This is a genomic window from Ruegeria sp. HKCCD7303, assembly GCF_013111185.1.
In the GTDB taxonomy this organism is placed as follows: Bacteria; Pseudomonadota; Alphaproteobacteria; order Rhodobacterales; family Rhodobacteraceae; genus Ruegeria.
Genome location: NZ_WVRE01000001.1, coordinates 971,910 through 1,021,628 on the forward strand (window position 1 = coordinate 971,910; position 49,719 = coordinate 1,021,628).

The following is a 49,719-nucleotide window of genomic DNA, read 5'->3' on the forward strand; positions in this document are numbered from 1 at the left end:
GTGCGCCCGTTTCAGGAAATTCTCACGTGTCAGCAAAGCGCTATCGAGAACGCTGTCTTTAACGAAATGCTCAAGGATTTCATGGATCACGATCCCACGCAGCAAGGCGTCAGGGGCCTGAACAAGCGGATCGAGTGGTTTCAGGCGCAGCACGTGTTTGGCATAAATCGCGTATGGATCGCGGATCAGCCGCTTGATTTCGGTCACAGACAGGCGTCGCGGGCGCGCGGCGGCGGGTGGCCGTGGCGAGGGGCGAGACGCGGGTTCAATGCGCGGCGCTTCTTCCAAAGCTTCTGACCAGTTCAGCCAGTGCTGACCACGCGCACGCATTCCTTCCAGAGCGTTGCGACCACCCTGCTCCGGCAACCCTTGCAACAGGTTTGTCAGCCGGTTCAACCACCGTGACGGCACCGTTTCCGCGTCATCCGAGCGGATCGCGCGGGTAAGCCAGACCTCGGGCGCGCCGATGGCTTGTTGGAAATCATGCGCCGACAGACCGATCCGGCGTTCAGGCAGCAGCAATCCGGCCTTGTCGCGCATCTGACGGTTGAGCCACGGATCTGGCGTCGGGGCCTCGGGCCAGCTTCCTTCATTCAGCCCGCCCAGAATCAGCAGGTCGGCACCCTGCACCCGCGCCTCAAGCGTACCCCAGATCATGATATGCGGGTGCGGGGCGTCGCGATCACGAACCTCTTCGCTGGCCAAAAGCGCGCCCAGAAGATCGGCAAAATCATGGGCCGTCATCAGGCCACCATGCTGCGCTTCATCTTTGAGAGAGTTCACAACCGCCAGCGCCTTTTGACCTGCGTTTTTGTCCCAAAGCGTGCCGGTTACACCTGTACTACCAGACGAGATCGCTTCGGCCAGTGTTGTCAGTCGGTCTACCCAGTCGGACAGATGCAGCTCGCCGCTGATGTGCTGGTCGCAAAAGTGATGTACGACCCATTTGACCCAGCTTTCCGGCGCTTCTTTGCGGATCGCAAATGCCGTCAGGCTGATACTGTCGGGGAATGGCGGGCCATGGTGGCGAAGGTCCAGTTCCAGATCACGGGTATGCAATAGATGAGCGCCGCGCTCACCCCCGTCATGGCACAGCGGGTGTTTCAGCAGCGTCAGCAACGCCTCGCCTTCAAGGCGGCGCGTGAACAGGTTGGCCACATGGCGCAGAAAACGACCGGGCGGTGAGAGTTGCAGAGGCAAGCCCGCACTGTCATCCGGCAGGATATTCCACCGATCCAGTGCGGCGCTGACCTGACGGGTCAACATGCGATCCGGCGTGATCAAAGCGGCGGTTTGTCCGGTTTCAGCAGCTTGTCGCAAGCGCAAGGCGATGGCCAAAGCCTCGGCTCTGGGCGATTGCGCCTCGACCAGGGTCAGGTCCTTGGTTGCGGCCCCCAAATCGGTAAGTTTTGGCCCTTCGGTCATCCAGGCGTCTGTTACCGGCGCTGGGCGCAAAGCAAGTGAAACCAAACGGTTGCGAGCAGGAGAGGGGGAGGACAGATCAGTCCATACTGCAATTTGATCAGGCACTAGTTCCAACGCGCGCATAAGTTTGCGGAACCGGTATTGTGGGTGATCTTCCGACGTCAGCGCGTCGTCCAGCCCCTGCCATACATGATCGGGTTGGTCGAAATCATAGCCCGGCAGAACCAGCGCCCCTTGTGGCAGACGCGCGATGGCCTCCATCAACATAAGCGTTGTTCCGCGCGACCCGGTGGAGCCCGCCAGAATGACCGGATGGTGCGGAGGATTCTCCTGCCAACGCGCGATCAGGTTTTCGACAACGCGGCGCTGGCGAGCTTGCGCATCCATCGCCTCTGCACTGGTGTCAATGAAGTGATCCGCAATGCTGATGAAAGCCTGCGCTCGTGCCCAATGCCCCGACATGTCGCTGACATCCAACTGCCGAATGGCCTCGGGCGACACACCTTCACCCTGCATTTCATCAATGAGCGCCGCCAAACTGTCAGAGAGGTCGAAGACCGAAGAGCGCGCCGCTAAATCCGGTTGCTGTTCCAGCAGTTTGGCCACCAACTGCGTGAGTTCCAGACGTCGCCGCAGGGCGGGGGCGGCCGGGGGAATCTGCGCCAGATCAACACTTTCCCCCAAATCGGTGACCAGCGACAGACGTGGCAGCAGGCACGGTGGACCTTGATTGAACAAATCGCGGACGCGCCGTTCCATACGCCGCGTATTCAGCACCAGCTCCACCCGCGCCAAGGCTTCCGGCGGGCCAGAGCAGCGTTGCCGCAGGCCATCGACCAATGCTTTTGGGAAATCCGTGCCGGGTGGCACAGCAAAGACGCGGGGCAGGGCGCTGGGTTCAAACAACAGCCAACAGACCTTCGGCCAGGGCGATACCCTCGGGTCGTCCAACATCACACCAACGCCCCGGATACTCGGCTGCAAACAGGCGGCCTTGATCTTGCATCTGGTTCCAAAGCAGGTTCAGCGAAAAAGCGGGTTGCGCAAACCTTTGTAATCCATCCGTTTTGACAATTTGCGCCCCCCCATAGACCAAACCGGGACCGCGTGTGATGCGACCGTCCGCGTCGACCGAGAAATCTCCGTCCCCCGTGTGACCAATGGTTTGGGCGATTGGAATACACATCAAAAGCGCATCCATACGAGTCGGATCCCACGCTTTTTGCAACAGGGTCAGAGGGTTTGGGCCCGACCAGATGGCATCGGTGTTCAGCGTGAAAACGGGGTCGGTGCCCAACAAGGGTAGGGCGGCCCTTAATCCGCCGCCGGTTTCCAGAATCTCTGGTTCTTCGCGTGAGATCATTACCCCTTTGGGGTTGAGATGCGCATACAGCTGATCGGCGTGGTAATGCACGTTCGCCACGATGCGCACAGGGTTAAGTTCGTGCGCAAGATCCAGCGCGTGATCAATCAGAGGGCGCCCGGACACATTAATCAACGGCTTGGGACGGTCCTTGGTCAAAGCGCCCATGCGCGTGCCAAACCCTGCTGCAAACAGCATCACGCCAAAGGGTGAACCGGTCATTGCACCCTCAGCTTGTTCAGGTTTTCAGGGGATGGGCTGGGCAAAGCCTCGTGCAGCAACGGTGCGATCGACACCAGGGCCGGATGATCCAGATCGCGCATCAGATGATCCCAGACCGCTGGTATCATGTCCACGTAGTGCGGTTTGCCAAAGTCCGTGGCAAGGCGTGCGAACACACCTAAAATGCGCAGGTTCCGTTGTGCGCCCAGCACACTGTAGGCCGTGCGAAAATCGTGATCGTCCATGCCAGAGGCCGCAATATACCGATTGATCATCTGCATTTCGACCCCGGGAGAGACCTTGCGGCGAATGTCCTGCAGCAGTGAGACCAGATCGTAGGCGGGATGGGCCAGAACGGCTGATTGGAAGTCCAGCAGGCCAACGCGTTTTAGCCCGTCGCGATCCGGGAGCCAAATCAGATTTTCCGCGTGATAGTCCCTGAGCGCGACCACTTTCGCACCTGATGTTTCGCGGTGCAGAACATCCGCGAAACGGTGTTCAAACCGGCTTAGTGCACGTGCGTCGTAAGACCCCAATATTCCGGCCGCGTAACTTGTAAAGGCCAGCGTGCACAGTTCGGTCATCAGCGGCGGGTCAAAGGATGTCAAAGACAAAGACGGCGCTTGATGCAGGTGCAGCAAAACGTCTGTTGCCGCTTCATACAAAACACGTTCCTTCGAAGGATCCTTTGCCAGCACCCGGCTAAAAAGATCGTCACCCAGATCTTCCAGCAACAGAAAGCCGTATTGCGCATCTTCTGCGTAGATCTCAGGTGCGCTCAGGCCAACCGAACGCAGGTAATTCCCGATGCGCACAAAGTCCTCGACATCCTCGCATTTTTCAGGTGGTGCATCCATCAAAACAGCCGTGTGCCCACTGGCCTGGTCGGTCAGCCGTTCGTAGCGGCGGTCCGAAGCGTCGCCCGCCAGCGGTGCACGGGTGGCGTTGGCCCACTGGGTTTGAGCAATCAGGGCTTCGGCGAGGACCGTCCTGTTTGTCATCCAAAGGTCTCCAGTTTTTTCGTCCATTTCGGATCATTCCATGACAGGGTCAAATGGCGCAAATCTTCAGTGTTAGGGTCTGTTTTGAAGGTCAGCTTCAAAGCGGCACCTGGGGTAAGTGGACCAAGTTTGTCAGGCCACTCGACAAGGCAGATAGCAGTTTCGAAAGCGTCAATCAGGCCCAGTTCCTCAACCTCGTCTACCGCACTCAAACGATAGAGGTCGCTGTGCCAGATTTCGCCAATCGGCGTATCGTAGACCTGCACCAAGGTAAACGTGGGCGAAGGGACATCTTCGGGCTCGGACATGAGCGACTGAATAAGCGCGCGCGCAAAATGGGTCTTTCCGCTGCCGATCTCACCTTCCAACAACACAACATCGCCCGATCGCAAGTTTGCACCAAGATGCACGGCGAAATTGGCTGTTTCTTCGGGGGACTGGAACGTTAGGGATCGGGGCAGCTTCGTCATGGCGCCACAATGACCTTGCGCCCGACAGGCTGCAACCCGGTTCAGGCGCTGATCTGCTCGATCAGAGGGATTTTTGCCGGGGTTTTAGTAGCCGAAAACCGCACGATTGTCGCGCCATTGTGAACCGGAATGATTGTGCATTCCACAAGGATGCCGGATTTTAATTGAATGTCAGCTGACCATTCAGCCCGGTCGTCGCGTGTTTCGACAAAATCCCGGATTTCACCCAAGATCGGGGTCGCGTAACACTGATCCTGCCAGCGCCGCATTACGTCTGTGGCTGTGTCCGTCTGAAACCCGGTCTCTTCCGTGCCACCCCAAAGCCTTTGATAAGCATAATTTGTAAAAGCGAGGGTACCGTCGTCGGCAAAAACGGCAATTGCATCTGCAAGCTTGTCGAAAATGGATTGCATAAGATCCATTTCAGACCGAAAGCGGCGCGTCAGGGTGATTTCGGCGGTAATATCCTCGAACAAAAACGCCACTGCTCCATCCGGGTGGGGTCGACCGCTGACGGAATAAACCGATCCCGATGGAAGTGACCATGTCTCGTGATAGTTTCCGTCTTCTGCCGCTTCGAGAAGATCATTCATCTGTCGCCGCCAACTGCGATAGTTTTTGGGTTCCGGCATCATATGTTGATCCCGCAGGCGGTCAAAAAAGCTGCTTAAGCTAGGACGGCAGCTCAGGAAATCGGGTGGAAGAGTGGTCAGGTCGATCAAAGCGGGATTAAAAAGTGCAAGCTGCCGATTGCGATCAAAGATGGCCAAACCGATCGAAAGTTGAGCAAAGGTCTTGGTCATGGTCTGAACGAATTTACGCTGTGCGGTTTCCGCTTCGACTATTGCGTTAATGTCTACGGCATAACAAAGGTGGCCGGGCTCCTGCTCAATCTGGGTCAGGTCGAACCAAAGCTTGTTGCTGCTGCCTGAAACACCGACCGAAACTCTGGTTCTTCCGACGGATCGTTCTTCAGGGGCAGAGGGAAACAGGGGGACGGTCAGATCGGTGTCCTGATCTCGCGTTTTTCGGACAAGCGAAACATAGGCGGCGTTGCACCATTGCACCCGATTGTTTTGATCCAACAGCCACACAGGGTATGGGGCTTGATCCATGGCCAGCCGGGTCGGGTTGTTCAGAGCACCTGACACTTCGGGCTTTTTCTCGGTAGATTCACGTAGCCGAACGCGGACAATTCCGTCAATCCACTCGCACAGAACATCACGTTCAACCGTGCAGTCGATTGGAGAGACCACAACATACCCACTGTCGCGCACGGTATCCGGAGATTCCGGAAAAGTCGGGAAATCCCTTTGCAGCAATCGGCGCAAATCTGGCCAGTTTCTCACGTGTTCGAAACCCGCAAGCGCAATGTCGGAATGGCTGATCAGCCGTTCTCCGTCGAACAGAAACACCGCATCGAACAGAGAGGTAGTCGAAAACAGCCCATACGACTGATCCCTGTACGCCCGGCGCGGCACAAGCCACAGAACGGCAAAACAGCCCGAGACGATGCTGATTGCGGCCAGAATGATCCAATCGGCCATCATTATCCCCAAAGCAGATCCCAACCCGGTCTGACTATGGGTGTGTTTGGTTAACGGTCTCTTAACTTACACCTGGATACGTTCATTCAAACCCGAAGGGACGGGTGTGTCACCTTTTTGCGCGTCGATCAGTTTGCGGGGCCACGACACTTTGACAATAGCCCCCTTGCGCGCCGGGTCGTCAGTCAGGTTTTGATAAGGGTCCGCGCCGTTGGCGAATTCCAACTCGGCACCGCTGCGCTCCAATAAGGTTTTGGCGATGAACAGGCCAAGGCCCATGCCTTCGTATTCAGGCCGGGCTTTCTTGTCGGCGTCAGCGCGCCTGCGCCGCATAAAAGGATCACCGATGCGTCCGATCATGTGTGACGGATACCCTCGACCGTCGTCCATGATGCTGACTGTGATCACTGTGTCGGTCCACTCGGCCTCGACCCAGACATTGGCTCGGGCAAAATCCACTGCATTCTGGATCAGGTTGCGCAACCCGTGAATGATTTCGGGTTTTCGCAGGATTGACGGCTGCTGCACATCGCCGTCCAACGCCGGCCCTTCCGAGAAATGAACCTCTTTTCCGCGCCCCACATGTGGCTCGGCCGCCTCGTTCACCACGGTTGACAGTGGCGCCTGTCGCAAATGAAGGTCGTCTTTGCCGGCTCGGCCCATATCCCGCAGAATATCGCGGCACCGATCGGCCTGCTCGCGGATCAATGCGGCGTCTTCCTTCAAGTCCGGGTGATCGTCCAGTTCTTCGATCAGTTCCGCGCTGGTCAGTTTGATTGTTGCCAAAGGTGTCCCCAGCTCATGCGCGGCAGCCGCAACAACGCCACCCAGATCGGTCAGCTTCTGTTCGCGCGCCAATGCCATATGCGTTGCGGCCAATGCCTCGGACATGGATTGAACTTCCGAGCTGACGCGGTGGGAATAGGCGCCGATAAACACAATAGCGATGACAATCGCGGCCCAGTTTCCGAACAGCAGAATATCCGGGATATCCAGAACAAGTCCCAGACTGGTGCGTAGAGGCAGGTGGAACTCGGCCAGCAGGGTTGTCAGAACAATCGCCACGGCCCCAACGATCAGGGTCGATCGGGTGCTCATAACATTGGCGGAAATTGTAACCGGCCCTAACAGAAGCAGTGCAAACGGGTTGTTCAACCCCCCCGTCAGATACAGCAATATCGACAGTTGCAGCAGGTCGAAAAGAACCATTAAGAAGTTTTCGAACTCGGTCAGGCGCTTGTTTTGTGGGAACAACAGGATGGCTGTCAGGTTGCCCATGACGGAAATGCCAATGGCCAGATAACACAGGCCCAGTTGCAGTTGCACATCATAATATTGCTGGGCAACGGTGATGGCTGTGAACTGGCCAATGATGGCCACCCATCGCAACAGGATAAGGGTGCGCAGGCGAATCCAGCTGCTGCGTTCCTGGCCGCGCCAAAAGGTCTGGTTGGATTCTGCCATTGGTTCCTTATGTCCTGTTGCATAGGCTGATCATCTTGATAGGTGTCCCGGCCGAAACGTTCAACAACCCCTTGCGACCGGAAAACTGAAATGACCCGTCTATACGCAATTCTTGCAGCTGTTGTGTTGGCAATTGGCCTTGGGGCCATGTGGCTTCTGACGCGTGGTAGCGGTTCTGATGACCAGTTCGCGCAATGCCGGTCCAGTCAGATCGCCGGAGGCGCGGCGGCCATCGGCGGGCCCTTTGAGCTGGTTAATGGCAAGGGTGAGACTGTCACTGACGCAGATGTGATCACCGAACCTACGCTGGTTTATTTTGGCTATACGTTCTGCCCGGATGTCTGCCCCTTCGACATGTCGCGCAATGCAGAGGCCGTGGATATCCTGGCCGAACGGGGTTATTCCGCAACGCCGCTGTTCATTTCAATCGACCCCGAACGCGACACGCCAGAGGTTGTGGATGACTATGCCTTTAATCTGGGCGGCAAGACCATCGCGCTTACCGGCTCGCCCGAGCAAGTGAAGGCGGCCAGCAAGGCCTACAAGACCTATTACAAGGCGCATGACAAAAGCGACGAGTATTATCTTGTCGATCACTCCACTTTTACCTATCTGGTCACGCCCGAACATGGTTTTCTTGAGTTTTTCAAGCGCGATGACACGGCCGAGCAGATGGCGGACAAAGTTGGGTGCTTTCTGGATCAGGCCGCATCGTAACAAGGTTGTTTGACCTTTGTTCGCGCGCTGCTATTACTCATACCCAAGCCAACGGCATGAAATAGCAGAAAGACCCAAATATGGCAGACAGTTCTCAGCTTGATATCGGCCCTGACAAATCCCTGCTTCTGGTAGATGATGACGAGCCGTTTCTGAGACGTTTGGCCAAGGCCATGGAAAAGCGTGGCTTTGAGGTCGAAACCGCGGGTTCCGTTGCAGCAGGACGCGCGATTTCAACCGCGCGTCCTCCGGCTTATGCCGTTGTTGATCTTCGGCTCGAGGATGGCAACGGGCTGGATGTGGTCGAAGTGCTGCGCGAAAAGCGCCCCGATAGCCGGGTTGTGGTCCTGACCGGGTATGGCGCCATCGCCACCGCTGTGGCCGCTGTGAAAATCGGCGCGACGGACTACCTTTCAAAACCTGCCGACGCGACTGACATCACAAACGCGCTGCTGGCCAAGGGCGACGAACTGCCTCCGCCCCCTGAAAACCCCATGAGCGCCGATCGCGTGCGGTGGGAACATATCCAGCGGGTCTACGAGTTGTGCGACCGGAATGTCTCTGAAACCGCTCGGCGGTTGAACATGCACCGCCGGACTTTGCAGCGGATTTTGGCGAAACGCAGCCCGCGGTAAGATATTCTGGTATTGCGACAAAGATCGCGACCCAAACTAAAAGAAAGACAGTCCAGCCACGGCTAATTTGACTGGCATTAAACTGCCTGCACCATTACTTTTCGTCGTTCGGATTGCTGATTATAGCTGCGCAAGCAGGTCTTCATGCCGCGCGGTATAGGCTTGCCGCACCTCAATCGGAGGTCTCAGCGTAATCTGCAACCCCTCCATCACCGCCCGATCCGGGCGGCCAAAGAACTTCGTTGCCTCGGCCTCGGAAAACCCAGCGATTTGGGTTGCCTCCATCCAGGCGCTGATCTTGTCGGCCTTCTTGATTTGACGTTTTACGGTCTTCGGCACCTCGGCGGGCAGACCGAACCGGATATGAATGGCGGCCGCCAACCGATCATCCAGCGCGCCATAGTCGGGGCCAACAGCGGATTTGACGGGTGAGATCATGTCGCCGATCACATATTCCGGTGCGTCATGTAACAGCGCCGCCAGCCGCCATTTTATCGGTGCATTTGGGGCAATCCGGCCAAAAATTTCTTCGACCAGCAGGGAATGTTCGGCCACGGAATAGGCAAAGTCGCCGTTCGTCTGGCCGTTCCAACGGGCGACAAAGGCCAATCCATGCGCAATATCTTCGATCTCGATATCTACCGGGGTTGGGTCCAAAAGGTCCAGCCTGCGGCCTGACAGCATCCTCTGCCATGCTCGGGGTTGTGTTGCCATTTTGCCATGCCTTGTGAAGTCGGACACATAAAAATCGTATTTTGTGGTATGATTTACCTGTCAGGATCACTTGCTGCCAACGTTTTCTTGAGCATTCGTGCTTTGAAACAACATCATCCGATCCCGACATAAAAACCGAGGGGGGCACACGCTTCTCCCGGTGTGCTCCTCTCACAAGCGAAACGCGAAACGAAAGGAGTTTGCCATGTTCAAGCGTTTGTTCGCCCTTGCACTGACTTTTGGAATGGCTGCCACAGCCCCACCGGCCTTTGCCAAGAATTGCGCTGAGCGCGACGATATTATCGCCAAATTGCAGGAAAACTACGCCGAGGAATTGGCCTTTGGTGGTCTGCAAAAGACACGCGGGGCGCATTCGGTGATGGAGGTTTGGACCTCTAAGGAAACTGGTAGCTATACCGTTTTGGTCACCAATGCGAATGGAATCAGTTGCATTGTTGCCGTTGGCACTGATTTTTTTGAAGCGATACCAAAGATAAAAATTGAAGGAATCCCAAGCTGACAAAGACTTACATCTTTTAGTTGGAAGTCGTCTACATTGCCTCCTGCCCCAAGGAATGCTAGGGCAGCCGGGACTAAGATTAACCGGAAAATGGAGCGCCTGATGGCCGGGGACTATATCGTTAAGGACATTTCACTGGCCGGGTTCGGCCGTAAGGAATTGGACATTGCCGAAACAGAAATGCCGGGCCTGATGTCCCTGCGCGCGGAATACGGTGAAAGCAAGCCGCTCAAAGGTGCGCGCATCGTTGGATCGCTGCACATGACCATCCAGACGGGTGTACTGATCGAAACACTGGTCGCACTGGGTGCGGATGTGCGCTGGGCGTCATGCAATATTTTCTCAACCCAAGACCACGCAGCGGCAGCGATTGCCGAAGCCGGTGTTCCGGTCTTCGCCATCAAGGGTCAGACGCTGGAAGAGCATTGGGATTATCTGGACAAGTCCTTCCTGTTCGAAGACGGCCCGAACATGATCCTGGACGATGGCGGCGACGCGACGCTGTATATCCTGCTGGGCGCTCGCGCCGAGGCGGGTGAGGACATCATCCCGGTCCCGGGCTCGGAAGAGGAAGAAGTGATCAAGAAGCAGATCGCTAAACGCATGGAAGCATCGCCGGGTTGGTTCACCAAGATGCGCGACCAAATTCAGGGTGTGTCCGAGGAAACCACGACTGGTGTGAACCGCCTGTATCAGCTGGTGAAAGACGGCCACCTGCCGTTCCCGGCGATCAACGTGAACGACTCGGTCACCAAGTCGAAATTTGACAACAAATACGGCTGTAAGGAATCGCTGGTCGATGGCATTCGCCGCGCCACCGACACCATGATGGCCGGTAAGGTTGCCGTGGTTTGTGGTTATGGCGACGTGGGCAAAGGCTCGGCCGCTTCGCTGCGCGGCGCCGGTGCCCGTGTGAAAGTGACCGAAGTGGACCCGATCTGCGCCCTTCAGGCCGCTATGGACGGTTTCGAAGTCACCCTGTTGGAAGACGAAGTTGCCAGCGCGGATATCTTTATCACCACCACCGGCAACAAGGATGTGATCCGCATCGAGCATATGCGTGCGATGAAAGACATGGCCATCGTTGGCAACATTGGTCACTTCGACAACGAAATCCAGGTCGCCAGCCTGAAGAACCACAAATGGACCAACATCAAGGAACAGGTGGATATGATCGAGATGCCCTCGGGCAACCGCATCATCCTGCTGTCCGAAGGCCGTCTGCTGAACCTCGGCAACGCCACCGGGCACCCCTCGTTCGTGATGTCGGCATCCTTCACCAACCAGGTTCTGGCGCAGATCGAGCTGTTCACCAAAGGCGACCAGTACCAAAACGAGGTCTACATCCTGCCCAAGCATCTGGATGAGAAAGTGGCTCGCCTGCACCTCGACCGCATCGGCGTGAAGCTGACCCAGATGGACGCCGATCAGGCCGCCTATATCGGCGTGAAGCCGGAAGGTCCCTACAAGCCGGAACACTACCGCTACTAAGTGCTGTCTGACGATGACGCAGACTTCTGGACGCCGCCGGTTTTTGTACTCGACGGCGTCTTTCTTTTTCAGGCTGGCGGTCGTGGTGATCCTGCTGGGCGGTGGGGGATGGTGGCTATTGACGCATCCCAATACGCCGGTGCCTTCTTACTGGAATCCGTTGCGCGATCTGAAAATCAGCGCGCCGGTGACGCCGGTCACAAAATGGCAGTTGAACCGTGCGCTGGCAAATGAGGCGCAGTGCAGGGCTGCTTTGGCAGAGGCAGGTGTGCAATTCCCAGCAATGCAGGATCTGGTTGTCGATCAGAATTGCGGCATCAGCGGGCGTGGTTTGCTGTCGCAACTGGTGACGGCTCGGATGGAGCCTGTGGAAACGAGTTGCCCCACCACGTTGCGTCTGGCCATGTGGGAAAACCACGTTGTGCAACCCGCCGCGCAGGATCTGCTTGGGACCGAAATTACCCGATTGCGCCACATCGGCAGTTACAATTGCCGTCGTATGCGCACAGCGCAGGGCGAAAACAGCGGGTGGAGCAGCCACGCGCGCGCAGACTCGATTGATGTTATCGGGCTGGATACTGCCGATGGTCGGACGCTGACCTTACTGGCTGACTGGCAACGTAATGAACCAGAGGCAGCGTTTCTGAGACAAATCTGGCGTGGCGCCTGCGAATGGTTCCGCGTAGTTCTTGGCCCTGATTTCAATCGTTTGCATGCCGATCACTTTCACTTGCAAGGACCGGGTTGGGGATACTGTCGTTAGATTGTTTAGAAGCCTTCATCCCAAATTTGACCAAGGGGGAGAAATCGCGAATTTTTTTCCTTTTGGAATACACACGGGCGCGGCTAGTCTTCCGGCCATCGGTGATAAGGGCCGAATTAACGCATTAAGGAGATTGGGATATGGGCAAGCGCGACGAATTGATCGCCAAATACGCAGAAGACCTGAAGGACAAATGTGGGATGGATCCCGATATGGACCTTTTAACCAAGGTTACGATCGGTTGTGGTCCGGCGATCTATGACGCAGATGCGGCAACTGTTGCAGCCAGCCAAGAGTCCGAACTGGAAACCGTCAAGAACAACTTCCTGATCAAAAAGCTGGGTCTGGCCGATGGGCCTGAATTGATGGAAGGGATCAATAAAGCCATGGAAACCTATGGCATGTCCGAGCGTAACAAATACCGCGCTGTGGTCTATTACATGCTGACCAAGCATTTCCGTAAAGAGTCTGTTTACAGCTGATCATCGCGCAAAGTCATTCTGCGCCCGTCGACTAATGACGGGCGTTTTGTTTTTGAATTGAAGTTTAGGGACTTGGTATTTGAAACCATGGTCATGGTTGGGTTAAGTTTAAACCGTGACCAGGACGGTCAGAACCAGACATTTCCATACGCGTGTGGTGAGTAGGGAGCACGCGGGGGTAGGGAAGGTTCTGCATGGTCAGAACCTTCCCTTATTTGTTATCTAAGCTCATTCAGAATGCGTTCTATAAAGTTGTCGAAACTGTTGGGTTGATTGTCTGAAGTGCGGTTTGCACCTCCGCCTGCGCCAGCAAGATAGACCTCAATGCGCCCAGGGCGTGTTTTGCTGCCAGAACCTGTGAAGTCCCGCGCAATACCACCCAAAGCCTTGGCAGCAAGGTCGGCGTTTTCAGCGTCTGCAGGGTGATAATACCGCACCTGAGTTTCTCTGATCCGATAGCCTACACGCGCGGTCGCAACCACATTCGCTTGGCTTTCGTTCAAAAGTTCGAATGCCCGGTCGCTGGTGTCTTGTGATACCCGTGCCGGAACGAACAGTGACACTTCAAGGTCGATCGAAGGTTTAGAGGGTTGAAGTGGTTTTACCTCAGAGTAATTCGGAGTCGCTGATTGCGTGATCTCTTTGGGCAATGGGTCGAAGACTGCCTGTGTCGGCTGTAAAGAACTACGCTTGTTCAGCAGGCTGGAAGCGGGATTTTGCGGCGCAACGGGAACTGAAAATGATACTGGTTTGGCAAGCGTTTCCGGAGCCTCCAAAACAGGTTCAAGTAAGGAGGGAAGAAACACAATCGGCGGGGCAAGTGATGCTTCGGTTTCTTGCGGTGGTGTTTCATCAATATCAATGGAAGGGGTAACTGGCTTTTTCTCAAGAATCGGAGCTTGGATTTCTTCCTCAAGCACGGGCGCAGCCGGATCCTCAGGAATTTGCTCGATCGCTGCAGATGTAGGCGAAAGTGTTTCGTCCAATGCAGGTTCGTCGATAGGATCATTCGATTGCACAACAGAGTTTTCTGGCGTGGACTGTCGTGTTTCAATCACCTTTGTTCCGGCCCAATGCAGCAAAGCCCCACAAAACAGAGCCGCCAAAATTATAGGGATTCGGCTTTTCGAAGGCGGTTTGCTGACAGGTTCGTTCAGGTGGAGTGAGCGTACCCGTTCGGACACGATCTCGTCGATCTCAGTGTCATCTGTTGGCGGTAGCAGGTCTGTCTCAGTTGGTTTCAAGCGCGGTGGTTCGCGCGCTTCGACCTTTCCATCAGCCAGCGCGTTTGCACGCTTTTCGCGCGCCTCTTTCAGGCGCGCTTCCCAGGTTTTTGTGTTCTTCGCAGCGACGGCGTCTTCGAGAATCCCACTGCCGCCTTTAACGTCAGACACGGGGTCACACTTTCAAGAAAGACCGAATTTTATTCGAACACCACCAAGCGTCTGCGGTTGTAAAAACCGCAGATGGCAAGCCCCCACCCGGCGAAGCCCAGAGAAACATAGCATTTTGTCGAGCGCTTGAGAAGTTTTACGCCAGACACAGGTTTACACGTCAATCAGGCTGCGTATCGCCCAGTGCGCAAATCACCTTCCATTCGTATTCAGTCACCGGCTGCACCGACAAGCGCGAGTTCTTGACCAGCACCATTTCAGCCAGACGTTCGTCCGCCTTGATCTGGTCCAGCGTCACCGGTTTGGCAAAGGGCCGAACTGCCTTGATATCCACGCATTCCCACCGTTCATCGTCAGTGGTGCTGTCGGCATGCGCCTCAGCGCAAACCTCGACGATTCCCACCACCGATTTGTCCTTTTGCGAATGGTAGAAGAACCCCCAATCTCCGATGGCCATCTGCCGCATAAAATTGCGCGCCTGATAGTTGCGCACGCCATCCCACTCTTCGCCTGCGTCCCCCTTGGCGACTTGTTGGTCCCAGCTCCAGGTTGAGGGTTCGGACTTGAACAGCCAATATGCCATCAGCCAATCACTTTTTTCCATGGAATCAGGTCAACGGATTGGAACAACCCTGCTTTGGCGTAAGGGTCGTTGTCGGCCCATGTTTGTGCAGCAGCCAAATCTTTGACATCCAGAATTACCAGTGAGCCGATCATGGCATCGCCATCCAGCAGAGGGCCAGCCTGCGCCACAACACCTGTTTCCTCGATATACGCCAGATGCGCGCTGCGATTGTCCAGCCGGGTTTGCAGGGCACCGGGTTTGTCTTTGGCGATGAGAGCGATCAGCATGTTATTCCTCCTTAAGGGGTCGATTGAGTAGGGTTTGAATGGCCTCAGGTACACTGTAAGCACCGCGACTCAGGTCCGCCACAGTGGTACTGATGGGCATGTCCAAGCCTTCTTTGCTTGCGATGTCGGACAAGGCGCAGGCAGTCGCGACACCTTCGACTGTCGTCTGGCTGTCAAAGCGCTGATTTCGACCCAAACTAAGGCCAAAACGATAATTTCGGGACAGATCGGATGAGCAGGTCAGCACCAGATCACCCAGCCCGGACAGGCCCATCAGCGTATCTGGTCGCGCCCCGCGCGCTGTGGCGAAACGCTGCATTTCGACAAATCCGCGTGTCAGCAAAGCCGCCCGCGCACTGTCACCCAACCCGGCACCCATCGTTGCGCCACATGCGATGGCCATGACATTCTTCAATGCCCCGCCCAGCTCGGCCCCAACCGTGTCGGTCGTGCGATAAAGACGAAGATTTGTCGTTGTTAGCTCGGCTTGCAGCGATTTGCCGATCTGGGCATCTGCACATGCCAGTGTCAGCGCTGTTGGCAGGCCGCGTGCGATGTCGTCTGCAAAGCTGGGCCCGGTCAGCAGTGCGACGTCGGCGGACGGCACAACACTTTCAATCACGGCTATCGGACCGAGGCCCGAGGACAGTTCAATCCCTTTGCAGCAGGCGACCAGCGTTTTGCCCTGCAGCAAGGGCGCATGAGACGTCAAAGCCTGTCGCAGTTTCTGCATTGGAACAGCCAGAAGAAGCGTATCTGCTGTGCAAGCTTCCTTGATGTCTGCCGTAGCGGCAATGCTTGGCGGCAGGGTTACACCGGGCAGGCGGGTCTCGTTTCTTCGCGACATTTGCATTTGTTGCGCCTGCTCCGCATCCCGCGCCCACAACGTCACCGGCCCGTTGCCCGCCAGCGAGATCGCCAGCGCGGTTCCGAATGCGCCAGAGCCCAGGACAGAAACGCTCATGCCTTGGCTCCTTTCCTACCGCTGCCCAGCATTGCAGGGCTGCGTTGATCCAGTGGCCACCGGGGACGTGCGGTCAGGTCTAGGCCGTCGCGTGAGCCGTCGCGAAACCGTTCGAGCCCCACATAGGCGATCATGGCGGCGTTGTCCGTACACAGCGGAAGCGGGGGGGCCGTGAATCTCGTACCCTTTTCGGCGCAAACAGTCTCTAACGCGGTACGAATGGCCGAATTTGCCGCCACGCCCCCTGCAACGGCGATGACGGGTTCGGAAGGGTTGAGGGCCAGATACTGGTCCATCGCGCGTCGGGTTTTCTCGGCCAAGGTGTCCACAATCGCCTGTTGGAATCCGGCGCATAAATCCGCGCGGTCCTGACGGGTCAACCCACCCTTTTCCGCGACGATTTGGTCGCGCATCCGCATCAAAGCCGTTTTCAAACCCGAGAAAGAGAGATCACAGCCGGGCCTGTCCAGCAGCGGCCGGGGAAAGCGAAAGCGTTTCGGGTCACCTGTGTGGGCTTCAGCTTCGACCGACGGGCCGCCCGGTTGCGGCAGGCCTAGCAAACGCGCGGTTTTGTCAAAGGCTTCTCCGGGTGCGTCATCAATTGTGCTGCCAAGACGGGTGAACTGTTCTGGCCCGTGGGCGATCAGGTACTGGCAATGGCCGCCCGAGACCAAAAGCATCAGGTAGGGAAAGCTGATCCCGTCTGTCAGGCGCGGTGTCAGCGCGTGCCCGGCAAGGTGATTGACGCCGATCAGGGGCAAGCCGGTGGCGGCGCTCAGCCCCTTGGCACACATGACGCCGGACATGACGCCACCGATCAGGCCAGGGCCGGCAGTGACGGCGATGGCGTCCATGTCACGCAGACCAAGGTCGGCGGCCTCTAGCGCTTGTTTAACGCAGATGTCCAGCTTTTCCGCGTGTGCCCGCGCAGCGATTTCGGGCACAACACCACCATAAGCACTGTGCAACTCGGTTTGGCCATGCACCACCGATGACAGGATTTCAGCATCCGCACCTTCGGTTTGGCGCACAACAGCAGCAGCCGTGTCATCACAGCTGCTTTCCAATCCCAGCACGGTAAGTGTTTGCACCATCACCCTGATCCGTTGCATCATGTTACCAACGGCGGGGTATCACCCTGCGCGGATGCAAACAATCCTCAAGGGCCAAGGCGCCAAACGTTGTATTTGTTGATGACCCGCCCGCGCGCAGCCTCGAAACGGTTTGTCGCGCAGTTGCCGACCCGCACCAGGTCCCGGGTTCAGGTCATCTATTCCCCGATTCTCGAAATTCGCCCACTGCCCGCTGCGGTTGATACCGTAGGTTTGCAGGGTGTGATCTTTACCTCGGCCAATGCGGTGAACGCGGCGGCTTCAATGGGTGTCGACCGCGATTTGCCCGCCTATTGCGTTGGCCCCGCGACGACCGGGACAGCCAAGGGCTATGGCTGGCAGGCCGAGATGGCAGGCACCACAGCCGAAGAGCTTGTGGGGCATCTGTTGAAACATCGACCCCAAAGCCCTTTGTTGCATTTGCGTGGCGAACATACACGAGGCAACATCGCGGGGCGGCTCACCGAATCCGGCCTGACGGTACGCGAACAGCCGGTTTATCAACAGATTCTGTTGCCGCTAACTTCCGAGGCGACCCAAGCCGCGAACGACGATTTGCCGATAATCGCCCCACTTTTTTCGCCTCGAACGGCGCGACATTTTGCCGATATTTGGTCGGGCTCGGCTCCGCTTTGGCTGGCCGCAATCAGCCGCGCGACGGCTGATCCCCTTTATTCCTTGGACTATACGCACCTGAAGATCGCCAAAGCGCCGACACCCAAGAAAATGCGTAAGGCGGTTAAAAAGCTTGTAAAACATGTGTTGCGGGTTGAGAGAGACGAGGTCCCCGATTAACTTAGCTTGGGCTGTTATTCATCTGAATTTGGATTCGATAAGGGGAATATTGCGGTGGCTGGTAAGAAGAAATCCGACGAAAAGCCGGTGGAAGACCCCAAGGTAGACGACGTTGTTGAATCCGAGCTGCAACAGGAAGGTACGCCTGTTGACCCCGATAAACCTGTAGCAGAAGACCTTTCCGAAGCCGAAGCCGAAGCCGAAGCCGAAGCCGAAGCCGAAGCCGAAGCCGAAGCCGAAGCTCCGACGGAGGAGATCGCTCCGGTTGCGGAAAAGACGGTTGAGCGCGTGGTCGAAAAACGCGGTGGCTTTGTGCCTGCTTTGCTGGGCGGTGCCGTTGCTGCCGTGGTCGGATTTGCGCTGGGCAATGGCGGGTTGCTGCCGGGTGGTGCTGACAATTCTGACGCGCTGGCGGCGATGGAATCGAAACTTGCGGATCAGTCGGATCAAATCGCCAAACTGTCACAAGGGCTGACAAACGGCCCGGATACGTCTGGTTTGACGGATCAGATCAAAGCGCTGTCGGATAAATTGACCCCGGTCGAAGGTGACCTGAGCGCGGTCAAATCCTCGGTTGAAGCGCTGTCCGGTCAGGTCGCGCCTTTGGCGGATCGGATCACAGCGCTTGAGAAAGCTCCAATCGAATCCAATACCTCACCTGAAGCCACAGCCGCCTTTGAGGCTGAACTGAAAAAGCTCCAGGATTCGCTGGCGGCGCAACGGGCCGAGGTTGAAAAAATGGTGTCGGATGCGCAGGCGCTTGAGGCGAAAGCATCCGCCGACGCACAAGCTGCGACGAACGCCGCGGTTCTGTCTCGTCTGCGCGGGCAGCTGGATGCAGGACAACCTTATTCCGAACTGGTTGCTGAACTGAAGTCGGGCGGTGTGGATGTACCGGATGCTTTGACAGGGCCAGCTGAGGAAGGCGTGGAAACCTTGTCATCCTTGCGGGCGACTTTTGACCCTGCTGCCCGAACTGCACTGGCAGACGCGCGCGATGCGGATAAGGGTACGGGTCTGATCGCTTTCCTACAACGGCAGACAGGAGCACGTTCAGTTACGCCGCAGGAAGGCGACGGGCCTGACGCAGTCCTGTCGCGCGCGCATGCCGCATTGGCGGATGGAGACCTGTCCAAAGCGTTAAGCGAACTGAAATCACTTCCCGAAGCGGCGCAGACCGCGATGGCCGATTGGCAGCAGGCGGCCCAGACACGGGTTGCTGCTGTTGATGCGGCGAACTCATTGGCTTCCAGCCTGAACTCGAACTGAAGGACCTGCCATGCTGTGGTCACTGTTTAAGATCCTTGTCTTTGTTGCGATTATCGGCCTGCTGGCGCTGGGCGGTCACTTCCTGATGCAAACCAGTGGCGGGGTGCAGATCACCGTCGCGGGTACGGAATTTACACTGGGGCCGCTGCAATCCGTGATTGCGCTGGGCGTGCTGGTGTTTGCGGTCTGGCTGTTCTTCAAACTGCTTAGCCTTTTGGTGGCGACGCTGAAGTTCTTGAATGGCGATGAAACGGCCCTGTCGCGGTATTTCGACCGTAGCCGTGAACAGCGCGGGTATCAGGCTCTGGCAGATGGATTGATGGCTTTGGCTTCAGGTGAAGGGCGTGCGGCCATGACCAAGGCCAACAAGGCCGAAAAGCTGCTCAACAAGCCGGAATTGACCAATCTATTGGTGGCGCAAGCGGCCGAGATGACGGGCGACACCAAGAAAGCGGCCGACACCTACAAGAAACTCGTGACCAATAACGCGACTCGATTTGTCGGCGTGCGCGGGATCATGAAGCAGAAACTGGCCGAAGGTGATGACGAAACCGCTCGCAAGCTGGCCGAAAAGGCGTTGGCAATCAAACCGCGCCATGCAGAAACGCAAGATGTTCTGCTGAACCTTCAAACCAAGGCGCAGGACTGGGCCGGTGCGCGCTCGACCTTGTCGTCCAAATTAAAGGCCGGTTACCTGCCGCGCGATGTGTTCAAGCGCCGTGATGCGGTTTTGGCTTTGTCTGAAGCCAAGGACATTCTGGACGAAGACGCCAGCCTGGAACAGCAGGAACATGCAATCGAAGCCAATCGACTGTCGCCAGATCTGGTGCCCGCGGCTGCGATGGCCGCTCGTGCGTATATTGCCAAAGGTAAACCCCGCCCCGCGACCAAGATCCTGAAAAAAGCCTGGGAGGCGCAGCCGCATCCTGACCTGGCCCACGCTTTCGCCGAGATAGCACCGGATGAGACGCCCGCGCAAAGGATCAAGCGCTTTACCGCACTTACGCGTATTCACCCCGAGAATATGGAGACCCGTCTGATTCTGGCCGAGTTGAACATCGTGGCCGAAGACTTCCCCGAAGCCCGCCGCGCGCTGGGGGATGTGGTTGAAAAACAAGGTGATGCGCGGGCGTACACTCTGATGGCGGCGATCGAACGGGGCGAGGGCGCTTCGGACGCTGTTGTACAAGGCTGGTTGGCCAAGGCGCTCAACGCACCGCGTGGTCCTCAGTGGGTCTGTGACAATTGTCACGACATCCAACCCGAATGGGCCCCGGTCTGCCAGAATTGCGGCAGCTTCGATACGCTCAGCTGGCAAACGCCGCAAACCCCCGAGATCGCCAGCGCAACCGGTGTCCACATGCTGCCACTCATTGTCGGCGCGCTTGAGGATCAGTCGGACGAACCTGAAGAGGTGGAACCATTGGACGAAACCGACACAGTTGATGTGACGGCAGAGCCTGCTGAGTCTGCGGACGAGGCAGGAGTGCAGAAACAAGCCTGAGCGCATCAATGACCATTGGTGTGGCGGCGTCATATCCGCTTGTTTGTTGTCGTCAGGCGCGGGCTGGTTGTTTTTTAAGCTTCCGGCTTACCGCGACTGGGATTGCCAATGAAATGGTGACCAGGCGCACTGCAAGCGAATATGGGTCCGCGTCAATCAAATCCGCACCCTTGCCGGAATTCAGCGTGATGACACACAGCTAGCAGTACCGTTTTGATCTGCAATCGGCACCGATGCCGAACCGAAAGCAGGATTCAAGCAGTGTTCGGCAGTCACAGAACAACCGTACGAGAACCACGTTTGAATTCAGGTTTTTAGGAAGAATTTGGTGCCCAGGAGAGGACTCGAACCTCCACGTCCATACGGACACTAGCACCTGAAGCTAGCGCGTCTACCAATTCCGCCACCTGGGCAGGTGTCGTGAGGGGGCGTTTAAGCCCAGTGGCAGAGGGCGTCAACCAGATTCGCGGAGATTTTTGAAAGTTTTTTGAATTTGGGCTTTGCCCCCCGATTTGTGCCTTTGAATTTCACCATCCTCGCGGCGAATTAGCGCCTTGTTTGAAAGGGCTGCGGGCGTTAGGTCTAGGGCGCAATTTCTCAGCAGGAGCCCTCTCATGTCGAAACTTGTGACGATTTATGGCGGATCTGGATTTGTCGGCCGCTACATCGCGCGGCGCATGGCGAGTGAGGGATGGCGTGTGCGTGTGGCGGTGCGCCGCCCGAACGAGGCGATGTTCGTGAAACCTTATGGTGTCGTCGGTCAGGTTGAGCCCGTGTTGTGCAATATCCGCGATGACGCGTCGGTTGCCCAGGCCATGCACAGTGCGGATGTCGTGGTAAACTGCGTCGGCGTCCTGAACGAGCTGGGCAAAAACGACTTTGGCGCCGTGCAGGCCGAAGGGGCGGAGCGGATCGCGCGTTTGGCGGCAGAGCAGGGGATTGAGCGGATGGTTCATGTCTCGGCCATTGGTGCCGATGCAAATTCTGCCAGCGAATATTCTCAGACCAAGGCGCAGGGTGAGGCCGGTGTGCTGAAGCATATGCCAGATGCCGTGATCCTGCGGCCTTCTGTTATTTTTGGTACCGAAGATCAGTTCTTTAACCGCTTTGCCGGAATGACACGCATGGGGCCGTTCCTGCCGTTGGTTGGTGCCGAAACCAAATTTCAGCCGGTTTATGTGGATGATGTGGCCCAGGCCGCAGTTAAGGGCGTTCTGGGACAGGCTGAGCCTGGCGTGTACGAGTTGGGCGGACCCGAGGTGAAGACATTCCGCGCTTTGATGCAGCAAATGCTGGATGTGATTCACCGTCGCCGCGTCATCATTGGTATGCCTTTTTTTGCAGCACGGATCATGGCGGGTGTTCTGGACATCATTAAGTTTGTCAGCTTCCAGTTGTTCCCGAACAATATTCTGTCCCGAGATCAGTTGAAGAATCTGCGGAATGACAATGTGGTTGCCGATGAGGCTAAGTCTTTTGCCGATCTTGGGATCACACCGACCACCTTGGAATCGGTGCTGCCCGAGTACCTGTGGAAGTTCCGTCCGTCGGGCCAGTATGACGACATTCAGAACTCGGCCAAAAACCTGCGTATCTGATCAGCTATAGGCCATGATCAGCAGGATAGCGCCAAGAATGACTCGGTAGATGACGTAGGGCGTGAAACTGACGCTGCGCAGCAAACGCATCATCAGGCTGAGCGCCAGAAGGGCCGCGATAAACGCAAAGACAGCGGCAATGGCGCCGTCACGTGCCAGTTGCGCGTCAGCGTCGCGCATCACGTCCACAGCCAACAAAGCGCCAGACGCCAGAATCGTCGGGATTGACATCAGCATGGCTATCTTCGCCCCGTCCTCGCGGGTATAGCCCAATTTGCGCGCCCCGGTGATTGTGATCCCCGAGCGCGACGTGCCGGGAATCAGTGCAAGAACTTGCCACAGCCCCATGATGAACGCATCACGGACGCCCCACGCACTGCTCTCTTTGGTTTCCGGACTGCTCTGATCGACCCAATACAGAACCAGGCCAAAACCAAGCATAGCCCAGCCGATTACGGCGATCGAGCGCATGGCATCGCTTAACCCGGTCAGATGTAGAATCAGACCTGCAATCACCGTTGGAATCGTCGCTAGGATGAGGCCCAGTGCCAGTCGCGTCTGTGGCGTATCTGCCCGGCCAAGCAAGGCCCCAGGCAACCCCGCAAGGGCTTGTTTTACATCCGACCAGAAATACAGAACAACCGCGCCCAGCGTTCCAACATGCACTGCAACATCAATGGCTTGACCTTGATCCTGAAGACCAGTGAGGTTTGGAAGCAGGATCAGATGACCTGATGATGATATGGGCAAAAACTCAGTGATTCCCTGAACAATTGCTACGAGAATCAGGTGAAAAAGACTCATCTGCCCTGCCAATTTGCGGTCACGTAATGCTTGCGAATTATGGGTATAAGGGTGGTGGGGAAAAGGAAAGCGCACATATAGGTCCGATACGGAACTAAAAATAGTGAACTTTTCAAGAATATTAGCTCTACACAGTAAACTTTCTTTATTTAGGTCAGTATGATTGACTTTTAATCCCCTACGGTATCTCTTAGAGAAACCGGACCAAGCCAATTCATGGAGTCTGACCCGTGGCCAAGCAACCGATGCTGAAATTTGTGCAGATCGACCGAGTCATGCCGGAAAAGCGTGCTGCAAGTGACCGCAAGGAAGACTTTGACGAAATCTATGCCGAATACGCCGCCGAAAAAGCTGCCGAACAGGCCAGCCGCTGCAGCCAATGTGGTGTGCCGTACTGCCAGTCACATTGCCCGTTGCACAACAATATTCCGGATTGGCTGCATCTGACTGCCACTGGCCGACTGGAAGAAGCCTATGAGACAAGTCAGGCGACCAATACTTTCCCCGAAATCTGCGGGCGTATCTGCCCACAGGATCGCTTGTGTGAAGGCAACTGCGTAATCGAGCAGTCGGGTCACGGCACAGTTACCATCGGCACTATTGAGAAATACATCACGGACACCGCCTGGGATAACGGCTGGGTGAAACCGGCCACCCCATCTGCGGAGCGCAGCGAGAGTGTGGGCATTATCGGCGGTGGCCCCGGTGGATTGGCTGCAGCGGATATGCTGCGCCGCGCAGGTATTCAGGTGACAGTATATGATCGTTACGACCGTGCGGGTGGCCTGTTGATGTATGGCATTCCGGGCTTCAAGCTTGAAAAGGACATCGTGCAAAGGCGCAATGACCTTTTGGCCGATGGCGGTGTCCGGTTCGAACTGAACTGTGATGTTGACGCCACCAAGTTTGAAGAAATTCGTGCCCGGCATGACGCTGTGATTATTGCCACCGGCGTTTATAAATCCCGCGACCTGTCCATGCCGGGAAGCGGTCTGGGTGGAATTGAAAAGGCGATCGACTTCCTGACCGCCTCGAACCGCAAAAGTTTTGGTGATGCCGTCGAAGATTTTGACAATGGCCGCCTGAATGCCGAAGGAAAAAAGGTCGTTGTAATTGGCGGCGGCGACACCGCCATGGATTGCGTGCGTACTTCGATCCGTCAGGGAGCGACCTCGGTCAAATGCCTCTATCGTCGCGACCGAGCCAATATGCCAGGCTCGCAGCGTGAAACGCAAAACGCCGAGGAAGAAGGCGTTGTTTTTGAATGGCTGAGCGCGCCCAAAGGCTTCACCGGTGACGATAAGGTCACGGGCGTGATGGTTCAAAAGATGCGTCTGGGGCAGCCTGATGCGTCGGGTCGCCAGGCGCCCGAAGTCATCGAAGGTGCGGATTACGTGGAAGAGGCCGATCTGGTGATCAAGGCGCTGGGCTTTGAACCCGAAGACCTGCCCACCCTGTTCGGCCAGCCGGACCTGCCTGTGACACGCTGGGGCACCGTAAAGGCCGCGTTCCAGACCGGAGAAACTGAAATGGACGGTGTTTACGCCATTGGTGACATCGTGCGTGGTGCTTCACTGGTGGTCTGGGCGATCCGCGACGGCCGCGACTGCGCCGACGCGATCATCGACCGGTTCAATGCCAAAGCGGCCATCGCAGCCGAGTAAGCCCAAGGATTAAGAGGGTTCGTCGCCAAACGTTCCCTTGAAAGAAGGAAATAGCCAATGACCAAATATGATGCCGATTGGGTGCGGGCCGAGGAAGCCAAGCGCAATTGGATGGCGGAAAACGGTCTCTATTCCGAGGAAGAAGAGCATTCTTCCTGCGGTGTGGGTCTTGTCGTATCCGTCGACGGCAAACCGTCGCGCAAGGTGGTAGACGCAGGGATCGATGCGCTTAAGGCGATTTGGCATCGCGGTGCAGTTGATGCCGACGGTAAAACCGGTGACGGCGCGGGTATTCACGTGCAGATCCCGGTTCCATTTTTCTATGACCAGATCCGCCGTACCGGCCACGAACCCAAGTTGGATGAGCTGATCGCAGTGGGACAGGTTTTCCTGCCTCGTACCGATTTTGGCGCCCAGGAACAGTGCCGGACCATCGTAGAAACCGAAGTGCTACGCTTGGGCTATTACATCTACGGCTGGCGTCACGTACCGGTTGATGTGACGTGCCTGGGCGAAAAAGCCAATGCGACCCGGCCCGAGATCGAACAGATTCTGATCTCGAATTCCAAGGGCGTGGATGAAGAGACCTTTGAGCGTGAGTTGTACGTAATCCGCCGCCGCATCGAAAAGGCTGCAGCGGCTGCTGGGATTTCCGGGCTCTATCTTGCCTCTCTGTCCTGTCGTTCGATCATCTACAAAGGTATGATGTTGGCCGAGCAGGTGGCGGTTTTCTATCCCGACCTCATGGATGAGCGTTTTGAATCAGCTTTTGCGATTTACCACCAACGCTATTCGACCAACACTTTCCCGCAATGGTGGCTTGCGCAACCGTTCCGCATGTTGGCGCATAACGGTGAGATCAACACCCTGAAGGGCAATATCAACTGGATGAAAAGCCACGAGATCCGGATGACTTCGGACAGCTTTGGCGATTATGCGGAAGATATCAAACCGATCATCGCGGGGGGATCATCAGATTCGGCCGCATTAGACTCGGTTTTTGAGGTTTTGGTGCGCGCAGGCCGTTCCGCACCCATGGCGAAGACCATGCTGGTGCCGGAAAGCTGGTCTAAACAGGCGGTTGAGTTGCCGCAGGCGTGGCGCGACATGTATTCCTACTGCAACTCGGTGATGGAGCCATGGGACGGCCCCGCCGCGCTGGCGATGACCGATGGTCGCTGGGTCTGTGCCGGTTTGGACCGGAACGGACTGCGCCCGATGCGGTATGTCGTGACGGGTGACGGGCTTGTTATCGCGGGCTCTGAGGCGGGCATGGTTCCGATCGACGAGGCCAGCGTAACCGAAAAGGGGGCACTTGGCCCGGGCCAGATGCTGGCCGTGGATATGAAAAAGGGCAAGCTGTACCGCGATACGCAGATCAAGGACAAGCTGGCCGCTGCGCTGCCATTCGGTGAGTGGGTCGGCAAGATCAACGATCTTGACGGCACGCTGGCGGGTGTCACCGAAGCCCCGATCTTTTCCGGCGAAGAGCTGCGCAAGCGTCAGATCGCGGCGGGGTATTCGGTTGAGGAGTTGGAGCAAATCCTCGCTCCGATGGCAGAAGACGGTAAAGAGGCGCTTGCGTCGATGGGTGACGATACCCCTTCGGCGGTATTGTCGAAACAGTACCGACCACTTAGCCATTTCTTCCGTCAGAACTTTAGCCAGGTGACCAACCCACCGATCGACAGTTTGCGTGAATACCGGGTGATGTCGCTGAAAACGCGCTTTGCCAACCTAAAGAACGTGTTGGACGAGGACAGCAGCCAGACCGAAATCATCGTCCTCGAAAGCCCCTTTGTCGGCAACGCGCAATGGGACAATTTGGTCGAGAATTTTGATGCACCGTTGGTTGAGATTGATTGTAGCTTTGAACCAGGTCGTGGCGCGTTGAGCGCTGGTTTGGCCCGTGTTAGAGCCGAATCTGAAGAGGCGGTACGCTCAGGCGCTGGGCACATCGTGTTGTCCGACATGAACACAGGCGAGGGTCGGGTTGCGATGCCAATGATCCTGGCGACCAGCGCGATACATTCTCATCTGACCCGGCAAGGGTTACGGACATTCTGCTCGTTGAACGTGCGTTCTGCCGAATGTATCGATCCTCATTACTTTGCCGTTCTGATCGGCTGCGGGGCGACGGTTGTGAATGCATATTTGGCCGAAGATTCTCTGGCTGACCGCATTGACCGCGGCCTGCTGGACGGAACTTTGACCGAGAGTGTTGCGCGGTATCGCGAAGCCATCGACCAGGGCCTTCTGAAGATCATGGCCAAGATGGGCATTTCAGTGATCTCATCCTATCGTGGCGGGCTGAATTTTGAGGCCGTGGGCCTTAGCCGCGCTATGGTTGCCGAGTATTTCCCGGGCATGACCAGCCGGATCTCGGGTATTGGCGTGACCGGTATCCAGACCAAGCTTGAGGAAATCCACGCAAAGGCCTGGGACAGTGGTCTGGACGTGCTGCCTATCGGGGGATTCTACAAGGCGCGGAAATCGGGTGAGACCCATGCGTGGGAAGCCACATCGATGCACATGATGCAAATGGCATGTAATCGCGCTTCCTATGAGCTGTGGAAGCAATATTCCGCCAAGATGCAATCGAATCCGCCGATCCATCTGCGTGATCTGATGGACTTCAAACCCAAGGGCAAAGCGATCCCGATTGAAGAGGTCGAATCGATCACCTCGATCCGCAAGCGGTTTGTCACCCCGGGCATGTCGCTGGGCGCGCTGTCGCCAGAGGCACATAAGACGCTGAACGTGGCGATGAACCGGATCGGTGCTAAGTCTGATTCAGGCGAAGGTGGTGAAGATCCGGCGCATTTTGTGCCGGAACCGAATGGCGACAACCCTTCGGCCAAGATCAAACAGGTGGCCTCGGGCCGGTTCGGTGTAACCGCCGAGTATCTGAACCAGTGCGAAGAGCTTGAAATCAAGGTCGCGCAGGGCGCGAAACCCGGTGAGGGTGGTCAGTTGCCTGGCATGAAGGTTACGGACCTGATCGCGCGTTTGCGGCACTCAACCAAGGGCGTGACGCTGATCTCTCCGCCGCCGCACCACGATATCTACTCGATCGAGGATCTGGCGCAGTTGATCTACGATCTCAAGCAGATCAACCCGCGTTGCAAGGTGACGGTCAAGCTGGTTGCATCTTCGGGCGTAGGCACGATTGCGGCCGGTGTAGCCAAGGCGAAAGCAGATATTATCCTTATTTCGGGTCACAATGGTGGCACTGGTGCGTCTCCGGCGACCTCAATCAAATATGCCGGTCTTCCGTGGGAGATGGGCCTGACCGAAGCGCATCAGGTGCTGGCGATGAACAACCTGCGCGACCGCGTAACTTTGCGGACCGATGGTGGCCTGCGCACTGGACGTGACATCGTTATGGCCGCGATGATGGGGGCCGAGGAATACGGCATTGGTACTGCCGCCCTGATTGCGATGGGCTGCATCATGGTGCGTCAGTGTCAGTCGAACACCTGCCCGGTCGGCGTGTGTACGCAGGACGAAAGCCTGCGCGCCAAGTTCACCGGCAATGCAGACAAGGTGGTGAACCTGATCACCTTCTACGCGCAAGAAGTGCGCGAGTTGTTGGCCAGCCTCGGCGCGCGTTCGATGGATGAGATCATTGGCCGGGCGGATCTACTGGCGCAGGTCAGCCGTGGGTCTGCGCATCTGGACGATCTGGACCTCAACCCGCTGCTGATCACCGTCGATGGAGCACAAGACATCGTTTATAACCGGGACAAGGACCGTAACGCAGTTCCGGATACACTTGACGCCGAAATCGTGCGTGATGCTGCACGGTTCCTGAAAGATGGCGAAAAAATGCAGCTGTCTTACGCCATTCAGAACACGCATCGGACGGTAGGTACGCGTGTGTCCAGTCACATTGTGCAGAATTTCGGGATGCGGAACACGTTCCAGGATGACCATCTGCATGTGAAACTACAGGGCTCGGCCGGTCAGTCTTTGGGTGCGTTTGCCGCGCCGGGACTGAAGCTCGAGGTTTCGGGCGATGCCAACGACTATGTGGGTAAAGGTCTGTCTGGTGGCACGATTGTTGTGCGCCCGCCGCAGGTCAGCCCTTTGAAGGCGGATGACAACACGATTATCGGCAACACGGTCCTTTACGGGGCCACCGACGGTCATCTGTTCGCCGCTGGTCGTGCAGGTGAACGGTTTGCTGTGCGGAACTCAGGTGCCAAGGTGGTCATCGAGGGCTGCGGCTCGAACGGATGTGAGTACATGACCGGCGGTGTTGCAGTGATCTTGGGCGATATCGGAGCCAACTTTGGCGCTGGTATGACAGGCGGCATGGCTTATCTGTATAATCCCGAAGGCAGGGCCCAAGCGCTGATGAACATGGAGACGCTTGTCACCTGTCCGGTTTCTGTCGCACATTGGGAAGAGCAGTTGAAGGCTCTTGTTGCTCGCCACGCTGAAGAGACCTATAGCCGGAAAGCCGTTGATATTCTGCAACATTGGGACATGGAAAAAGGCAACTTTTTGCAGGTGTGCCCCAAGGAAATGCTGAACAAACTGAGCCATCCGCTGAGTATCGAAGCCACCGCAGTTCCTGCTGAATGAAGCCTGATGTAACAATCTAAGGCTGAACAGTATTAAAAGTCGGGCCTCGCGTGTCATTTGCACCACGCGAGGCCCGGTTTGTTTACGCTGTCTTAGTAGGTTTCTTGCCTAATCACAGGAATTTCGCCAGTCTTTGTAGAATTTGAACGAAAACCAAGGATGATTTTGGAAATCCTGTGGTGCAAATCGAGGGCAGAAGTATGCCAACAACGTATCGCGACCAGTTCTATACCTTCGATCCGGCGAACCCGCCGCCGGCGGGAACATCTGTTGCGGTCGTCAGTCTTGATTTCACGGATGTGGATGATGACAACGAAATCGATGCGCCAAGCGGTGATACCGTAAATGGGCAGGACGTCACAAACTCCTGGCCAGGGGACACAATTACGATCAATGTGGCAGGTGTCGGCAACGTAACATATGTCGGAACCACGTTTTATCTTGCCGATGGCTCTCGGGTTTTTACGCCGACGGACGGTCAGGTGCTACAACCCGGCACGTTGGTTTCGACCACATTTGTCACCACGCAAGGGCCATTGGATGTCGGTACCCTGGGTCCGCCCTGTTTTACACCTGGCACGATGATCGCGACCCCCGAAGGGGACCGCGCAGTGGAAGACCTGAAAGCCGGTGATCTGGTCACAACTCTGGATCATGGCCCACAACCATTGATCTGGGTGGGGCGTACGGTGGTCAAGGCCAAGGGTAAATTAGCACCGATCCGTTTTGAGACAGGCGTTTTTGATCTTGATTGTCCACTTCTTGTCTCGCCGCAGCATAGAATGCTGATCGAAGATTGGCGTGCATCCTACTTTTTTGGACATGCCGAGGCGCTGGTTGCAGCCCATGTTCTGGTCAATGGCGATACCGTCACACGTGTCGAAGGTGGTGAAGTGGAATATATCCACCTGTTGTTCAGGCAGCATCAGATTATCATCGCCAATGGGGCAAAGAGCGAAAGTTATTATCCGGGTCATGCCTTATCAGCGTCAGACCGGGAAACTCAAAGCGAAGTGTTACATTTGTTCCCCGAACTGGCGGGGGCGGATCCAATGTTTCTGGAAACAGCGCGGCCGGTGGTTCACCCGCGCGAGGCGCGCGCATTCGTGATTTAGGTCGTTTCAAACGCAGGCGGTGCGTCGTATAGCTGAGACATGGCGAAGAAAGCAGCCCGCAAATCAAGCGGTAAGAATAAGAAGGCATCCAGCAAGAAAACACCAGTGGCGCAACAACTTCGCCGTTGGGTGATGCGAGTCGCATTGGCGGCTGTCGCGTTGGTTGTCGCGTTGGTCTTGCTGTATTCAGTTGTAAATCCGCCGGTAACCCACACCATATGGTCGGAGTGGCGTCGGTTGGGCAAGGTTGAGCGCGAATGGGTCTCGATTGAAGAAATCTCTCCCATCATGGCGCGATCCGTCGTTGCGGCTGAGGATGCAAATTTCTGCCTGCACTGGGGATTCGATGTCGAGGCCATTCGTGACGCGATTGAGGGCGGCGGCAATCGCGGTGCGTCGACCATCACACAACAGGTGGTGAAGAACGTATTCCTGTGGCAGGGGCGCAGTTGGGTCAGGAAAGCGATGGAAACCTCGATCACTCCGGTCGTCGAGGTTTTCTGGAGCAAGCAGCGCATTCTGGAAGTTTATCTGAACGTCGCGGAAACCGGGAATGGAGTGTTTGGCGTTGAAGCAGCGGCACAGCGTTATTTCAACAGAAGTGCAGCGCAGTTGAGCTCGGTTCAGGCGGCGCGGATTGCTGCCATCCTGCCATCTCCGCGCAATCGTTCGGTCACGGATCCAAGCGTGCGCACGCGTCGGCGTGCGGCTGCGATTATGGATGGGGCGGCCACCATCCGCGCAGATGGTCGCGCAGATTGTTTCGAGGATTGAAACCCGCCTCCCTCAAGGGCTAAATCAGTCAGGAATTCACTGGTTCGATTGGAAGCCCATGGCGCGTCTGTTTCATGTTCCCCTATCTCCGTATTGCCGCAAGGTCCGATTGTCTTTGGCAGAGAAGAAGATCGAGGTTGAATTGGTCGAGGAGCGATACTGGGAACAGGATCCGGATTTTCTGCGCCGCAACCCGGCAGGTAAAGTACCAGTGCTGCGTCTGGATGGGCAAATCATGTCTGAAAGCGCAGCAATCTGCGAATATATCGAAGAAACCCGCCCCGAACCGCCGTTGATGCCGAAAAACCCCGAAGCCCGGTTTGAGGTCCGGCGCCTAGTGGGCTGGTTCGATGACAAGTTCCATCACGAAGTGACGTCCAAGCTGCTGTACGAACGGGTGAACAAGAAAGTGACAGGTCAGGGATACCCGGACAGCAAGAATGTCAAACAGGGTGCCAAGGCGATCAAGTATCATCTGGACTACATGGCCTGGCTGCTGGATCACCGCCGTTGGCTGGCCGGAGATCAGATGACATTGGCTGATTTCGCGGCGGCGGCGCATTTGTCGGCGCTGGACTATATCTCGGATGTGGATTGGAACCGCAGCCAGGTGGTCAAGGATTGGTACGCGAAGATCAAGTCGCGCCCGGCGTTTCGGTCTATTCTGGCGGATCAGGTACCAGGGTTTCGACCGCCGCCTCATTACGCCGATCTGGATTTCTGATAGGGTTCAGCAGGGGGCTGTCTGCCCCCATCGCGCCGGAGGCGCGATTCCCCCGAAGGTATTTTTGGCCAGATGAAGAGCGGATCAGATCTGAAGAAAAAGCTGGTACAACAGGCCCTGGCAGAGGGGTTTGTGGCGTGTCGAGTATGCCGCCCATGGGATGTTCCGCAGGTGCCAGAGCGCCTTGGGGCATTTTTGGATGCGGGGTATCACGGACAGATGGGGTGGATGACCGAGCGGGTGCATTGGCGCGGTGATCCTGGTGCCTTGTGGCCCGAGGCACGGTCGGTGATCATGTTGGCCGAAAGTTACACGCCAGAACATGACCCGACGGAGGTTCTGAATTATCCAGACCGGGGCGCGATTTCGGTTTATGCGCAAAACAAGGATTACCACGATCTGGTAAAGAAACGGCTGAAGCGATTGGCGCGGTGGCTGGTTTCTGAAGCCGGAGGTGAGGTGAAGGTGTTTGTCGACACCGCACCCGTCCCGGAAAAGGCATTGGGGCATGCGGCTGGACTAGGGTGGCAGGGAAAACATACCAACTTAGTGAGTCGGGAATGGGGTAATTGGGCCTTTATAGGCTCTGTCTTTGCAACAATTGAACTACCGACGGACGAGCCGGAGGTAGATCACTGCGGTTCATGTCGCGCTTGCTTGGACAGCTGCCCGACCGACGCATTTCCAACCCCGTATCAGTTAGATGCGCGGCGGTGCATTTCATATCTGACCATTGAACATAAAGGTCCGGTGGAGATCGAGTTGCGTAGCAAGTTGGGTAATCGAATCTATGGATGCGATGATTGTCTGGCGGCTTGCCCATGGAACAAGTTTGCTGTTGCCGCGAGCGACATACGTTATGCCGCCCGGGACGATCTGAAAGCGCCTGTACTGAGCGAATTGGCTGCGTTGGATGATGCGGGTTTTCGCACGAAATTTTCCGGATCACCTATCAAGCGCATCGGGCGAGATCGGTTCGTGCGAAATGTGCTTTATGCGATTGGAAACTCGGGACAGCCGTGTTTGATATCTGTCGCTCGGGCGCTCACAGAAGATCCGGATCCAGCCGTGGCTGATGCTGCGCGCTGGGCGGTGGAACAGTTGTTATAAATGCCGCAAACAGGCTGGACGCGTCGCGCATAACCGCTACACCCATCCGCAGCAAACAGTAAGGAGGATCCGATGACGCTGTCATTGGGGGTAGATACAGGCGGCACCTATACTGACGCGGTGTTGATCCAGGACGAGAAAGAGGTGATTGCTTCGGCCAAGTCCCTGACCACGCGCGCGGATCTGGCGATTGGCGTGGGCAATGCGATTTCGTCTGTTTTGGAAGAGGCGCAGGTTGCGCCGGATCAGATCGCGATGGCGTCTTTGTCGACAACACTGGCCACAAACGCTCTGGTCGAGGGGCAGGGTGGACGTGTGGCCCTGATCTATATCGGGTTCAAGCATAGCGATCTGCAAAAACATGGCTTGAAGGACGCACTAAAGGACGATCCAGCCCTTGTGATTGCGGGTGGGCACACACATTCGGGCAGCGAGGCCGCGCCGCTTGATGTCGCCGCCTTGGAGGTTTTTTTAGACACTCATAAAGGGGTTTCGGGCTTTGCCATTGCATCTCAGTTTGCGACCCGCAACCCGGCGCATGAGCTGGAAGCAGCGCGGGTTGTGTTGCAAGAGACCGGTGCGCCGGTGACATGCTCGCACCACCTGTCTGCCAAGCTGAACGGCCCTAAGCGCGCTGTGACGGCGGTTCTGAATGCACGATTGATCGGCATGATCGACCGTCTGATCGGGCGCGCGCAAGATCAGTTGCGCGCATTGGGGATCACGGCCCCGATGATGGTGGTGCGTGGCGATGGCGCATTGATGAGCGCCGAACAGGCGCGGGAACGCCCGATTGAAACGATTCTCAGCGGCCCAGCGGCCTCGATCGTCGGGGCGCGCTGGCTGACCGGGGCGGAAAATGCGCTGGTGTCCGACATTGGTGGCACCACAACCGATGTGGCGTTGATCCGGGATGGAAAGCCCGCGATTGATCCTGCCGGTGCGCAAGTGGGTGGGTTTCGAACCATGGTTGAAGCTGTGGCGATGCGCACCCATGGTCTGGGCGGCGACAGCCAGGTGCACGTAGTGACCGAAGGATTGCAGAGCGGTGTGTTTCTGGGGCCACGGCGTGTTCTACCTGTGTCTTTGATCGCGGCAGAGGCGCCAGATGTTGTGCATGGCATTCTGGATACTCAGATGCGAGCCACAACGGTCGGAGAACATGACACTCGATTTGTGCGACGCGTGCCGGGGGTCCATGCTGACGGCGTGGGCGTACGGGAAGAGATTTTGTTGGAGCGTCTGGGCGATCAGGTCCTCCCCCTTGGCGCGTTGCTGCGGTCACGGATGGAGAATGGCGCTCTGAACCGCTTGGTCGACCGCGGGATCGTTCAGGTCTCGGGTGTGACACCCTCGGATGCCAGTCACGTGCTTGGGCGCGTCAATGCCTGGGACGCCGAAGCAGCGCGCAAGGCCTTGGAGCTGGTGGCCCGCAAACGGGTCGGATCTGGGGACATGCTGGCAAATTCGCCAGAGGCGTTGGCGCAGATGATTGTGGATCAATTGACAGAACAGACCAGTTTGACCTTGTTAGAGGCTGCTTTCGACGAGGAGAGCGAAGGGTTTGGACTGCCGCCGCATGACTTGGCGCGCCACGTGCTGACGCAGCGTGGGTTGGCGCAACATCGTGGGTTGCTGTCGTTGAATGCCGCGTTGAATGTGGATGTGGTGGGTCTTGGGGCGTCAGCCCCCAGCTATTACCCGGCTGTGGGTGAGCGGTTGCATTGCCGCATGATCCTGCCCGAACACGCGGGTGTAGCGAATGCAATCGGTGCTGTTGTTGGTCGGTTGACCATGCGGCGGTCAGGTACGGTCACGTCACCGACCGAAGGGCGGTATCGTGTGCATCTGGAGGATGGGCCACAGGATTTCGCGGTGTCCGAAGAAGCTCTGGATTTGTTGGAACGTGTTCTCAAGTCCGAGGCTGAGGGCGCTGTAAGAGAAGCTGGTGCGGAAGATATCCGGGTGATTGTGGATCGCGATATCAAAACGGCGCGGGTCGAGGCCAAGGATGTGTTTGTCGAAGCCATGATTACGGTCGAGGCAAGCGGGCGACCAAGGGTGGCGACAGGCTAGCCCCCCTGAAAGGTTCAGAGGGGCCGGGCAGGTGGTGCTTTATTCTGCGGCGCTGGCGCGTTTGGGCAAGACCCAGTCCGGGCGCGGGAAGTGGCAGGTATAGCCGTTGGGGATACGCTCCAGATAATCCTGGTGCTCTGGCTCGGCCTCCCAGAAATCTCCGACAGGTTCGACTTCGGTCACGACCTTGCCGGGCCACAAGCCACTGGCGTTCACGTCAGCGATGGTATCGACCGCGACCTGTTTTTGCGCGTCGTCCAAATAGTAGATCGCCGAGCGATAGCTCATGCCGCGATCGTTGCCCTGACGGTTAATCGTGGTCGGGTCGTGGATTTGGAAAAAGAACTCCAGCAGGTCGCGATAGCTGATCTGCGACGGGTCAAACCAGATCTCGATCCCTTCGGCGTGGGTACCGTGGTTGCGATAGGTCGCGTTGGGCACATCGCCGCCGGTGTAACCGACGCGGGTGCGTGAAACGCCCGGCAATTTGCGGATCAGGTCCTGCATGCCCCAAAAACATCCCCCGGCCAGTACAGCGCGTCGTTCGGTCATCAGATGTCCTCCACATGAATCAGATATTCGCCATACCCTTCGGCTTCCATGTCATCGCGATGGATGAATCGAAGAGAGGCGGAATTGATGCAATAACGTAGCCCGCCATGTTCGCGCGGGCCATCGGGGAAGACATGCCCCAGATGGCTATCGCCGTGTTTCGAGCGGACCTCGGTCCGGATCATACCATGGGTCGTGTCGCGAAACTCTTCCACATGCTCATGGATGATCGGCTTGGTAAAGCTGGGCCAGCCACATCCGGATTCGTATTTGTGGGTAGAGGCAAAAAGAGGCTCACCCGATACGATGTCCACATAGATACCCGGTTCCTTGTTGTTCAGGTATTGTCCAGTGCCCGGACGTTCGGTGCCGCTGCGTTGAGTGACGTGAAACTCTTCGGGCGAAAGCGCAGCGATGGCCGTGGGGTCTTTGGTATAGCGAGTCATGGATCCTCCGGCAGAATTTTTTATTGCGCCATTATCTGGGGGCTGCAGGGTGGAAAGCAAAGCGATATTTCAAACCGCTCTCGCAGTCGTGCAAGTGATCTGGAGTGTGCCGTTCTGCGTATCAATTTAAAAAGGGAGGGCAAGACATGTTCAGATTGCTGCTTTTGACTGCCTTGATCTTGTTGGGTCGCGCCGTTCAGGCTGCGCCGGTGACCGGTGAGTTCGCCTCGATCGACGGGGGCACATTGGCCATTGAAGATTGGCGTGGCCAACCCGTGCTGGTGGTCAATACCGCGTCACACTGTGGGTTCACCGGGCAATATAAGGCTCTACAAAGGGTGCATGAGACCTATTCCGGCAAAGGGCTGGTCGTGCTTGCGGTTCCCTCAGATTCGTTCAATCAGGAACTCGGGTCCGCGGAAGAGGTAAAGCAGTTCTGCGAGATGAACTATGGGCTGACGTTGCCGATGACAGATATCACGCCGGTTAAGGGAAAAGACGCTCATCCGTTTTACAAGGCTGTTGCCGCCCAGACTGGGTTCACACCGAAATGGAACTTTAACAAGATCCTGATCGACCCAGCGGGCGAAGTAGTTGCGACTTATGGTTCAAACGTCAAACCCGACTCACGCAAATTGTTGAATCAGGTGGAAGCTTTGCTGCCCTGAGCGGGTTGACGCGAGAGCTGGACTGCAAGAATTCCAAGCGTTGTGACAGCGACACCAACCGCGTCCAGCGCGCCTAGTTTTTCACCTAGCAATATCGCTGCGATTGTGACCCCGAATACGGGGTTCAGGAAGTGGAAGGTCGCTGCCCGGACGGCACCGATGCGATCCAGCAGCAGAAACCATATCAGTGTGGCAAGCAGCCCAGGGAACAAGGTGGTGTATGTGAAAGCCAGTGCCAGCGGCACCGTTGGATGGATGTAAATGGTTTCAAAGATCGGCGCAGCGACAAACAAGACGGCCGAGCCAACCAGCATTTGCAGCCCCACGACCATCATGAAATTCCCGCCAGACGTCGCGCCGCGAACCGCTAGCGTGGCGAATGTCAAAGCAAGCGCCCCGATACCGCAAAGCGCGACACCGAACATGTCAACACCAGCGCTTATCCTGCTGCTCATGATCAGAGCAACACCTGCGAAACCGGCAAAGAGACCCAGAATGCCCAGCGGACGCAGCTTTTCACCAAAGATCAGCCATCCTGCAAGTGCAACCAACAACGGCATTGTAGATGCAATAATGGCCGCAACCGAAGCCTCAACTGTTTGCATTGCGTAGAAATTCAGACCCAAATAAAGAGCATTTTGACAAATCCCGAACAGGATCGTCGCGCGCCACTGGTTTTGGGTGAGGTGCCAGCTTTGGCCCATTGCCCTTGCAATTATCACGCCCAGAACACCAGAAATCAGGAACCGCAACGCCAGCGAGAACAAAGGTGAGGCATCTGCAACGATGATCCGCGCCGAGGTAAAGGCAGATGACCAGATCAGAGCAAATGTAAGCCCCATGGCTATGGCGCGCAGATCCATGGAGACCCCCTGTCATGTTCGGCGGACTGTTCCCGATTTTCCAGCTCGCTGCAAGTTGCCTGCGCCAAAAAAGACACGCAGGTAACATGCGGTGTGATTTATGTATGTTTTTATTGATTGATCAGCCAATAAACTATAACGGCGTGACGATCTGACCAAACAAGGGAGGTTTGTCAGTGCTTCTGGAGTACATTCTATCTTTTGGCGTCCTGCTGGCATTGGGCCTGGTCGCTTTCTTCGTCGTGAAATGGTGGAACCTGCGTTGCGTTGGTGTGACACCGGTTCATCTGTTCACGTTCATCGCGATCCTGTTCACATCCGGTCTGGATGTCGGCCTGATCATGTTCCCACTGACAGAATTCGGTGGCTATGCCGAGGACACTGCTTATGCATTTGCCAACCCGCTGGCGATCGAGTTTGGGTTCTGGGGCTTCCTGATCTGGGCGTTCTACTTCCTGACAGCCTTCTATTTCTGCGTGATCGAACCACGCGTGAAGTTCTTTGAGATTCCGCTGGTCAAGCTGATCAATAACGTGGTCATCATCGGCACCTGCGCCTTCACCGCCAGCCTGTTCCTGATCTATCTGCCCGGCTACCTACCCGAAGTCGGAGACGGCGAGTCCGTTGTAACAACGTTCTACATCATCGTATTTGTGGTCATCCTGGCGGCGGCCTATTCGTCGACTGACCTGAAATACGTACGCATCCTGTCGGTGGGTTCGACCTTTCTGTTCCTCGCGCTGATCATCGGAATGTGGGCTGCGGCAGGCATGGGCGTGACTGGCTTTTTGGAAACCGGCAGCAATATCGGCGCTTATTTCGCCAACCTTCACAAGTTTGTCCTGCCGCTGACCGACTATCACGCCTTCTATCTGTTTTGGTGGTTCGCTTGGTCGATCATGATTGGTCAGTTTACCTCGCGATTTGTGGGCGGTCTGACCACGTGGCAATTGCTGGCGGCGCTGCTTATCTTTCCATCCATCCCGCTGGGGATCTGGTTCACCGTTCTCTACTATTACCATTTGAACGGCATCAGCACCGCAGGAATCACCAATATCGCGATGGTGATCGTTGGTGTGACCTTCGTGATCAACTCGCTCGACTCGTTGATCCGCTTGTATACGGACAACCTGAAAATGACGGTCGAACGGTTCGGTAAGGCCACTTATGTGGCCGGCAACGTTGCGCTGTTGTTTGTTCTGACCCTGTTATTCCAAAGCCAGTGGCTGCAGATCCAGTGGATCGGAGCGGTGGTTGTCGGTCTGTATCTGGCCTGCGTGGTCTATATCCTGATCACAAAGCGCAAAGAGGTGTTGAGCATCGATGCGATGCCAGAAGACCGCGATCTGGACTTCCATAAGGTTGAGACGGTTCACTAATTGTCGATCAAAGCACTGATCCGAGGGGCACCCAAATGGTGCCCCTTTTCGTTGCATCTTGGCGACCATCAGGTTTGCCCTATGTTACACAGGGAAAGACGAAAGGTGTGCAGAGTGCTGGAAGAAAAACGCAAAGATCTTGACTCAGAGAAGCAGAAGAAAATTCTGATGCGCATGGTCGAAGCACTTAGCCAACTTGATCCCGATCTGTATTACCGACCGACCAGCGACATCGCATTGCATATAGAAAAATACATCCGCAGCGATGCAAAGCTCACATCCGACGAACGGTCGCTGATGGAGCGACTAAGCCGGCGTGATCTTGAGGTTTTGCTCAGTCTGCACTGAGGCCAAAGAAACTGAGGCCAAAGAAAAAGGGCCCCCAATTGGCGGCCCTTGATCATGTCGAAAAACGGAACTTAGCCGTTCACGCTGTCCTTCAGCGCTTTCGCGATGGTCATTTTCACAACCTTGTCGGCTTCTTTGGTGAAGGTCTCACCAGTGGCCGGGTTGCGAACTTGACGCTCGGGGCGCTCGCGGCAGTAGATTTTGCCAACGCCGGGCAGGGTGACTGCGCCACCGGCAGAAACTTCGCGTGTGATCAGGCCGGTCACGGCCTCAAGCGCGGCGTTCGCCGATTTCTTGTCGGTTCCCATTTCCTCAGCGAGAGCAGCAACCAGCTGAGTCTTAGTCATAGGCTTTGCCATTTCTTGGTCTCCTTAACGTGCCCGATCTATAGGGCCTCACCGCGTAACTGTAACGGGATATTGTGGCCAAACACAACGAATAGTAGCGCTGAAACCCCTAAAAATATGGGGAAAACGTTGCTTTTTTGCGTCAGAGGAAGGCCGTTTCGTCAAACGAACGCAATTTCCGGCTGTGTAACCGCTCCAGCGGCATGCCGCGCAAGTGTTCCATCGCTTTTATTCCGATAGCCAGATGACGGCTGACCTGCGTGGTATAAAAGGATGAGGCCATACCTGGCAGCTTCAATTCGCCATGTAGCGGTTTGTCCGAAACGCACAGCAACGTGCCGTAGGGAACACGGAAGCGGTAGCCATTTGCAGCGATGGTGGCGCTTTCCATATCCAGCGCAATCGCCCGCGATTGGCTGAGGCGCTGGACCGGACCGGATTGATCGCGCAATTCCCAGTTGCGATTATCGACCGAGGCTACAGTGCCCGTCCGCATGATCCGCTTCAGTTCGTACCCTTCCAACTCTGTCACTTCGGCCACGGCGCGTTCCAGCGCTACCTGGATCTCGGCCAAGGGTGGGATTGGAACCCAGACCGGCAGATCGTCATCCAGAACCTTGTCGTCGCGCAGATAGGCATGGGCAAGGACGAAATCCCCCAACGCCTGCGTGTTGCGCAGCCCGGCACAATGGCCGACCATTAACCAGGCGTGTGGGCGCAGCACCGCAATGTGGTCCGTTGCGGTTTTTGCATTCGACGGACCAACACCGATATTCACCAACGTGATCCCCGAACCGTCTTCCCGCTTGAGGTGATAGGTCGGCATCTGCGGCAGTTTCAGCGGCTGTTCAATCGCTGCCTCTGGGTCCGTGATCTCGGCGTTTCCGGTCGAAACAAAGCTGGTATAGCCGCTGGCGGGATCTGCCAATTGCTCGCGGGCGTAGTTTTCGAATTCCGAGACATAGAACTGATAGTTCGTGAACAGCACGTGGTTCTGGAAATGGCTTGCATCGGTCGCTGTGTAATGCGCCAGACGAGCCAGCGAATAATCCACGCGCTGGGCGGTAAACAGCGACAGGGGTCCAACGACATCCTCGTGATCATGCACACCGTTGACGATGTCGTCGTTGGTTGTGCTCAGATCTGGTACATCAAACACGTCACGCAGGGTGAACGCGGCCGCTCCCTGATGTGGCACAACCAGATCAGAATTGTTCGCCACAGCAAAATGCACCGGGATGGGCGTTTCTGACGCCGCAATTGTCACCGGCTGGCCGTGGTTCTTGATCAACAAAGCAATCTGTTGTGTCAGGTAAGACCGGAAAAGATCGGGCCGTGTCACCGTGGTGGCATGGACGCCGGGCTCTGAGACGTGACCAAAGCTCAGGCGGCTGTCGACCTGCGCGTAAGTGGACGTTTGAATGCGAATTTCCGGGTAATAGGCTCTGTATCGTGCGGACGGAGCACCTTCTTGCATCGCCTTGGAAAAGCTGTCGCACAGGAATTCCGTGGCTTGTGTGTAAAGCTCTTCCAAACGGGCAACGGCGGCTGCTGGATCGGTGAATTGCTCTGGCGCTTGTGAGTCAGGGGTCAGAAGTGTCGTCATGCCAAAGGTTCCAAAAGGTCGATTTTTTCGAAAGTGCGCACGTCTACCAACCCCAGATCCGATATTCTGAGTTCAGGGATCACGACCAGCGCCAGCAGAGAGTGCTGCATATACGCGTTGTTCAGATGACAGCCGCAGTCCTGCATGGCTTGCACCATCTCATCGGCTTTGGCTGCGACCTCGGCGGCGGGGCTGTCGGACATCAGGCCAGCAATGGGCAATTCGACCAGCGCCAGTTCCTGCCCGTCGCGGAAAATGGTAATGCCGCCACCCACTTCGGCCAGTCGGTTGGCTGCCAGTGCCATCTGTTCCTTATCCGTGCCTACGACAATCATATGATGACTGTCATGCGCCACGGTCGAGGCCATGGCCATCTTGCCCTGATATCCAAAGCCCGAGACAAACGCATTGGTCACTCCACCCGTCGCCCGATGCCGTTCGACTAGAGCGATTTGGCAAACATCACCTTCGCCCTCGACCAGCCCGCCAATGATTGGCAGTTCGGCCTTCAGCGCCTTTGTCGGGGCTTGGTTTTCAACTACGCCGATGACATTGGCCCGTACCCGGTTCGCACCGGCCGGTGCCTTGATCTCAAAATCGGCCGAGCTTAGCGCATGGCCCAAATGAACAGTGTTGCGCGCTTTTTGGGGCCAGTTCAAATGCGGACAATCGACCTGAATTACTCCGTTTTCCGCGACCACTTTCCCACGGGCGATCACTGTCTCGATCGGCAGGCTCGTCAGGTCCGAGCTGAGAATGATATCCGCCCTCCGTCCTGGCGTGACGGATCCGATTTCGCGTTCCAGCCCGAAATGCGTGGCTGTATTGATTGTCGCCATTTGCAAGGCGATCAGAGGCTCACATCCACAAGCAATCGCATGGCGCACTACGCGGTTCATATGTCCGTCATTCACCAACGTGCCCGAGTGGCAGTCATCGGTACACAGAATGAAGTTGCGCGGGTCCAACCCTTTCTCGGTCACGGCGGTGATTTGGCTTTCGACATCATACCAGGCCGAGCCCAAGCGCATCATCGACCGCATTCCTTGTCGAACCCGAGCAATGGCGTCGGCTTCGCATGTGCCCTCGTGATCGTCCGCTGGCCCACCGGCCACATAAGCTGCAAAATTAGACCCTAAATCAGGCGAAGCGTAATGCCCGCCCACGGTTTTGCCAGCACGTTGTGTGGCTGCAATCTCGGCCAGCATCTTGGGATCGCCGTGGATTACGCCCGGAAAATTCATCATCTCACCCAGCCCAATGATGCCTGGCCAACTCATGGCTTCTGTCACATCTTCGGGCGTGATTTCATAACCGGTGGTTTCCAGCCCCGGCGCAGATGGCGCACAAGACGGCATTTGGGTAAAGATATTGACCGGTTGCATCATCGCTTCGTCATGCATCATGCGCACACCTTCAAGACCAAGCACATTGGCGATCTCATGCGGGTCGGTGAACATGCTGGTCGTACCGTGCGGGATGACCGCACGGGCGAATTCGGCCGGGGTGAGCATGCCAGATTCGATATGCATATGCGCGTCGCACAGGCCGGGCAAAATATAGCGCTCGCGCGCGTCTATGATCTGTGTGTTCGGTCCGATGCAATGCGAGGCGTCAGGTCCCACAAAAGCAATCCGTCCTTCTGCAATCGCAACGGAATGATCCGGCAGTAACTCGCGGCTGTGTACGTTTACCCAAACACCGCCCTGAATGATCGTGTCTGCAGGCGCGCGTCCGGCCGCGACTTCGATCAACTTGGGGGCGACATCGGGCCAACTTGGGAAAGGTGTGTATTCCATGGCTCAACTTTCACGAATGCGCGAGCGGGTGCAACCCCGGTTCTGCGTCGTCACAAATAGATCATAGATTCCTGTTTGGCCTCCATCCACTTGCAGCCAACTCGTGCTGCCCGACCATCGGACAGGTGCGCAATGGCCTTGGGCAACGGCGGGAGCTTACCGGATTACGTTGTTGACCCAATTTCGCGCCGAATCCAATTCGCAAAAGCCACTGCACCGGGCGTGTCCTCGGCCTGCGGGGATAGCAGCAAATAATATGCCTCGGGCATTGGTGCGCGATGTTCGAATGGCGCGACAAGCTGCCCGCGTTCGATCAGGTGTTGTGCAATGGCGTCGTGCGCCAGGCACAGGCCCCCGCCTGCCGTGACTGCAGAAAGGCAAACCAGATAGGTTGTTGCATAGGTAATCGATGGATTGCCCCATGTTAGACCCTGCTCCTCTGCCCAGCTTGACCAATTGGACAGCAGATTGGAGCAATCAAACAATGGCTTCTCCTGAAGATCGTCCAGACTCACCTGATACCCCGGGGCACAGACCGGATAATAGTGTTCAGTGCGCAGCATTTCAGTCCGGGTGGTGTCCGACGGGCGCAACGAAAAGCGAATCTCAACCGCGGCACCTTCGGCCATCTCTCGCGGTTCCCAGAGTTCGGTGAAGATATTTAATTGTACATCGGGATGCTCGGCCTGAAACATCGGCAGGCGCGGGGCCAGCCAATTGACGGCAAAGCTGATGTTGCACTGCACCTGAACGGCGTTTGGTTGCGCACCGGTGACAGCCTGTGTGCCGCGCATCAGAGTTCGAAACGCTTCTCGGACCACTGGCAAATAGGTGATTCCGGCCTCGGTCAGTTCTAACGCCTTGGGGCGGCGCAGGAATAGGGGCTGACCCAGATGGCCTTCCAGCGATTTGATCTGTTGGCTGACGGCGCTTTGGGTCATGTTTAGGTCCCGAGCCGCGCCAGTGAATGACAAATGACGCGCTGCGGCCTCAAACGTACGCAGCCAGCCCAGCGGAGGCAGCTTATTCTGCATCGACATAATCCCGGCATTAGTTTTGCTAATGGGATAGTGTTGTTTTTTTCGTTGGTCAAACGGGCAGACCAAATGCAGGCTTTACAAAAGGTCAGCCGCAATAGGAGCCCACGCATGAGTGTTACCAACCTTCGCCCCAATATCGACCACTGGTCCGAACGCGTGGATATGGCTGCCGCGTTCCGCTGGACTGCGCGGTTGAATATGCATGAGGCTGTCGCCAATCATTTCAGCCTTGCTGTGAACGATGACGGCACGCAGTTCCTGATGAACCCCAACCAGGCGCATTTCTCGCGCATCCGCGCGTCGGACTTGCTGCTGTTGGATGCCAATGACCCCGAGGTGATGTCTCAACCTGGCGCGCCGGATCCCACGGCATGGGGATTGCATGGGTCAATCCATCGCCACTGTCCGCACGCGCGTTGCGTCATGCACGTGCATTCGATCTTTGCGACAGTTCTGGCCTCGTTGGCCGACAGCACTTTGCCACCGATCGATCAGAACACCGCAACGTTCTACAATCGCTATGTGATTGACCAAGAGTTTGGTGGGCTGGCCTTCGAAAATGAAGGTGAACGCTGTGCTGGAATGCTGACGGACCCAAAGAAAAAGGTCATGATCATGGGCAACCATGGCGTTTTGATCATCGGTAGTGACCCCGCAGATACCTTCAACAGGTTGTACTACTTCGAACGCGCCGCCGAGACGTATATTCGCGCGTTGCAAACGGGCCTGCCCCTGCGTGTGTTGTCGGATGAGATTGCCGAGAAAACCGCAAAAGAGCTGGACGACTACCCCGATCAGGCCGAAGCCCATCTGCGTGAGATAAAGGCGATTCTCGACACAGAGGGCTCGGACTACGCATCCTAACCGCCAATTCTTCAGAGAGCCTCATGACAGATATCGCCCCGGATCCCGAAACCACCCGCTGGCACTATCATCCCGAAGGCCCCGTAGGTCTGAACCCTCTGTTCAGCTGGCCACCGCGCCCTGCGGCTGTGCTGAAATGGTACACTGGCGCGTGGTTACAGATCACGTCCCTGACCTTGTGCATGGTCCTGGCGGTAACGGCCTATGCCTTCTTTTTCCCCGAATTAGAGACGATGAAGAGCTTCGCGCCCGGTTGGATGTTTCGGATCTGGCTGTTGAACATGGTGCCGCAAATCCTGGTCGCCGGTGCGCTACACTGGTGGCTTTACATGCGCAAAGGGCAGGGCATGTATAAAAAGTTCGACCGCCGGGATCTGACGCGGAACAACGGCGTGTTTACCTTCCGCAATCAGGTTTGGGACAATATCTGGTGGACGCTGGGCAGCGCCATGACAGTGGCAACCGTTTACCAGTGGATCATCTACTGGGCGATGGCCAATGGTTGGGCACCAACGATCACCTGGGCTGAAGCTCCGGTTTGGTTTGTCGTCTGGATGATGTTCATCCCCATGTGGTCTGGCTTGCACTTTTACTGGATACACCGGTTGGAGCATCACCCAAAGCTCTACAAACACGTCCACGCCGTTCATCACCGTAATGTAAACGTTGGACCATGGTCTGGCATTTCGAACCACTGGTATGAAAACCTGCTGTATTTCACCACCTACTTCATCCACCTGATTGTGCCGTCTCATCCGCTGCATCTGTTGTTTCACAGCTCTTTCCAACAGATCAGCCCGGTTCTGTCGCATTCAGGGTTCGAAAAACTGAAGGCAGGAGAGACCGACGCTGCGCGGGCCGGGGATTTCTTCCACCAGCTTCATCACCGGTATTTCGAGTGCAACTACGGCACGTCCGAAATCCCGTTTGATAAGTGGTTCGGCACCTACCACGATGGATCGGCTGAGGCGACGACACGTACGCGCGCTTATAAAAAGCAGATGTATACTTGATTGGGCCGATTTAATCGCCTTGGGTTAAACCCGTTCGAACAAGGCAACAAATGCCCTATCGTCCTTGTTCGGACCGGCGGCAAGATCGCCATAAATACGAACCTCGGGCAGGGTCAGATTTCGAATCTGACCTTGTTCCAATTGGCGCAGCATGTCTGTGAAACCCAGCTTTTCGAAATGACGGGCATTGATCGAAATGGCAAACTGCGCGCCGGGCCGTGCGATACGCAACAGCGCGGGAAAGACCTCGGGGCCAAGATGACCATGGGTGAAGGTCCCGGATGAGACGACGCCGGAATAGCTTTCGCGCGGTACCGGGATACCTTGGGTCACGTCTGCTTCGATCGCGTCGCGGTAGATATCCTTGCGCATGGCCTGATCCAGCATTTCCGTGCTCATATCAGTTGCGTCTATCGGCCCGACGCCCAGCCCGGACAACACAGCGCCGCAAAGGCCTGTGCCTGCGCCGACGTCCAGAACCGGGCCTTGACCGCCAGCACGCACAAATGCCCGCGCCGTGTGGGTGTGCAGCAAGTAGTCTTCGCGCGCGGCGAAGCTGTCATCATAATCCCCAGCCCATTCCGCATAGAGGCGTTTGTGTTCATCAGGTGAGTTCAGCGTATAGGCCGAATGCAAATCGGGTTTCTTGTCGCTCATACCCAACAGAAAGCCGCATCCAAAGATTCGATTCAAGTGCGTCCATGCAGCGCTTGCATCCCGGATCACTGAGGCCCATCAAAGGGGCATGACTCAGACGCTTTTTTCATTTGGCCATGGTTATTCCGCACAGGCCCTGTCCCGACATATTGCTCCGAAAGGCTGGCGCATTCTTGGCACCACACGTGACAGCGAGGGTATGGAAGCCATCCGTGACTCGGGTGCAGAGCCGTTGGTCTGGCCAGGACAGGAACCGAACCTGGATGGGGTGACGCATCTGCTGATTTCGACCGCCCCGAATGCAGAGGGTGATCCGGTCTTGGCGGCGCTGGGTGATGAAATCGCCCGCCGCGCGGCTCAATTCACATGGGTTGGATATTTGTCGACAACTGCCGTCTATGGCGATCATCAGGGTGGATGGGTTGACGAAGATACGCCTCTGGCACCAACGGCCAAACGCGGCAAATGGCGCATGCTGGCCGAGCAGCAATGGTCGTCCATTCCCGACCTACCCATCCATATCTTCCGGCTGGCGGGAATCTATGGGCCGGGCCGGGGTCCATTTTCCAAGCTCAAACGCGGCGGGTTGCGGCGTATCATCAAGCCGGGGCAGGTGTTTTCGCGCATTCACGTGGAGGACATCGCGCAAATCCTCGACGCCTCGATGACCAACTCCAACCCGGGTCGCGTCTACAATGTATGTGACGATGAACCCGTCCCGCCACAGGACGTCATTGGTTACGCTGCTGAGCTACAAGGTCTTCCCCTTCCGCCGGCGGTATCCTATGAAGAGGCCGACCTGACGCCAATGGCGCGCAGCTTCTATAATGAAAACAAGCGTGTGCGTAACAGTCGGATCAAGGACGAGCTAGGCGTGACTTTGATCTATCCCAATTACAGGGTCGGGTTAGACGCCTTGATGAAAGGCCAGTAGCACCTTAACCCGCTGCTGACCTGATCATGTCCGCTGCTTTTTCCGCAATCATGATGGTCGGCGCATTTGTATTTCCGGATACCAGCTTTGGCATGATTGACGCATCGACAACACGAAGCCCCTCCAACCCGTGCACACGCAGTTGGGGATCCACAACTGCCATCGGATCGCGCCCCATTTTGCAGGTGCCGACCGGGTGATAGATCGTATCGGCGCGGGCGCGGATGTGTTTTTCCCAATCGGCATCCGTCTGGGCGGTGTCCGTTCCGAACATCTCTTTGTGTCGGTATTTTGCCAAAGCAGGCGCTTCAAGGATATCCCGAGTCATCCGCGCCCCTTTGATCATAGTTTCAAGATCCCGCGCGTCGGATAGAAAAGCGGGATCAATGGCCGGTGTGTCCATTGGGTCGGCGCTGCGCAGCCCAACTGCCCCCCGGCTGTCCGGGCGCAATTTGCAGACATGACAACCATACCCGTATCCGTAGTGCAGTTTGCGTGCATGATCATCGACCATTGCGATTGTGAAATGTAGCTGGATATCGGGGCGTTCCAGATCAGGGCTGGTTTTCAGAAAGGCTGCCCCTTCGGCAAAGGGTGTGGCGGCCATGGAAGCGCCGGTCTTGTACCATCGCTGGATATGCCCAAGAAGCCGAACAGCCCCAACCGGACCAATACCAAATGTGTTTGTGTCTTTGGTGCGGTATGTCAGGGTGAAATCCAAATGGTCTTGAAGGTTTTGCCCAACACCAGGCAATTCATGACGTATGGCTATTCCATGGGGGTTCAGATCTGAGCCAGCACCTATGCCCGAAAGTTGCAAAAGTTGCGGCGATTTTAGCGCGCCCGCACACAGCAGAACTTCGCGTGTGGCCTTTACGCTGATGTCCGCACCTTTGCCCTTGGTCCGGTAGGTTACACCACTGGCGCGTTTTCCTTCAAATGTCAGCTCTTTGACAACGGCATGTGTGATGACGGTCAGGTTTGGACGGTCCATTGCCGGAATCAAGAATGCCGACGCGGCAGAGCAACGCTCACCATTCTTTGCTGGGCCGTGGAACTGCGTGACCTGATACAGACCAACACCTTCATTATCGCCCCGATTGAAATCGCTTGTTCTGCGGTGTTGCAGTTGCCCAGCGGCTTCGACAAAGGCGCGGGTGATCGGGCGGGGTTCTTTTTGATGAGACACGTGCAGCGGTCCGCAGCCGCCATGCATATCATCTGCGCCCTGCTCATTGTTCTCGGAACGCTTGAAGTATGGAAGAACATCGTTCCAGGCCCATCCTTCGCAGCCCATATCGGCCCAATCATCGTAATCCTGCCGCTGACCCCTGACATAAAGCATCGCATTGATGGCGCTGGAACCTCCCAACGTTTTTCCACGCGGTTGATAGCCTTTGCGCCCATTCAAACCTGTCTGGGGAACAGTCTCAAAGGCCCAGTTGTGGATGCGTGGTCGACCTGGCAAAGTTGCGACAGCCGCAGACGGCATCCGCACGACCACATCATCGCCGCTACCACCAGCCTCCAGCAAGCACACGCGAGTTGCAGGGTCTTCGCTCAGACGGTTTGCAAGAACGCAGCCCGCTGAACCTCCGCCAACGATGACATAGTCGAATTGCATGTTGAGCTCCGCGCCTTGTTCCGCCGTGACCAGCTTGTTTTCGAAACTCTGCTGCATTTAAGTCAAAATTCAATTGTGACCTCAAGTCAGGGCACGCGGTAAATGAAGGGCGGGGTGAAAAGCTGGCCTGTCGCGCATGACGTTCAGGTAATTTGGTATGCTCTTCCCTGAGTCCTTGGCCACGATTCCGTCTTCTGACTGCGCCTTGCCCCAATTGGATAGGCAGACAGTGTCCTCAAAGCAGTAGTAAAAGCTGCATGTCACCACATATCTATTTGTTATTATTGCGTTTTTGTAGAAAAATTCGTGAATCGTGAAGTTTTTTCAAAATGGGGGTTGCAGGTCCCAGACCTAATCCGTAAATACCCCTTCACCGGCGCTGCTGAGGCGCTGGGACGCTGCGGAAGCGGCGGTGACACA

The 49,719-nt window shown here is 56.5% G+C and carries 45 protein-coding genes and 1 tRNA gene (1 of these 46 cut by a window edge); 23 read left to right on the forward strand and 23 right to left on the reverse strand.

Going from position 1 to position 49,719, the window contains the following annotated elements; all coding sequences use genetic code 11:
• The 6 genes from addB to regB all read right to left on the reverse strand — a co-directional run.
• Nucleotides 1-2,379, reverse strand: the 5' portion of a protein-coding gene (addB, locus tag GS630_RS04375; RefSeq protein WP_253285895.1) for a double-strand break repair protein AddB. The gene continues 594 nt to the left of window position 1, outside the view; only the first 2,379 of its 2,973 coding nucleotides appear in the window; it begins with the start codon at nt 2,377-2,379; its stop codon lies off the left edge, out of view.
• Nucleotides 2,324-3,010, reverse strand: coding sequence for a nucleotidyltransferase family protein (locus tag GS630_RS04380; protein WP_171620453.1), 687 nt, complete (start codon nt 3,008-3,010; stop codon nt 2,324-2,326). Before GS630_RS04380 ends, addB begins: the two co-directional genes overlap by 56 nt.
• A complete protein-coding gene (locus GS630_RS04385; RefSeq protein ID WP_171711877.1) occupies nt 3,007-4,011 on the reverse strand; it encodes an aminoglycoside phosphotransferase family protein in 1,005 nt (334 codons plus the stop codon). The genes GS630_RS04380 and GS630_RS04385 overlap by 4 nt, the downstream gene beginning before the upstream one ends.
• A complete protein-coding gene (tsaE, locus tag GS630_RS04390) occupies nt 4,008-4,481 on the reverse strand; it encodes a tRNA (adenosine(37)-N6)-threonylcarbamoyltransferase complex ATPase subunit type 1 TsaE (RefSeq protein ID WP_171178749.1) in 474 nt (157 codons plus the stop codon). Before tsaE ends, GS630_RS04385 begins: the two co-directional genes overlap by 4 nt.
• A 41-nt stretch (nt 4,482-4,522) precedes the next feature.
• Nucleotides 4,523-6,028, reverse strand: a complete 1,506-nt coding sequence (locus tag GS630_RS04395) for a PAS-domain containing protein (RefSeq protein WP_171234610.1) — start codon at nt 6,026-6,028, stop codon at nt 4,523-4,525.
• Between the two features lie 66 nt (nt 6,029-6,094).
• On the reverse strand, nt 6,095-7,492 hold the full coding sequence (gene regB, locus GS630_RS04400; RefSeq protein WP_171178767.1) for a sensor histidine kinase RegB: 1,398 nt from the start codon (nt 7,490-7,492) through the stop codon (nt 6,095-6,097).
• Between the two features lie 90 nt (nt 7,493-7,582).
• On the opposite strand from regB, the gene GS630_RS04405 reads away from it, so the two are divergent.
• Both GS630_RS04405 and GS630_RS04410 read left to right on the forward strand, forming a co-directional pair.
• Nucleotides 7,583-8,209: an SCO family protein gene (locus tag GS630_RS04405; protein ID WP_171178769.1), complete on the forward strand. Its 627-nt coding sequence runs from the start codon at nt 7,583-7,585 to the stop codon at nt 8,207-8,209.
• Nucleotides 8,210-8,289: 80 nt separating this feature from the next.
• On the forward strand, nt 8,290-8,844 hold the full coding sequence (locus GS630_RS04410) for an ActR/PrrA/RegA family redox response regulator transcription factor (protein ID WP_050604676.1): 555 nt from the start codon (nt 8,290-8,292) through the stop codon (nt 8,842-8,844).
• 120 nt (nt 8,845-8,964) lie between these two features.
• On the opposite strand, the gene GS630_RS04415 is transcribed toward GS630_RS04410, so the two are convergent.
• Nucleotides 8,965-9,558 carry an HD domain-containing protein gene (locus GS630_RS04415; protein WP_171178772.1) on the reverse strand — a complete coding sequence of 198 codons (594 nt, stop codon included), beginning with the start codon at nt 9,556-9,558 and terminating at the stop codon, nt 8,965-8,967.
• 205 nt (nt 9,559-9,763) lie between these two features.
• On the opposite strand from GS630_RS04415, the gene GS630_RS04420 reads away from it, so the two are divergent.
• From GS630_RS04420 to GS630_RS04435, 4 genes are all read left to right on the forward strand, one after another.
• Nucleotides 9,764-10,078, forward strand: coding sequence for a hypothetical protein (locus GS630_RS04420; protein ID WP_171178774.1), 315 nt, complete (start codon nt 9,764-9,766; stop codon nt 10,076-10,078).
• Nucleotides 10,079-10,180: 102 nt separating this feature from the next.
• Entirely contained in the window at nt 10,181-11,569 is a 1,389-nt protein-coding gene (gene ahcY, locus GS630_RS04425; protein WP_171178776.1) for an adenosylhomocysteinase, read from the forward strand.
• Between the two features lie 13 nt (nt 11,570-11,582).
• Nucleotides 11,583-12,332, forward strand: a complete 750-nt coding sequence (locus GS630_RS04430; RefSeq protein ID WP_171620457.1) for an extensin family protein — start codon at nt 11,583-11,585, stop codon at nt 12,330-12,332.
• A gap of 140 nt (nt 12,333-12,472) precedes the next feature.
• Nucleotides 12,473-12,814 carry a DUF2853 family protein gene (locus tag GS630_RS04435; protein WP_171178779.1) on the forward strand — a complete coding sequence of 114 codons (342 nt, stop codon included), beginning with the start codon at nt 12,473-12,475 and terminating at the stop codon, nt 12,812-12,814.
• 218 nt (nt 12,815-13,032) lie between these two features.
• Here the strand turns inward: GS630_RS04435 and GS630_RS04440 are convergent, their stop codons facing one another.
• From GS630_RS04440 to tsaD, 5 genes are all read right to left on the reverse strand, one after another.
• Nucleotides 13,033-14,208, reverse strand: coding sequence for a hypothetical protein (locus GS630_RS04440; RefSeq protein ID WP_171178782.1), 1,176 nt, complete (start codon nt 14,206-14,208; stop codon nt 13,033-13,035).
• Nucleotides 14,209-14,368: 160 nt separating this feature from the next.
• Complete coding sequence (locus GS630_RS04445) at nt 14,369-14,791, reverse strand: EVE domain-containing protein (protein ID WP_171237953.1); 423 nt, start codon at nt 14,789-14,791, stop codon at nt 14,369-14,371.
• The gene (locus tag GS630_RS04450; protein WP_171178793.1) at nt 14,791-15,060 is read right to left on the reverse strand and encodes a YciI family protein; all 270 of its coding nucleotides are present in this window, start codon (nt 15,058-15,060) and stop codon (nt 14,791-14,793) included. The genes GS630_RS04445 and GS630_RS04450 overlap by 1 nt, the downstream gene beginning before the upstream one ends.
• 1 nt (nt 15,061) lies before the next feature.
• The gene (locus tag GS630_RS04455) at nt 15,062-16,024 is read right to left on the reverse strand and encodes an NAD(P)H-dependent glycerol-3-phosphate dehydrogenase (protein ID WP_171178795.1); all 963 of its coding nucleotides are present in this window, start codon (nt 16,022-16,024) and stop codon (nt 15,062-15,064) included.
• Nucleotides 16,021-17,118 carry a tRNA (adenosine(37)-N6)-threonylcarbamoyltransferase complex transferase subunit TsaD gene (gene tsaD, locus GS630_RS04460; RefSeq protein ID WP_171711879.1) on the reverse strand — a complete coding sequence of 366 codons (1,098 nt, stop codon included), beginning with the start codon at nt 17,116-17,118 and terminating at the stop codon, nt 16,021-16,023. The genes GS630_RS04455 and tsaD overlap by 4 nt, the downstream gene beginning before the upstream one ends.
• Before the next feature lie 99 nt (nt 17,119-17,217).
• On the opposite strand from tsaD, the gene GS630_RS04465 reads away from it, so the two are divergent.
• From GS630_RS04465 to GS630_RS04475, 3 genes are read left to right on the forward strand one after another with little or no spacing between them, the layout of a single operon-like run.
• Nucleotides 17,218-17,931: a uroporphyrinogen-III synthase gene (locus tag GS630_RS04465; RefSeq protein WP_171178799.1), complete on the forward strand. Its 714-nt coding sequence runs from the start codon at nt 17,218-17,220 to the stop codon at nt 17,929-17,931.
• A 54-nt stretch (nt 17,932-17,985) separates the two neighbouring features.
• Nucleotides 17,986-19,200 (forward strand): hypothetical protein, encoded by a 1,215-nt coding sequence (locus GS630_RS04470; protein ID WP_171656701.1) that lies wholly within the window; start codon nt 17,986-17,988, stop codon nt 19,198-19,200.
• A 10-nt stretch (nt 19,201-19,210) separates the two neighbouring features.
• The gene (locus GS630_RS04475) at nt 19,211-20,704 is read left to right on the forward strand and encodes a heme biosynthesis protein HemY (RefSeq protein ID WP_171178802.1); all 1,494 of its coding nucleotides are present in this window, start codon (nt 19,211-19,213) and stop codon (nt 20,702-20,704) included.
• Nucleotides 20,705-21,030: 326 nt separating this feature from the next.
• On the opposite strand, the gene GS630_RS04480 is transcribed toward GS630_RS04475, so the two are convergent.
• Nucleotides 21,031-21,117: transfer RNA gene (locus GS630_RS04480), tRNA-Leu, on the reverse strand.
• 201 nt (nt 21,118-21,318) lie between these two features.
• Here GS630_RS04480 and GS630_RS04485 point away from each other — a divergent pair.
• Nucleotides 21,319-22,302 carry a complex I NDUFA9 subunit family protein gene (locus tag GS630_RS04485; RefSeq protein WP_171234599.1) on the forward strand — a complete coding sequence of 328 codons (984 nt, stop codon included), beginning with the start codon at nt 21,319-21,321 and terminating at the stop codon, nt 22,300-22,302.
• Here the strand turns inward: GS630_RS04485 and GS630_RS04490 are convergent, their stop codons facing one another.
• Entirely contained in the window at nt 22,303-23,106 is an 804-nt protein-coding gene (locus GS630_RS04490; RefSeq protein WP_171234598.1) for an undecaprenyl-diphosphate phosphatase, read from the reverse strand.
• Nucleotides 23,107-23,336: 230 nt separating this feature from the next.
• On the opposite strand from GS630_RS04490, the gene GS630_RS04495 reads away from it, so the two are divergent.
• The 7 genes from GS630_RS04495 to GS630_RS04525 all read left to right on the forward strand — a co-directional run bounded on the left by GS630_RS04495 (nt 23,337) and on the right by GS630_RS04525 (nt 35,159).
• The gene (locus GS630_RS04495; protein WP_171234597.1) at nt 23,337-24,770 is read left to right on the forward strand and encodes an NAD(P)-dependent oxidoreductase; all 1,434 of its coding nucleotides are present in this window, start codon (nt 23,337-23,339) and stop codon (nt 24,768-24,770) included.
• A gap of 57 nt (nt 24,771-24,827) precedes the next feature.
• Complete coding sequence (gene gltB / locus GS630_RS04500; protein ID WP_171620461.1) at nt 24,828-29,360, forward strand: glutamate synthase large subunit; 4,533 nt, start codon at nt 24,828-24,830, stop codon at nt 29,358-29,360.
• A 200-nt stretch (nt 29,361-29,560) separates the two neighbouring features.
• Nucleotides 29,561-30,475, forward strand: coding sequence for a Hint domain-containing protein (locus GS630_RS04505; protein WP_171711881.1), 915 nt, complete (start codon nt 29,561-29,563; stop codon nt 30,473-30,475).
• A gap of 39 nt (nt 30,476-30,514) precedes the next feature.
• Nucleotides 30,515-31,249: a monofunctional biosynthetic peptidoglycan transglycosylase gene (gene mtgA / locus GS630_RS04510; RefSeq protein WP_171178815.1), complete on the forward strand. Its 735-nt coding sequence runs from the start codon at nt 30,515-30,517 to the stop codon at nt 31,247-31,249.
• Nucleotides 31,250-31,307: 58 nt separating this feature from the next.
• On the forward strand, nt 31,308-31,973 hold the full coding sequence (locus tag GS630_RS04515; RefSeq protein ID WP_171093340.1) for a glutathione S-transferase family protein: 666 nt from the start codon (nt 31,308-31,310) through the stop codon (nt 31,971-31,973).
• A 72-nt stretch (nt 31,974-32,045) separates the two neighbouring features.
• The gene (gene queG / locus GS630_RS04520; RefSeq protein WP_171620463.1) at nt 32,046-33,083 is read left to right on the forward strand and encodes a tRNA epoxyqueuosine(34) reductase QueG; all 1,038 of its coding nucleotides are present in this window, start codon (nt 32,046-32,048) and stop codon (nt 33,081-33,083) included.
• A 72-nt stretch (nt 33,084-33,155) separates the two neighbouring features.
• Nucleotides 33,156-35,159 carry a hydantoinase/oxoprolinase family protein gene (locus GS630_RS04525; protein WP_171620465.1) on the forward strand — a complete coding sequence of 668 codons (2,004 nt, stop codon included), beginning with the start codon at nt 33,156-33,158 and terminating at the stop codon, nt 35,157-35,159.
• A gap of 39 nt (nt 35,160-35,198) precedes the next feature.
• On the opposite strand, the gene msrA is transcribed toward GS630_RS04525, so the two are convergent.
• Both msrA and msrB read right to left on the reverse strand, forming a co-directional pair.
• Entirely contained in the window at nt 35,199-35,711 is a 513-nt protein-coding gene (msrA, locus tag GS630_RS04530; RefSeq protein WP_171178821.1) for a peptide-methionine (S)-S-oxide reductase MsrA, read from the reverse strand.
• Nucleotides 35,711-36,157 (reverse strand): peptide-methionine (R)-S-oxide reductase MsrB, encoded by a 447-nt coding sequence (gene msrB / locus GS630_RS04535; protein WP_171178823.1) that lies wholly within the window; start codon nt 36,155-36,157, stop codon nt 35,711-35,713. Before msrB ends, msrA begins: the two co-directional genes overlap by 1 nt.
• Nucleotides 36,158-36,303: 146 nt before the next feature.
• On the opposite strand from msrB, the gene GS630_RS04540 reads away from it, so the two are divergent.
• Entirely contained in the window at nt 36,304-36,825 is a 522-nt protein-coding gene (locus tag GS630_RS04540; RefSeq protein WP_171178825.1) for a glutathione peroxidase, read from the forward strand.
• On the opposite strand, the gene GS630_RS04545 is transcribed toward GS630_RS04540, so the two are convergent.
• Nucleotides 36,801-37,688, reverse strand: coding sequence for a DMT family transporter (locus tag GS630_RS04545; protein WP_171239066.1), 888 nt, complete (start codon nt 37,686-37,688; stop codon nt 36,801-36,803). The genes GS630_RS04540 and GS630_RS04545 overlap by 25 nt on opposite strands.
• A gap of 182 nt (nt 37,689-37,870) precedes the next feature.
• Here GS630_RS04545 and GS630_RS04550 point away from each other — a divergent pair, with 182 nt between their 5' ends.
• Nucleotides 37,871-39,067 (forward strand): BCCT family transporter, encoded by a 1,197-nt coding sequence (locus GS630_RS04550; RefSeq protein ID WP_171178870.1) that lies wholly within the window; start codon nt 37,871-37,873, stop codon nt 39,065-39,067.
• A 114-nt stretch (nt 39,068-39,181) separates the two neighbouring features.
• A complete protein-coding gene (locus GS630_RS04555) occupies nt 39,182-39,415 on the forward strand; it encodes a hypothetical protein (protein ID WP_171178829.1) in 234 nt (77 codons plus the stop codon).
• Nucleotides 39,416-39,486: 71 nt separating this feature from the next.
• On the opposite strand, the gene GS630_RS04560 is transcribed toward GS630_RS04555, so the two are convergent.
• From GS630_RS04560 to GS630_RS04575, 4 genes are all read right to left on the reverse strand, one after another.
• The gene (locus GS630_RS04560; protein WP_050605937.1) at nt 39,487-39,774 is read right to left on the reverse strand and encodes an HU family DNA-binding protein; all 288 of its coding nucleotides are present in this window, start codon (nt 39,772-39,774) and stop codon (nt 39,487-39,489) included.
• Nucleotides 39,775-39,904: 130 nt separating this feature from the next.
• Nucleotides 39,905-41,368, reverse strand: coding sequence for an AMP nucleosidase (locus tag GS630_RS04565; RefSeq protein ID WP_171178831.1), 1,464 nt, complete (start codon nt 41,366-41,368; stop codon nt 39,905-39,907).
• Nucleotides 41,365-43,167 (reverse strand): adenine deaminase, encoded by a 1,803-nt coding sequence (ade, locus tag GS630_RS04570; RefSeq protein ID WP_171620469.1) that lies wholly within the window; start codon nt 43,165-43,167, stop codon nt 41,365-41,367. Before ade ends, GS630_RS04565 begins: the two co-directional genes overlap by 4 nt.
• A 164-nt stretch (nt 43,168-43,331) precedes the next feature.
• Entirely contained in the window at nt 43,332-44,201 is an 870-nt protein-coding gene (locus GS630_RS04575) for a LysR family transcriptional regulator (RefSeq protein WP_171178835.1), read from the reverse strand.
• Nucleotides 44,202-44,315: 114 nt separating this feature from the next.
• On the opposite strand from GS630_RS04575, the gene GS630_RS04580 reads away from it, so the two are divergent.
• Both GS630_RS04580 and GS630_RS04585 read left to right on the forward strand, forming a co-directional pair.
• Nucleotides 44,316-45,071, forward strand: a complete 756-nt coding sequence (locus GS630_RS04580; protein ID WP_171178837.1) for a class II aldolase and adducin N-terminal domain-containing protein — start codon at nt 44,316-44,318, stop codon at nt 45,069-45,071.
• A gap of 23 nt (nt 45,072-45,094) precedes the next feature.
• The gene (locus GS630_RS04585; protein ID WP_171620471.1) at nt 45,095-46,084 is read left to right on the forward strand and encodes a sterol desaturase family protein; all 990 of its coding nucleotides are present in this window, start codon (nt 45,095-45,097) and stop codon (nt 46,082-46,084) included.
• A 24-nt stretch (nt 46,085-46,108) separates the two neighbouring features.
• On the opposite strand, the gene GS630_RS04590 is transcribed toward GS630_RS04585, so the two are convergent.
• Nucleotides 46,109-46,741, reverse strand: coding sequence for a class I SAM-dependent methyltransferase (locus GS630_RS04590; protein WP_171620491.1), 633 nt, complete (start codon nt 46,739-46,741; stop codon nt 46,109-46,111).
• A gap of 88 nt (nt 46,742-46,829) precedes the next feature.
• Between GS630_RS04590 and GS630_RS04595 the strand changes: the two genes are divergently transcribed.
• Complete coding sequence (locus tag GS630_RS04595) at nt 46,830-47,675, forward strand: SDR family oxidoreductase (RefSeq protein ID WP_171178843.1); 846 nt, start codon at nt 46,830-46,832, stop codon at nt 47,673-47,675.
• A 4-nt stretch (nt 47,676-47,679) separates the two neighbouring features.
• Here the strand turns inward: GS630_RS04595 and GS630_RS04600 are convergent, their stop codons facing one another.
• On the reverse strand, nt 47,680-49,299 hold the full coding sequence (locus GS630_RS04600) for a GMC family oxidoreductase (protein WP_171620493.1): 1,620 nt from the start codon (nt 49,297-49,299) through the stop codon (nt 47,680-47,682).
• Nucleotides 49,300-49,719 lie beyond the last annotated feature (420 nt).

What these genes read in the sequence shown, in the direction of transcription:
- GS630_RS04380 (WP_171620453.1), bottom strand. Translation starts at nt 3,010, where the DNA reads ATGACCGGTTCACCCTTTGGCGTGATGCTGTTTGCAGCAGGGTTTGGC.
- GS630_RS04385 (WP_171711877.1), bottom strand. Translation starts at nt 4,011, where the DNA reads ATGACAAACAGGACGGTCCTCGCCGAAGCCCTGATTGCTCAAACCCAG.
- tsaE (WP_171178749.1), bottom strand. Translation starts at nt 4,481, where the DNA reads ATGACGAAGCTGCCCCGATCCCTAACGTTCCAGTCCCCCGAAGAAACA.
- GS630_RS04395 (WP_171234610.1), bottom strand. Translation starts at nt 6,028, where the DNA reads ATGGCCGATTGGATCATTCTGGCCGCAATCAGCATCGTCTCGGGCTGT.
- regB (WP_171178767.1), bottom strand. Translation starts at nt 7,492, where the DNA reads ATGGCAGAATCCAACCAGACCTTTTGGCGCGGCCAGGAACGCAGCAGC.
- GS630_RS04405 (WP_171178769.1), top strand. Translation starts at nt 7,583, where the DNA reads ATGACCCGTCTATACGCAATTCTTGCAGCTGTTGTGTTGGCAATTGGC.
- GS630_RS04410 (WP_050604676.1), top strand. Translation starts at nt 8,290, where the DNA reads ATGGCAGACAGTTCTCAGCTTGATATCGGCCCTGACAAATCCCTGCTT.
- GS630_RS04415 (WP_171178772.1), bottom strand. Translation starts at nt 9,558, where the DNA reads ATGGCAACACAACCCCGAGCATGGCAGAGGATGCTGTCAGGCCGCAGG.
- GS630_RS04420 (WP_171178774.1), top strand. Translation starts at nt 9,764, where the DNA reads ATGTTCAAGCGTTTGTTCGCCCTTGCACTGACTTTTGGAATGGCTGCC.
- ahcY (WP_171178776.1), top strand. Translation starts at nt 10,181, where the DNA reads ATGGCCGGGGACTATATCGTTAAGGACATTTCACTGGCCGGGTTCGGC.
- GS630_RS04430 (WP_171620457.1), top strand. Translation starts at nt 11,583, where the DNA reads ATGACGCAGACTTCTGGACGCCGCCGGTTTTTGTACTCGACGGCGTCT.
- GS630_RS04435 (WP_171178779.1), top strand. Translation starts at nt 12,473, where the DNA reads ATGGGCAAGCGCGACGAATTGATCGCCAAATACGCAGAAGACCTGAAG.
- GS630_RS04445 (WP_171237953.1), bottom strand. Translation starts at nt 14,791, where the DNA reads ATGGCATATTGGCTGTTCAAGTCCGAACCCTCAACCTGGAGCTGGGAC.
- GS630_RS04450 (WP_171178793.1), bottom strand. Translation starts at nt 15,060, where the DNA reads ATGCTGATCGCTCTCATCGCCAAAGACAAACCCGGTGCCCTGCAAACC.
- GS630_RS04455 (WP_171178795.1), bottom strand. Translation starts at nt 16,024, where the DNA reads ATGAGCGTTTCTGTCCTGGGCTCTGGCGCATTCGGAACCGCGCTGGCG.
- tsaD (WP_171711879.1), bottom strand. Translation starts at nt 17,118, where the DNA reads ATGGTGCAAACACTTACCGTGCTGGGATTGGAAAGCAGCTGTGATGAC.
- GS630_RS04465 (WP_171178799.1), top strand. Translation starts at nt 17,218, where the DNA reads ATGACCCGCCCGCGCGCAGCCTCGAAACGGTTTGTCGCGCAGTTGCCG.
- GS630_RS04475 (WP_171178802.1), top strand. Translation starts at nt 19,211, where the DNA reads ATGCTGTGGTCACTGTTTAAGATCCTTGTCTTTGTTGCGATTATCGGC.
- GS630_RS04485 (WP_171234599.1), top strand. Translation starts at nt 21,319, where the DNA reads ATGTCGAAACTTGTGACGATTTATGGCGGATCTGGATTTGTCGGCCGC.
- GS630_RS04490 (WP_171234598.1), bottom strand. Translation starts at nt 23,106, where the DNA reads ATGAGTCTTTTTCACCTGATTCTCGTAGCAATTGTTCAGGGAATCACT.
- gltB (WP_171620461.1), top strand. Translation starts at nt 24,828, where the DNA reads ATGACCAAATATGATGCCGATTGGGTGCGGGCCGAGGAAGCCAAGCGC.
- GS630_RS04505 (WP_171711881.1), top strand. Translation starts at nt 29,561, where the DNA reads ATGCCAACAACGTATCGCGACCAGTTCTATACCTTCGATCCGGCGAAC.
- mtgA (WP_171178815.1), top strand. Translation starts at nt 30,515, where the DNA reads ATGGCGAAGAAAGCAGCCCGCAAATCAAGCGGTAAGAATAAGAAGGCA.
- GS630_RS04515 (WP_171093340.1), top strand. Translation starts at nt 31,308, where the DNA reads ATGGCGCGTCTGTTTCATGTTCCCCTATCTCCGTATTGCCGCAAGGTC.
- queG (WP_171620463.1), top strand. Translation starts at nt 32,046, where the DNA reads ATGAAGAGCGGATCAGATCTGAAGAAAAAGCTGGTACAACAGGCCCTG.
- GS630_RS04525 (WP_171620465.1), top strand. Translation starts at nt 33,156, where the DNA reads ATGACGCTGTCATTGGGGGTAGATACAGGCGGCACCTATACTGACGCG.
- msrA (WP_171178821.1), bottom strand. Translation starts at nt 35,711, where the DNA reads ATGACCGAACGACGCGCTGTACTGGCCGGGGGATGTTTTTGGGGCATG.
- msrB (WP_171178823.1), bottom strand. Translation starts at nt 36,157, where the DNA reads ATGACTCGCTATACCAAAGACCCCACGGCCATCGCTGCGCTTTCGCCC.
- GS630_RS04540 (WP_171178825.1), top strand. Translation starts at nt 36,304, where the DNA reads ATGTTCAGATTGCTGCTTTTGACTGCCTTGATCTTGTTGGGTCGCGCC.
- GS630_RS04545 (WP_171239066.1), bottom strand. Translation starts at nt 37,688, where the DNA reads ATGGATCTGCGCGCCATAGCCATGGGGCTTACATTTGCTCTGATCTGG.
- GS630_RS04560 (WP_050605937.1), bottom strand. Translation starts at nt 39,774, where the DNA reads ATGGCAAAGCCTATGACTAAGACTCAGCTGGTTGCTGCTCTCGCTGAG.
- GS630_RS04565 (WP_171178831.1), bottom strand. Translation starts at nt 41,368, where the DNA reads ATGACGACACTTCTGACCCCTGACTCACAAGCGCCAGAGCAATTCACC.
- ade (WP_171620469.1), bottom strand. Translation starts at nt 43,167, where the DNA reads ATGGAATACACACCTTTCCCAAGTTGGCCCGATGTCGCCCCCAAGTTG.
- GS630_RS04575 (WP_171178835.1), bottom strand. Translation starts at nt 44,201, where the DNA reads ATGCAGAATAAGCTGCCTCCGCTGGGCTGGCTGCGTACGTTTGAGGCC.
- GS630_RS04580 (WP_171178837.1), top strand. Translation starts at nt 44,316, where the DNA reads ATGAGTGTTACCAACCTTCGCCCCAATATCGACCACTGGTCCGAACGC.
- GS630_RS04585 (WP_171620471.1), top strand. Translation starts at nt 45,095, where the DNA reads ATGACAGATATCGCCCCGGATCCCGAAACCACCCGCTGGCACTATCAT.
- GS630_RS04590 (WP_171620491.1), bottom strand. Translation starts at nt 46,741, where the DNA reads ATGAGCGACAAGAAACCCGATTTGCATTCGGCCTATACGCTGAACTCA.
- GS630_RS04595 (WP_171178843.1), top strand. Translation starts at nt 46,830, where the DNA reads ATGACTCAGACGCTTTTTTCATTTGGCCATGGTTATTCCGCACAGGCC.
- GS630_RS04600 (WP_171620493.1), bottom strand. Translation starts at nt 49,299, where the DNA reads ATGCAATTCGACTATGTCATCGTTGGCGGAGGTTCAGCGGGCTGCGTT.